The organism is Verrucomicrobiota bacterium (assembly GCA_021413925.1).
Classification (GTDB): domain Bacteria; phylum Verrucomicrobiota; class Verrucomicrobiia; order Chthoniobacterales; family UBA6821; genus UBA6821.
Window position 1 is genome coordinate 1 of record JAIOPL010000015.1, and the last position, 57,671, is coordinate 57,671.

A 57,671-nucleotide genomic window follows, 5' to 3' on the forward strand; every position below is an offset into this window, starting at 1 on the left:
GTGCCGACGGAATAGGTTTCTCCCATCTTGATCTGGCCTGCCGGATCCGTGGGGTCCTTCTTTTCCTGTGAGGCACAACCGCAGAGAAAAAGGATAACTACGAGACCTAGGGTTCCAAGGGTTCCAAGGGGTCCCAGGGAAGCGAGTTTTGGGAACGATCCATTCATGAGGCCATTTAGCTTCGGGGAGTCCGAAATGTATACTTGAAAACTCCGATCGTCTCTCCCCCGGAGGGGGGATTTATTATTGAAATGGTGGAGGCGAGGGGAGTCGAACCCCTGTCCCCGGAACTTATCAGGCACCCGTCCACATGCTTGACCGCACTTTGAATTTAAGGGGTCGGCCACGGTGCGGCGCGCTGCTTTCCCCCGATCGACCACGAAATCGATTCACCCCCCGGCGCGGTCTTTCCGCCTGAGAGCCAGCCTACTGGCGTCGCCTTCACACTTAGTAGGCGTCAGTGTGTCAGCGTCACAGCCTTAGGCTGCGAGAGCTAGATTTTCGTAATCTGCGTTTAGTTTTTTTGACTCGATTTTTTACGAGGCCAACGAATCATCCTCGGCATGCAGAATGCGTAATGAGCTTCGAGTCGAAACCAGTACGCCCCCTATGAGGATTTAATTTGGCGCAGGGGAGGCTCATTCGCAAGAGACATTTCAGCCGAAGGCTGAAATGGGGTATGGGTAATAGGGCATTGGTAATCGGGGCAGGACACCCACCATTACCTACTCCCAATATCCTTTTCCCTATCTTAGGAAGCTGATCGTGTAGGGATAGCGATAGCTCTCGCCGTTGCTGGTCTTCACTGCGGCGATGATGATGCAGGCTAGCCAGACGATGAGTACGATTGGCAGGATCAGGAAGCCGATTAGCACGAAGCAGAGAGCTCCCGCGATCAGGCTGTAGATCGTGTAGGAGATCTGAAAATTGAGCACCTCCTTGCCGGTCGAATCGATCTCCGGGCTGTCGGCCCGTTTAACTAGCCAGATCACCAGCGGTACCACGATATGGGCTAGTGCGAAGCTCAGGATCAGTCCCGAGAGGCCCGAGAGATGGAGACCTATGCACCAGGAGCGGGCGGATTCCGAGGAAGAGGCGGGGTCCGTCTGGATGGTCGGTCGAGAGTTTTCCGGACGGTTCAGTGGAGGGGGCGTGTCCATGGATCAAAGAGACATCCGATACGCCCGTTTCGCAAGGCACAAGTTGACCCATGCTTGGATGGGGGAGCCCCTTTCATCCCTAATAATTCATCCCTCATCCTTTTTCCATGGTTGCCAAGGGTGTCCCACTTAGGTTGACTATCTGAACGCCTTTTTTGGCCAATCTTTTCTATGAGCGAACGCAGAGTTGTCATCACCGGTATCGGAGTTATCAGTCCAGTGGGTTCGGACCTCGATACCTTCTGGAAGAACCTCATTGAAGGCCGGTCCGGCATCACACGCTACGAGAATTTCGACTCGACCGGATTCGATTGCCTGATTGCTGGCGAAGTGAAGGGATTTGAGCCGACCAACTGGTTCAAAACACCGAAGGATGCGCGTCGAGCCGATCGTTTTGCACAGTTCGCCATGGCCGGAACCAGACTGGCGCTGGATGATTCCGGACTCGATCTCGAGACGATCGACAAGGAACGTTTTGGAGTCATCGTGGGAAGCGGCATCGGGGGGTTCCAGAGCCTTGAGACCGAGGCGCGCAGGCTCGTAGAGAAGGGGCCGACCAAGCTCTCCCCTTTCACCATTCCGATGATCATTAGCAATATGGCCAGCGGCCTCATCTCCATGGAGTACGGCTTTAGCGGCCCGAACATGGCGATCGTCACCGCCTGCGCAACGGCTAATAATTCTGTCGGAGAGGCCTGGCGTATCATCAAGTTCGGCGACGCCGACGCCTTCGTCGCAGGTGGAGCCGAGGCGACCATCACACCGCTCGGTGTGGCCGGATTCTCCTGCATGCGTGCTCTGAGCACCCGGAACGATGACCCCCAGAAGGCCTCCCGTCCCTTTGACAAGGATCGTGATGGATTCGTCATGAGCGAGGGAGCAGGTATCGTTATTCTCGAGGAGCTCGAGCATGCGAAGAAGCGCGGCGCGCGGATTTACTGCGAACTTGTTGGCTATGGCGCCACTGCGGATGCCTACCACATGACCGCCCCACGACCCGAGGGAGAGGGAGCTAGCCGGTGCATGCAGATCGCGATGAAGCACGCCAAGGTCACTCCGGAAGAGGTAGACTACATCAACGCCCATGGCACCTCCACGCCGATCGGCGACATCTGCGAGACCAAGGCGATCAAGGATGCCTTCGGTGCCCAGGCTTACAAGGTACCTATTAGCTCCACCAAGTCTGTTACGGGTCACCTTCTGGGTGCGGCTGGCGGTATTGAGCTTGCCGCGTGCGCCCTCGCCATGCGCGACGGGATCGTCCCTCCCACCATCAATCTCGACAATCCCGAACCCGAGTGCGATCTCGACTACGTCCCGCACAAGGCACGCGAGGTCAAGGTCAAGGTGGCCCTCAGCAACTCCTTCGGCTTCGGCGGTCATAACTCCTCCGTTGTGATTCGCGAGTTCGAAGGATAATTGGCTAACACGCTTTTCCCATGAGCCGATCTTTCAAATTCCTTACCGTGGCTCTTTATCTGTCGATTGCCGTGGTAGCAACCATCACCCTCACCAACACAATGATTATGGCCCAAGAAACTTCCTCCAGCTCATCCTCCAACCTCGCCAAGGGCCAGGCATTCCTCAAAGAGAACGCCACCAAGCCCGGTGTGCACACCACTCCGAGCGGTCTCCAGTATAAGGTCATCACCGAAGGTCACGGCAAGAGCCCCAAGGCCACCGATACCGTCCTTGTTCACTATCGCGGTACCACGATCGACGGCACCGAGTTCGACAGCTCCTACAAGCGGAACGAGCCCATCTCTTTCCCTCTGAACGGCGTCATTCCAGGCTGGACCGAGGGTGTCCAGCTCATGAAGGAAGGCGGCAAACTCCAGCTCTTCATTCCGTCAAATCTCGCCTATGGATCGCGCGGTGCGGGTGGAGTCATACCTCCAGACGCGACGCTCATCTTCGACATCGAACTTCTCAAAGTTCAGTAGGGCCTTGGGTGGTAGGCCGATGGGATAAGCTTAAAGAGCTGCAGTTGACACTGATCCAGCGTGCACTACGGTAGTGCAAATGAGAAATATCACGCTGAGCGCCAGTGAGGAGGTGATCGAGAGGGCCCGAGCTATGGCCCGTGAACATCACACCACTCTAAACCAGATGTTCCGAGATTGGCTTCAGACCGTAGATCACGGTAGAAAGCGGATCGGAGGGTATCGTGGTTTCATGCAGCGTATCAGCGGAAGGGTTGAAGTGGGGGGGCGCAAGTTCACCCGCGAGGAGATGAATGAGCGCTGATTTTTTCCTCGATACGAACATTCTGGTCTATTCGTTCGACGATGGGGAACCGGCAAAACGAGACAAGGCTCGGGAGCTGATAGAGCAGGCCTTGGAAACGCGGCGAGGTGCAATCAGTTGGCAGGTCGTTCAGGAGTTCCTGAACGTCGCCCTTCATAAGTGGCATAAGCCGATGACCCCTGCCGATTCGAGGGAATATCTTCAGACAGTTCTGAATCCGCTCTGCGCGGTTTATCCGTCCACCGAGATCTGGTCGGCATCGCTACGGATCGCCGAGGAGAGCCAATACCGTTTCTATGACAGCCTCATCGTCGCCGCGGCCATCCAAAGCGGTGCGACGATTATCTATTCCGAGGATCTCCAGCACGGGCGCCAGTTCGGCACACTGGAAATCCGCAATCCCTTCTGCTGATCTGTCTTGAGAGCTATTTTTTAACCTAACAGTCTAATAGTATTGACGCCACTGCCCTCTCGGGAAGCAGTGGCGCCCTGCGGGCTACGACTTCCTCGTAGTCTACCGCGCATCATCCCAGATGCTTGGTTCAGCCTAACAGCCTTTCAAATCAGACAAACTTTCCGGGGTTCAGGATGTCTTTCGGATCGACGGCGGATTTGATCCGCTTGTGCAGGTCACGGAGTTCAGGAGAGGTTGCCTCGTTCCACCAGCGTTTCTTGGCCAGGCCGATGCCGTGCTCTCCGGTGATCGCTCCTCCCCACTTGATGACCTGGGTAAAGAGAGCGTCGAGGACCCCTTCGATCTCCTTGGGACGCTTGGCCTGCTGTTCCTTGGAGACCATGACATTCACATGGATGTTGCCGTCCCCGGCGTGACCGAAGCAGGCGATCGGGAAGCCGGTCTTTTTCTGCAGTTTCTCCGCGAAAGCGATGAGGTCGACGAGGCGTCCGCGTGGGACGGCGATATCCTCGTTGAGCTTGGTGAGGCCGGTGGCCTTGAGCGAGGCAGAGAAGGCACGGCGTAGGGCCCAGATCCGTTCGCAGCGCTCGGGGGAAGTGGCGAGTTCCACCTCGAGGGCTTTGTTCTTTGTAAGGAGGGCCTTAAGAGCCTTTCCTTCGCTGAGGACACTAGCCTTCTGGCCGTCGAGTTCGACAAGCAGGTGAGCCTTGCCGGGAGGGATGAAGGTTCCCTTCAAATCCCCCGTTACTTCTTTTGGGGCGTTGCGGGCTGACTGGAGGGTGAAGCTATCGGCCACCTCCATGGCGCAGGGGAGGTAGCCGGCCTTGAAGATCGCCTGCACGGCGGCTGCTGCATCGCGCATCGATCCGAATCCGGCGGAAAGGGTCACGCGGGCGGGAGGCAAGGGAAGGAGTCGCAGGGTCGCCTCGGTGATGACTCCGAGCATTCCCTCGGAGCCGACGAACATTCCGACAAGGTCAAAGCCGGTCTTGTTCTTGTGGGTGCGTCCACCGACCCGGATGAGGGTGCCGTCGGCGAGGGCAACCTGAAGTCCTAGCACATAGGGACGGGTGACGCCGTACTTGAGGCAACGGGGACCCCCTGCATTGGTGGCAATATTGCCGCCAAGGGAGCAGTCCTTGTAGCTCTGAGGATCGGGCGGGTAGAAGAGCCCTTTTTTGATAACCTCCGTCTGAAGCACTCCCGTAATGACATTCGGCTCTACGACGGCGACGAAGTCCTCTCCGTTGATCTCCCGGATGCGGTTCATCCGGTGCATGCTCATGAGAATGCCTCCCCGCACAGGAACGCATCCGCCGACATAGCCATGGCCAGCGCCGCGTGTGGTCACGGGGATGTCGTGCTTATTCGCATAGCCGAGCACTGCGGCGACCTCCTTGGCGTTTCCAGGTGCAACAGCGATCTCGGGAAGAGCCGAGGCAAACCACTTGTCCCTGCCGAGTTCGGCTAGACGCTCAGGATTAATGATGACCCCGGCCTTGGTCGGGATGAGTTTGCGGAGATCCCGCTCGAGAGAAGGATGAGATTTGAAACGTGAAGCCTGATGAGGTGAGGAGGGAATACGTTTATTGGATCCCTTCTTTTTCTTTTCAGGTTTCAACATTGATGGCACTTGCCTCCCGGCAAGCCGTGCCACCGCTGACGGGCTGCCTTCGGCAGTCTTCCGCGTCGCTTCCCTGCGACTTGGTTCAGCCTTCAGGTTTTTCAAACTTACATCCCCATGATTTCGTAGCCGCCGTCGACATAGATCACTTGGCCGGTGATGCCGCTGCCACCATCGCTGGCTAGGAAGACGCCGGTCTGGCCGAGTTCCTCACCGGTGCAGGTGCGGCGTAGAGGAGCATGCTCCTCGTAGTGCTTGATCATGGTGCCGAGGCCGGAGACGCCGCGGGCGGCTAGGGTATTCATCGGGCCGGCGCTGATGCAATTCACGCGGATCTTCTTGGTGCCGAGATCGTAGGCAAGGTAGCGGGTGCTGGCTTCCAGCGAGGCCTTGGCGACGCCCATCACGTTGTAGTGAGGGACGACCTTGACGGATCCGTAGTAGCTCATGGCGGTGATGCTTCCACCGTCGGTCATGAGGGGGGCGGCTTCGCGGGAGAGGGCGACAAGCGAGTAGGCGCTGATGTCGTGGGCCCTCATGTAGGCGTCGCGGCTGGTGGAGAGGAAATCCCCCTCCAGGGCCTCCTTCGGAGCGAAGGCAACGGAGTGGAGTAGCAGATCAAGCTTCGGGGTAACCTCGCGGACTTTGCCGAAGAAGGTGGTGATCTCCGCATCACTTGAGACGTCACAAGGCTGGAGGAAGGTGTCGGCGCCAAACTCAGAGACGAGTTCCTCGACGTTTTCCTTCAGGCGTTCTCCCTGATAGTTGAAGAGGAGGGTGGCTCCGGCCTGCTTCCAGGCCTTGGCAATGTGCCATGCGATGCTGCGTTTGTTGGCGACGCCGAAAACGACGCCGACTTTACCTGCGAGGGATCCGTTACTCATCCCACTAGGAAGCCTTCTCTATCCCCCTCCTGTCACGCAAAAACCTTGCGGAAAAAATGTGAAATTGTCTTCTTGGCCGCGGACGCGAACTTTTCCACCCCAATCCCTTTCATCCCCTTCATCTCTGTGAATTCATTAACCTCTGGGATGAAATTTCCTGTGGACCGACTTGAGTTGGCTCCGATCGACCTGGGTGTAGATTTGCGTCGTGGCGATGGAGGCATGGCCGAGCATCTCCTGGATGATTCGAAGATCGGCGCCGCCGGCGAGTAGATGGGTGGCGAAGGAGTGTCGCAACTGATGAGGGTGGACGGCCTCCTCGATACCGACGATCTTCGCATAATGTCGGACCAGTTGCCAGATACGTGCCGGTGTGAGTTTGTGCCCCCTCACGGAGAGAAAGATTTCCCCACCAGATTTCGACGACACAAGCTTGGGACGAGCATTACTCAGATAGAATTTCAGAGCTGTGAGTGCGGATCGACCGACAGGAATCAACCGTGTCTTGCTCCCTTTCCCGGTGACCCGAATAACGCCGCCTTCCTCATCGAGATTCTCCAAGCGGACGCTACAGGCCTCGGCGATGCGCAGGCCGCAGGCATAGAGAAGCTCCAGAAGTGCCCTGTCGCGGATTTCCAGAGGAGTCTCTCCCGCAGGGGCTGCGACCAGTTTGGCCATGTTGATTTGAGAGAGTGGTTGAGGGAGCGTCTGGGGTAGGCGTGGCAGGGGTAGCTTCTCGGCGGGATCGCTTCCGATGCGGCTACGTGCGGTGAGAAATCGAAAGAAGATCCGCAGGGCGACGGCCTCAAGCTTGATCGAGGTGGCGGAGAGCCCTCGTTTCTTCTCCGCAATCAGGAACTCGGAGAGGAGGAGAGGGGTGACGGCCGCTACGGATTCAATCCCTCGACCAGTAGCCCAAGCGACAAAGCGTTCCAGCGAGGCGCGGGTCGAGAGTTGATAGTTGGTCGAGAGACCTCTCTCTGTCGCCAGATAAAGCAGGAAGCTGTCGATGCACTCCTGCATCTCGGTGATCAGGAAACGGAGGCGGGATTCGGTGCCGTCAGCCGGGTGAGGGCCTCGTGGTACTTTTCCGCGGTCTTAGCGACAATCTCTGCAGGAAGTTCGGGAGCGGGCGGTTGCTTGTCCCAGCCGCAGTTCTCGAGCCAGTCTCGAACGAACTGCTTATCGAAGCTTGGAGGACTGCCGCCGGATTTGTATTGGTCGGCTGGCCAGAAGCGTGAGGAGTCAGGCGTCATGCACTCGTCGATCAGGATGATCTCGCCGTCATGGATGCCAAACTCGAACTTCGTGTCGGCGATGATGATGCCGCGGGAGGCGGCGTAGGCACGCCCATGCCGGTAGAGATCGAGGCTCATCTGCTTCACCCTCAGGGCGACTTCGTCACCTAGCAAAGCACGGCACTGGGACCAGGTGATTGGCTCGTCATGTCCCTCCTCGGCCTTGGTGCTCGGAGTGAAGAGATCTTCGGGGAGGCGGTCGGACTGTTGTAGGCCCGCTGGCATCGCATAGCCACCCACCGTGCCCTCCTTCTGGTATTCCTTCCATCCGGAGCCGGCGACATAGCCGCGCACAACGCACTCGACGGGAAGCGGCTTCGCCTTCTTCGCGATCATCGAGCGACCGCGCAGGATGTCGGCATACGGCTTCAACTCCGGGGGAAAGGCCGAGACCTCGGTCTCGATCATATGATTGGGAATGAAATCGAGGCGATGAAACCAGAAGGTCGAGAGTTTGTTCAGCACCTCTCCCTTGCCCGGGATGGCGTTTGGCAGAATGCAGTCGAAAGCGGAAATGCGGTCTGTGGCTACCAGCAGGAGGTTCTCTCCAAGGTCGAAGACCTCGCGGACTTTGCCGCTGCGGAGTTTCGTGATGCCGGGCAGATCGCAGGTGAGAAGATCCATAAGGAAAAGACGAATGATGAATGAGGAATGATGGCTCAGACAAGAGAGGAAAGTAACCGGGGCTACGCCTTGTCCCTTTTCGGGAGATAAGGGTCTTGAGGGATTTTCAATTTCTTGGTGACCCAATTGCCATTTGCCCGACTACAGCTTCACTCCGAAGCGCTCGCCCTTTTTCGCATCAAGAGCAAAGGCTGTAAGTAGTTCGGCAGTCTGCTTGAGGTCCGAATACTGGATCATCTCCACAGGGGAATGCATATAACGGTTCGGGACGCCGATGGAGACGGCTGGGATGCCTCCCTTCTGCTTGAAGATCGCGTCTGCATCGGTGCCACTCCACCGCGGGTTCACCTCTACTTGCAGTGGGATTTTGGAGTGTTCCCCCACCTTGCGGAGCCGTGCGTTCACGACGGGATGATTCACGCTTCCAAGACTGATCACGGGCCCCTTACCCATCACGACCTCCCCGTGCTTTGTCTTGGAGCAATTGGGAATGTCGGTGGCATGGGTCACATCAACCACGAGAGCCACATTGGGATGGACGGTGTAGCCTGCCATGGAGGCTCCGTAGAGACCGTTCTCCTCTTGGATTGTGGAAACGGCGACAAGCTTTGCTTGGAGATTTTTCTTTTTCAGCGAGGCAAGGCGCAGACCTTCGGCTGCGGCCCAGGCTCCGATCCTGTTGTCGCAACCTCGTGCCGCGAAGCGTCCTCCCGCCAATTCCTGGAACTCCGCCGAGTAGGTGACGGCATCGCCGATGGAGACAAGTTTCTCTGCCTCTTTTCGTGAGGAGGCGCCGATGTCGATGTGCATGGCGTGTATTTCGGGAACCTTATTGCGGTCATCGGGCTCCTGAAGATGGATGGCGAGAAGTCCGGTAACTCCCGGCACGGAACCCTTTGCGCCGTGAACCGTGACGCGTTGGCCTCGGATCAATCCTTTGTCCACGCCGCCGATGCCCTTGAAGTAGAGAAACCCTTCCTCCGTGATGTGCGAGACCATCAGTCCCAGCTCATCGACATGGCCGCTGATCAGGATCGTTGGATCTCCCTTCCCTGAGCCTGGATTCAGCGTAGCGTAGGCATTGCCGTAGGAATCGATCTCCACCGAATCTGCAAACTGGCTCACGTAATCCACCCAGACCTTCTGCCCTTTGGTTTCGAAACCCGAGGGGGAGGGTGTATTGAGCAGTTTCTTAAGAAAGGCATAGGGAGCCCCGAGGACGTCGGGTGAGTTTTTAGCAGTGGATTTCATGACATAACCCTGAAGCTTCCCGTACGATGGCTGAAGAAAAATCGGCCCGAAATTGATATCCGCCAAATAAAAGCGAGGAATCCTGCGGGTCAAGTAATGGGGAAAAAGTACCTAAGAGGTCTTTTTTCTCGTTCAAGATGTTTGTTGCAGGCAATGATCCCTTCTTATGGCAATTCGCGCCCTTCTCTTTGATCTGGATGATACGCTGGCCGTCGACGAGGCGGTCTCTCACGAAACCTTTGCCCATGTCGCGGCTGTGGCCTCCGCTCGTTTCGAAGCCGAACCCACACGTTTTGCGACCGACTCCATGGCGATCGCACGATCACTCTGGGCAGAGGGAGGGAGCCGTCCTTTCTGTCGCTCGATTGGGATTAGCGCCTTCGAGTGTCTCTGGGGAGGCTTCGCCGGCGATTCCCCAGAGCTGACGGCGTTGAGGGATTGGGCGACCGCTTACCGTGTCGAGGTGTTTGCTAAGTCACTCACCGCCCAAGGAAGGATTGCCTCGGAGGATGCCGCCGTGATGCTTTCCCTGGAATTTGCTGCCACCCGCCGAGCCCGTCAGCGGTTGCTGCCGGGTGCACGCGAACTGATGACTGAGCTCGCTACTTTCTACAAGCTCGCCCTCCTGACCAATGGCGCCCCCGATCTGCAGCGCGAGAAGATCGCTGCCTCGGGGCTGGAATCCTTTTTCCAGGCCATCGTGGTCTCCGGCGAGCATGGCATTGGAAAGCCTAAGCCCGAAATTTTTCATCACCTGCTTAGCGAACTCGGGGTTTCACCCGACGAGGCGGTGATGGTCGGCAATAGCCTGGAGCGCGATATTGCCGGAGCCCGAAACGCGGGCATCCGCTCGATCTGGATCCGGGTTCCCGGTTCCGAGGAGCAGGCGGAGGTCACTCCGGACCACACCATCACGAACCTTGCGGAAATTCCGGCAATTTTAAAAGAACTCGTCTAGCCATTCCTTAGACATTTGAGAAATAGCGACTTGACCATAGTACCCCCCTCCCTCATCTAATGGCGGGCTCTTGCCATCACCTAGGCGTCTCTTTCTTCTGATTTTCCATAATTTATCCCCAATCGATCACTAACGATCCATGAAGTTCCTTCGTCTTTTCTGGTTTGCACGACTTTTGGTTGTGACGATTTTGGTGTTTTTGCCGGGAGCACGTTTGGATGCCCAAGTTCCCGGTCAGGCTCCGTTGATTCAGGAGATCAATGTCCAGTTCGTAGGACCGACCACGCTCAGCAAGCAACGTGTCTTGGACAATCTGGCGACCAAGCCGGGGGCGCTTTATAACGATCGTCTTGTCGAGGAGGATATCAAGTCTCTCTACGCCACGGGTCAGGTCTCCAACGCCCGTATTTTCGCAGAACCGACCAGCGGGGGACTGAAGGTTACCGTCCTTCTCCAGGGGCGGGCTACCGTGGGGGAGGTGATTATCGAGGGGGCGGAGGCCATTCCCAACACGAAGATCCGCAAGGAAATCGCGACCAAGCCGGGCGAGCCCCTCAGCGACGAGCGGCTCAACGATGACCGCCAGAAGATTCTGAAGCTTTACGAGGACAAGAATTACACCGACGTGAAGGTCGATACGAAGTCCACGGAGCTTCCCGACAAGAAGATGAAGGTAGCCTTCCTGATCAACGAAGGACCGAAGCTCGTCATTCGCCGCATCTCCTTCACCGGAAATGATTCCGTCCTTCCGAAGGATCTGATGAAGGTCATGAAAACCAAGACGGCCAACCTGCTTTCCTTTCTGACCAAGGCGGGTCGCCTTACCCCATCTCAGATGGACGAGGATAAGGAGGCGATTCGCGCTCTCTACCAGAACAAGGGATTTGCAGACATGCGTATTTCTGATGTCCAGACCACGCCGCTGCTTAACGGCAAGGGTGTCGATCTGGTGATTTCCATATCCGAGGGAACGCAGTACCGGGTCAACAAGCTTGCCATCGATGGTGCCACCATCGTGGCTCCAGCTGATCTGGTTCGCTACCTTAAGATGAGGACCGGATCCCTCTACACGCCGGAAGGTATGGGTGCTGATCTTAAGAAAATCCGCGATTACTACGGTTCACGAGGCTATGTCGACATGGTCGCCCAACCGCAGATCACACCCGCTGGCCAAGGACAGATCGATCTCACGTACCGCGTAGATGAAGGAGTTCAGTCGTACGTGAATCTGATCAATGTTCAGGGTAATACGAAGACCAAGGACAAAGTCATCCGCCGCGAATTGGCCGTCCAACCCGGAGGGATCTTCGACACCACGCTGGTCGACGTCAGCAAGACTCGGTTGATGAATCTCAATTACTTTTCGAAGGTCGACACAGTCCCTGTCGACACCTTGGTTCCGGGCCGCAAGGATCTCGATGTCATCGTCGAAGAGAAAAAGACCGGATCTTTCAATTTCGGAGCCGGCTTCAGCTCCATCGATAGTTTGGTTGGATTTGCCGAAATGCAGCAGTCCAACTTCGACCTCTTCAACTGGCCCAACTTCACCGGTGCCGGGCAGCGTTTCCGTATCCGCGGCCAGTACGGTCTGCAGCGTCAGGATTTCACCCTGTCACTCACCGAGCCATGGTTCATGGGGTACAAGGTCTCCGTGGGCGGCGAGTTTTACTACCATGCCGCCACCTTCCTGAGTCCTGTCTACAGCCAGTCGAACCTCGGCGGAGCGCTTCAAGCCCGCAAGGCACTGACTCCCTTCACTGCGCTGCGCGGAGAATACCGACTTGAGAATATCAACATAAACAATTTAACAGGCAATTACGGAAACGGTCAGGGGGTGACTCCGCAACAGCAGCAACAGGGGGCCATACAGAATGCCGCCAACAACTCCCCCTACACCAAGAGTTGCATCTTACTCGGGATTGATTTTGATAACCGAGACAGTCTCTTCCTTACCCGCAAGGGGCAGTCGATTAACCTGACCGGATTCGTGGCAGGAGGCGGGCTTGGCGGAACGGTTCAGGATTACGGCATCTCGCTCGATGCCAAGAAATACTTTCCCCTTCCGTGGGACATGATTCTCCTCACAAAGGGTTCCGTGGGTGTTGTGAATACTTGGGGAAGTGGCACTCAGGGGACAAATACTCCACCAATCTTCGACGAACTCTACCTTGGTGGTGCCAATGACATGCGCGGCTTCGTCTTCAGAGGTGTTGGTCCCAAGGATTTTTACGGAAATCCTGTCGGCGGCAGCACCTCGGTCTATGGAACCGCAGAGTTGACCTTTCCGATCATCCCGCGTCTTCGAGGAGCGATCTTTACAGATTGGGGTTATGTAAACGCCAATTCGTGGGATATCAACCCACAGTCCGTTACCGCCACTGCAAATGGGCAATCTTACACTTCCGGCGGACTGAACGGCGACGTCGGTATCGGAGCCCGTATCGACTTGCCGATTGGACCGATCCGTGTCGACTGGGGTTATCCAGTCATGACCGACTCATGGAATAGGACAAGCGGCCAGTTCCAATTTAATGTTGGCTACACCTTCTAGTGTTGGCTATAACTGAAACTCAATTCCCAACCCAATCTTCATGACATCCATCACCCGTATCTCTTTGCTCGCGGCACTTTTCGTTCTTGGTGGTGCGGGTTTCGCCAACGCACAGGTCAAGTTCGGTACAGTCGACATGAACCGTGTCTTCAGCGAGTATTACAAGACTAAGGATGCTCAGACCAAGTATGCCGATGCCGAGAAGGCAGCTAATGACGACCTGAATGGACGCGTGGAAACCCTCAAGGCCAGCATGAAGGATATCAGTCAGCTGAATACCGACATCCAGAAACCCGACCTGGCCAAAGATGATGCTGATGCCAAGAAGAAGGATCTGCAGACCAAGGTGGCTGCCGCCCGCGCACTCGACAAGGAGATTGCCGACTATCGCAGCTCCAAGCAGAAGGGACTTCAGGACCAGTTCCTCCGTATGCGCAAGGACATCGTCGACGACATCATGAAGACCGTGAACGATCTCGTGAAAGCCAAGGGCTATGACATCGTCTTTGATAAGTCCGGGCTGAGCGCTGGTGCCGTGCCTGTTGTTCTCTATTCCCGGGATGATCTCGATTTCAGTCAGGATGTGATCACGGCACTGAACAAGAACGCTCCGGCCAAGGCAGCCGCAGCCAAATAATCCAGCAACCCCGTTGACTCGCCTCACTCTCCCATGAGACTGCTGGAATTAGCAGCGCTCGCGGGATTCGAGGCCCCAACCGGTTCGGGCGACTTGGAAATCACAGGTGTTGCTTCCTTGCAGGAGGCTCGCCCGGGTGACATCACTTTCTTCGGAAATCCCCGCTATCTGGCCCAACTCCGTCTCAGCAAGGCTAGTGCAGTTTTCGTTCCTCTGGAGTTCGGTGGGGAGATCGGGCCGGTACTACTGAAGGTTGAGAATCCCTCCGGGGCCTTTGCCTCCGTGGTGGCAGCCTTCGCGCCACCCGAAGTGGCGGCTGAACCAGGTATCCATCCTTCTGCCGTCGTCTCTCCTTCCGCACGACTTGGGGAACGGGTTTCCGTGGGACCTCAGGCCGTGATCGGGGAGTCAGCTGTGATTGGTTCCGGTTCCGTGATTGGAGCTGGATGCCTCATCGGCAGTGAGGTGCATCTCGGTGAGGGATGTCATTTACATCCCGGAGCGATCATCCGCGAGCGTTGCATTCTGGGCAACCGCGTCATTCTTCAACCGGGTGCAGTCATCGGATCGTGTGGATTCGGCTACGAGTTCAAGGAGGGACGCCATGTTAAGATTCCTCAGACCGGCATTGTTGAGATCGGTGATGACGTCGAGATCGGGGCCAATACCACCGTCGACCGCGCCCGCTTCGGACGCACCGTCATCGGCGAGGGGAGCAAGATCGATAATCTGGTACAGATCGCCCACAATGTGCAGATCGGTTCTCACACCATCATCTGCTCCCAAGTCGGGATCTCTGGCAGCACGCTGATCGGGTCTTATGTCACTCTCGCCGGGCAGGTCGGCCTCGCCGGGCATATCGAAATCGGTGATAAGGCCGTGCTGGGAGCCAAGGCCGGTGTCTCCAAGAACGTCCCAGCGGGCTCGATGTTGATCGGCGCCCCTGCAAAGCCGATGAAAGAGTTCAAGCAGACAAACTTCTATATTTCCCAGCTTCACAAACTCTACGATAGGGTTAAGGAGCTCGAAAAGTTGGTGCAAAAGTAAAAGGTGAAAAAGTGGGAAGGTTTTCCCCGGTACGCCCAGTGTTATCAGTTGGAACCTTCGACTTTTCCACTTTCGTACTTTCCCCCCACTGCTTAGCTCCTATATATTGTGCGGACTCAATCTCAAACCACCCCTTAGGCCCAATACCTTGTATAACCAGAACGAAAAAGTCGAACCGATCGATGTTGCCGAAGAGATCTCTAGATCCTTCCTCGACTACTCCATGTCGGTCATCATTTCCCGGGCGCTTCCCGATGCTCGCGACGGTCTGAAGCCCTCGCAGCGCCGCATCCTGTTTGCCATGAGCGAGCTCGGGGTGATGCCGACCCGCAAGCATCTCAAGTGCGCCAAGATCGTCGGCGAGACCATGGGTAACTATCACCCCCATGGTGACCAGGCGATCTATCCCACTCTCGTCCACATGGCCCAGACCTGGGCAATGCGCGAGACCCTTATCGAGGGTCAGGGCAACTTCGGTTCCGTCGAAGGTGATCCTCCGGCCTCCATGCGTTATACCGAGGCACGCCTGCGGCCCCTTGGCGCCGTCCTCATGGAGGACATGGACCACGACACGGTCGATTTCGTTCCGAACTACGATGACACCCGCGAGGAGCCGACCGTTTTCCCAGCCTCGATCCCGAACCTTCTCGTCAATGGCGGCACTGGCATCGCGGTCGGCATGGCGACCAATATACCTCCGCATAACCTCGGTGAGACCATCGACGCGGTCTGTGCCCAGGTTGATAATCCCGACATCACGCTCGACGAGTTGATGAAGCACATCAAGGGTCCTGACTTCCCGACGGGATGTCAGCTCTGCGGCGTCGGCGGTATCAGGCAATACTTCGAGACAGGGCGTGGCTCCGTGAAGGTCCGAGGACGCGCCGGCGTCGAGGAGATCAAGGGCGGTCGCGAGCAGATCGTCATCACCGAGATTCCCTACAACGTCAACCGGGCTACTCTTGTCGAGCGCATCGCTGGTCTCGTGAACGAGAAGATCATCACCGACATCAGCGCTATCCGCGATGAGTCCGATGAGAACACCCGTGTTGTCATCGAGCTCAAACGGGATGCTATTCCGAAGGTCGTCATCAACAACCTCTACAAGCACACCGCACTCGAGTCCTCCTTCTCCATCTCGATGCTGGCCATCGACCGAGGTCGTCCGAAGCTCCTTTCGCTCAAGGAAGCCATCGCCTGCTTCATCGAGCACCGCCGCGAGGTTATCCTTCGTCGCACCCGCTTCCTCCTCCGCGAGGCCGAGACCCGTGCCGAGAAGCTCGAGGGCTACCTGATCGCCCTCGCGAATCTCGACAATTTCATCAAGATCATCCGCGATTCCCAGAACCGCGACGAGGCCCGCACCCGCCTGTTGGCCATCGAGTTCTCGAAGAAGGAGATCGAGAAATTCGGCATCCTGCTTCGTCAGGAATCCCGGCTCAATGACAAGGGACAGTACTGCTTCAGCGAGCCTCAGGCCGATGCCATCCTCGAGCTGCGCCTCTACCAGCTCACCGGCCTCGAGCGCGACAAGCTGAACGCCGAGTATCAGCAGCTTCTCTCCACAATCGCCGATCTGGTCGACATCCTTGCCCGCGAGGAGCGCGTCTTCACGATCATCAAGACCGAACTGAAGGCGATCCGTGACAAGCACGCCGGCCCCCGCCTCACTGAGCTTGTCCCCGAGGAGGGAGAGATCTCCATCGAGGACTTGATCGCCAACGAAGGCTGCATCATTACTGTCACTCACAAGGGATTCATTAAGCGCACAGCCGTCAGCGCCTACCGCTCGCAGAAGCGCGGTGGCAAGGGGGTCATCGGAATGACCACGCGTGAGGCTCAGACCGATGCCGAGGAGGGCGATTTCGTCGAGCATCTCTTTACCGCCAGCACGCATGACTACCTTGTCTTCTTCACAAAGACAGGCCGCTGCTATGTCGAGAGGGTACATGAGATTCCCGAAATGAGCCGCACGGCCAAGGGCCGCTCCATCGCGAACATCCTCAACTTCCAGTCGGGTGAACAGGTCGCCGCCACACTCCGCATCGAGTCGACCACCAGCGGCGGTGCAGGAGGTGTCGAGACCACCTGGAATCCCGAGAAGCATATCTTCTTCGCTACCCGCAGTGGCATCGTGAAGAAGTCGAACCTCGGGGACTTCTCCAACATCCGCAAGGGAGGCATCATCGCCATCGAGATCGAGGAAGGGGATGTGCTCATCTCTGCCTCTCTCACGGACGGCCACGACGAGGTCGTCCTGGTTACCAAGGAGGGCATGAGTATCCGCTTTAGCGAGGAGGAGCTCCGCGACCAAGGGCGCAAGACCGTTGGCGTCTGGGGCATTCGTCCTAATAAAGGCGACGAAGTCGTCTCCGTCAGCCTTGTCCGCAACGACTGCATGCTACTTGTGGCAGGCGAGAACGGCATCGGCAAACGCACCTCCTTCGAGGAGTACCGCAAGCAATCGCGCGGCGGCAAAGGCATCATCACCATGAAGACCGGAGACAAGGTGGGTTGCGTGGTCGGAGCGCTCTCCGTCACTGATTCGGACGAGATCATGCTGATCACCTCCGGTGGTCAGATGGTTCGCACCCCTGTCGACAAAATCCGCGAAACCGGACGGAATGCCATGGGTGTACGTCTGATCAATCTGCCCGAGGGTGAGAAGTTGCAGGGGATTGCGCCGGTGGTATCACAAAAAGAAGACGAAGTCATAGAAGGCTAGGTCTTTTAGCGTGGGACAGCGTTGCTGCTCGGTCGGCGTAGGGCTACTAAGCCCTCCCTCGCTCGCCTAGCCCCGCATTCAAACTTCCAAGCCTTTTACAGAAATAGCGGGTTCGAATTCCGCCAACCCGAGTCTCGGTTTTTTCCGAGGACTCCTTCGCTCTGAAGAGGTTCCAGAGGGATGGAGGGAAAACTGCTTTTCCGAATACACTACGAAATCCCTACCTCGCTAGGTTTATCACTGCGGGAACAGGACGCTCCAAGGAATAACAAGCGGATAGAAAATCACGATGAGCAGGAATGAGACTGCAATTCCCCAGTGTATTTCTTTTCGAGAGTCAGCATTTCTCAAACGTGGAAGGACATAGAAAACTAGCCAGACAGTCTTATAGATGACTTGGAGAAGAAGAATTGGCGCAAAGACAATGGGGTGAAACAACCCTGCGATTGAGCAAACAAGAATAGCTGTCCACAGGGATCCAGTGATTGTTCGCCAACCAGGGCTCTCAGGAAAATGTCCTCTGGATATTGGCAACAATCCAGTCAGCGATCCAAGCGCCACAGGAACAAGAATTGCTATATTGGCAAAATATGGGATCAGCAGGAGGTTCATTGGATTATCTTGCCAAGAACCCACGAAGAATCAAATCGCTATGGATTCACTACAGCATGAGGTGAAAGAATCTGTGAGATTGAACGAAAGTCCGTAGACTCACTGAGAATGGGGCTTCGCAGTTCAATGAGTTAGAGGCATTTGGGGTTCGAATCCCGCTAACCCGAGTCTCGCCATCCTCTTCTACCGCCATCGGGTAGAAGGGTTTCCAGAGGGATGGAGGAGGGCTGGTGCTTCCTCAAAATCCCGGTGCCCCTTTTTTAGAAAAGGGCGGGCTCCTAGCCCTGCATCTAAAATCCCAGCACCCTGGTAGAAGTGGTGCTGCTGGTTCGTCATTCGAGGTCGATTGCTTAGGATATGAAAAAAGAAGCTGCTCCGGGGCGTGGATGGCGTTGATGTCGTCGGGAAGATTCCTTTCGTAAATGATTAGGTTCCTTCACTGGGTCGAAGGGGATGCATGGGATAATCTGAATCCTTAAAATCTCCCCATCCCTTTAATCTCCTTCATGCCTGTGAATTTTTACATGCACATCTTCGCCTCCGCGCGAGATTATGTGTGCTGCTGATTCCAATCAGGGCACAAAAAAGCCGCTCCAACCATCGGCATGAGCGGCTTTTCTTTTGGAAGGAAATCTTTCCGTTACTTCATCAGGAGAGCGGCGCGTGAGCGCTTGATCTCGCGGGTGATCTTGCGGTGCAGGTGTGCGGCAAGGCCGGTCATACGACGGGGAAGGATCTTACCGGCCTCGGTGGTGAACTTGCGAAGGAGGTCGGGGTTCTTAAAGTCGATTGCGTCTGTGGAGACGTCGAGGCGACGGCGGGGCATGCATCGGTTGGCGCGGCGGAAGTTGCGGCTGCGCTGTTCTGTCTTTGGTGTGCTCATGTTGGAGAGTGGGTTGAAAGAGGCCGTTTACTTGGTCTCGCGATGGAGTGTATGGCGCTTGAGATTTGGATTGTACTTCTTTTTCTCAAGTCGGCCCGGAGTATTGAGGCTCTTCTTGTTGCGGGTCGTGATGTAGCGGGAGACGGGCTTGCCTTCGGCAACCGCTTCGGTGCACTCAATGATGATGATGTCGCGTGGCATAAAACAGGGATTGTGGATTGGGTCGGTTTAGCTGGTTTCGGTGGTGTCGTCCTCTTCGCTCTCGGACTCTTCTTCAGTCAGTCCGAACAATGAGGTGATCTGGGGACGAGCACTGTTATGGTGCTGGTTTTTCTCCAAACCTGCCTGGCAATCCACCGTGTAACGGGTGAAAGGCAGAGCCTCGAGTCGCTCGTGTTTGATCGGCTTTTGGCAGAGATCGCAGACTCCGTAACTTCCATCTTCGACTCTTTTGAGGGCCTCGTCAATCTCGTAAAGCGATCCCTGTTCCTTGGAGAGCATGCTGAGGGCGAAGTCGCGGTCGTAGGCATCGCTACCGGCATCGGCCTGATGCATGCCGAAGGCGGAGGTCTCGGTGCCGGCGTGCAGGTTGTCTCGGGCAACTCCTCTCATGGCGTCAAGGAGGGTGTCCTTGAGTTCGAGGAGACGCTGACGCTGCTTGGTCAGGAAAGGGGTGAGTTTTAGGTTCTTGTTGACCTTGGGCTTGATAACAAATTGCTGGGCCAGAACGCGCTCATTGGAAGAGACGGGTGCCTTGGACTTGGAGGACTTCGCTTTACTCTTAACCGAGGGAGCCTTGGAAAGTGTGATCGCCGGTTTCGCAACTTTTTTGGGAGCTGCTTTTTGGAGGGCGGGTTTGGAAATCTTGGAAACCATCTTCGCTGCGGCTTTCTTGGCAAGCGGCTTTTTGGCTGAGGGCTTTGTGGGCTTGATGACCTTTGGGGCAGGTTTCTTGGCGACTGCTTTGGCAGGAGCTTTCTTGAGCGCTTTCACGGCCTTAGCTGCTGGTTTTGCAGCCTTCACGGAAGCTTTCTTCGGTGCGGCGGCTTTCTTGGCCGGGGCCTTTTTAGCAGGTTTTTTGGATGCCATAACGGGATCGGATGAGTGTGTCTGTTTGGTGTTGGGGGAAAATAGGGGAGGGGCTTGTTATAGCTCACCACGAGATCTCGCAAGAGAAATCTTTTAGGAAACTTGATCCTTCCACTTTCAGAAGATGATCCGCCCAGCAACCAGGAAGGCCAGAAGTCCCAGTCGGATGCTCCAGAGAATGGTGCGGATCCAGTTTGTCGAGACGAGAAGCTCCATGGCCTTGGCGTCGGGGCGTTGTTCCAAGAGATGGTGCAGGGGTACCTGAATCAGGAAAGTGCTTGCCCAGATCAGAGCAAGGCAGCCGAACGACCAGAGATAGAGAGGGGTGAGTCCTATCGCTATCGGTAGTTTTTCACCCGAAGCAACGGAGAGAAGCAGGAGGGCAATCGCGGTTCCCAACTCGACCAGCATCAAGGGGGCCACCACGAAACCGGTCCTGATGGTATGAGACTGCTCGTACGCGACGAATCCCTCCGCGGGTACTTTCAAAAACAGGGGATAATGGACGATCTGAACGAACCAGATGATCCCGGTCATCATCGCCGTCGCAAGGATCTGGGTTAGCAAAAGAGTGCGCGGGGTAAGGGGCTCAATCATGACGAGGGAATCTTAAACGAAGTGATCGGGTATTGTAGAGAGGAGATGTCTGTCCTAGCGTATTTGACTCGCTCCCGGCTCGCGTATAACGAACTGCATTCCCATTCCCATGAAACCTCTTCCCGGCTTCCGAGACCTCTTTCCTGAGGATTTTGCGCGTCGGAACTATCTGGTAGGCAAATGGCGTGAGGCAGCCCGCCGGTACGGATTCGTCGAGTTCGATGGTCCGACACTGGAATCGGCCGAGCTCTATCGGAAGAAAAACAGCGGCGGCGAGATCCTGGGACAGCTGTATGAGTTCATTGACAAGGGGGAACGCGCCGTGGCCCTTCGCCCCGAGGTGACGCCGACCCTGGCCCGGATGATCGCGGCGCGGCACCGTGATTTTCCAAAGCCGATGCGATGGTTCAATGTCGGCACCTGCTTTCGCTACGAGCGTCAGCAGCGGGGGCGCCTGCGAGAGTTCCTTCAGTTCAACTGCGACCTTGTGGGAGACGCCACTTCCGCGGCCGACGCCGAAGTGATTTCCCTGCTTATCGATTTGCTCCGTTCCTTCGGTCTGGGACCTGAGGATTTTGCCATCCGTCTGAGCGACCGCTCCGCATGGCATGATTTCATGACCCTGCATGGAGTGGAGAAGGAAAGGGCCGGTGAGTTCCTAACTATCGTCGACCGGATGGAAAAGATGCCCCCCGAGAAGACCGAGGAACTGCTTGCTCCCTTCGGCGTCACGTCGGCCACTCTGCAGGAGTTCATTGCCCGCGCAGAGATCCCTGTGCTGGCTCCCCTGTTGGCCGATCTGGAAGCCCGCGGGCTACGAGACTATGTGCGCCCTGACCTCGGGGTGGTGCGCGGACTCGCCTACTATACGGGAGTCGTCTTTGAAGCCTTCGCGCTACGGGCCGGGCTGCGCGCTATCGCCGGCGGTGGCCGCTACGACCGCCTGCTTGCGGATCTAAGCGACGGATCGGCCGATCTGCCGGCCGTGGGGTTCGGCGTCGGAGATGCCGTCCTGCTGGAGCTTCTCAACGAATGCCCTGCCGCCAAGGCGCAGGAGGAAGCGGCTCTCAAAGCCGATGCGCCGGTCCAAATCTATCTCGTGATCGCCGACGAGACCCATCGCTCCAACGCTCTGTTCCTGGCCCAACAACTACGCAGCGAGGGTTGGCGGGTCGGTTTCCCGCTGGTCCAGGAAAAAGTCGGCAAGCAGTTTGGATCGGCCGAGACCCTTGGCGCTTCCCATGCCGTCGTGATCGGTGCCGAATGGCCTGAGGTCAAGGTGAAGCGCCTCTCCGACCGCATGGAGCAGGAGCTCGATCATGCAACTCTTGGCGTCTGGCTAAGCGAAGAGGAAGGTCGAAACCTGAAACTTGAAACCTGAAGGTCGCACAATCGAAGGGTTCTGCAGCCAGATAGAAGATCGTTCAAAAACACAAAATGATAAAAATTTGATTCCCGAGCATTGAATCCTTTTTCAGGTTTCAGGTTTCAGCTTTCATCCCTCTCTTTACTTTTCCCATGCACTACCGTGACTGCCTCTGTGGCGCCCTGCGCCCTTCCGATATTGGACGCGATCTTACCCTGAGTGGTTGGGTCGCTTCACGCCGCGACCATGGAGGCGTTATCTTCATCGACCTACGCGATCGCGACGGCATCACCCAGGTGGTCTTCCGGCCCGAGGTCCACGCGGAGGCTGCCGCAGCTGCACACAGTCTTCGTTCCGAGGATGTGATCACTGTCACGGGCCATGTTACTGCCCGTCTGGCCGGCACCGAGAATCCAAAGCTCCCGACCGGTGCTGTGGAACTGGTCGCCAGCACCCTCACTGTGTTGAACCGCTCAGAGGTCCCTCCCTTCCCGATGGATGAGCGCATCGCAAACGAGGATCTGCGCCTGACCCATCGCTTCCTTGACCTGCGCCGTCCGGCGATGGCGGCGAACCTCCGCCTCCGTCATCGTATCACCAAGTCGATCCGCGATGTCCTCGATACGGAGGGCTTCTGGGAGATCGAGACGCCGATTCTCTCCAAGAGCACCCCGGAAGGAGCTCGCGACTTCCTTGTTCCCTCGCGGCTAACGCCCGGAGCCTTCTATGCGCTGCCGCAGGCTCCCCAGCAGTACAAACAGCTTCTGATGGTTGGAGGCGTCGACAAGTACTTCCAGATCGCACGCTGCTTCCGCGACGAGGATCTGCGTGCTGACCGCCAACCAGAGTTCACCCAGGTCGATATCGAGGCCTCCTTCGTGAAAGCGCAGGATCTTCAGGATCTCATTGAGAAAATGTTCCAGCGGATCTTCCGTGAGTCGCGAGGAGTAGAGATTCCCGTGCCTTTTCCCCGCATGACCTATGCCGACGCGATGAACCGCTATGGCAGTGACAAGCCCGACACCCGCTTCGGCATGGAGATCGTGGATGTCGGAGACATTTTCGCCCAGAGCCAGTTCAAGGTCTTCCGGGGTGCCCTCGATTCCGGTGGTGTCGTGAAGGCGATGAATGCCAAGGGGTTCGCCAGCATCACCACCGGCCAGATTGAGGAGCTCACCGAGCTGGCCAAGTCAGCCGGAGCGAAGGGTCTCGCCTTCATCAAGGTCGAGAATGGTGAGTGGAAGTCCCCGATCGTAAAATTCTTCAGCGAGGAGGAGAAAGCCGCTCTTTCCATCCGTCTCGACATGCAGGAAGGGGATCTTGTCCTCTTCGGCGCCGACGCATGGGAGACTGCCTGTACTGTACTCGGGCGTGTCCGCCTGCGAGTAGCCGAAGTCCAGAAGCTCACAAGTGATCCTAATCAACTCAACTTCCTCTGGGTCGTCGACTTCCCGATGCTCGCCTTCAATGCCGAGGAGAACAAGTGGAACGCCGTCCACCATCCCTTCACACGTCCCAAGGCCGAGGATCGCGACCTGCTCAAGGATCCCTCGAAGCTCGGAGAGATCCGTGCCGAGGCCTATGATATCGTGCTCAATGGGGTTGAGATCGGCGGCGGAAGTATTCGTATCCATGAGGGAGATCTCCAGGCAGAGACCTTCTCCGTACTCGGTATCAATGATGTGGAGCAAGAGGAGCTCTTTGGCCATCTCCTGCGTGCCTTCCGCCATGGAGCGCCTCCGCATGGTGGCATCGCGCTCGGTCTGGATCGCCTTGTGGCACTCATCGCGGGTGAAGAATCGATCCGCGAAGTCATCGCCTTCCCGAAGAACAACCGCGGCGCCGAACTCCTCACCGGATCGCCGGCTCCCGCCGAGATGAAGCAGCTCCGCGAGCTCCATATCTCTTCGACAGTGAAGCCAAAGGTGGCCGGTGTTTCTGGAGCACCTAACGCAGGCGCTATCGTTCCTCCCTCAGCCTAACCGCGAAAGGGAGCACCTATTAATGCAGCCTCAGCTCCTCCCGGGTTTCGAGGCGACAGTTGATCGGGTCATTTATGCCCCCGAGCTTCCGGCACCACCTGATCAACCGCATCCCTTTGTCTACTACATTACGATTCACAACCGGAGCGACCAGACCATCATGGTGAAGGGGCGCAAGTGGGTCGTTCGCAGCGAGGATGGTCATGTCACGGCCTTCGAGGGAGACGGTGTGGTTGGTTGCTTTCCACGACTCGAGCCGGGCGAACATTTTTCGTACAATAGCTACCATACCACGGCGGGTCGCTCCTTGGCTGAGGGATCCTATCTGGCAATGACGGAAGAAGGAAATGCGGTCGTGGCAAGGATCCCTGCCTTCGAACTCGTCCCACCCGGGGAATAATTCCTCTATTTAAGGTTTTATCCGTGGTAACTTCGGCACAACCCTGATGCGCGCTGCCTTTCATCACACTCATGAGTACGGAGGATTCCGGCTGCGTTACGGACATGCCCTTCCTTACGGGGCGAGTCATGTGCCGGGCGGGGTGAATTTCTCGATCTACTCCTCCCACGCCACCTCCTGCACGCTTGTGCTCTTCCGCAAAGGGGAGTCCGCTCCCTATGCGGAAATCCCTTTCCCCCCTGAGTGTAAGATCGGCGATGTGTACACCATGATTGTCTACGATCTGGACTACGAAGAGACAGAATACGGCTTCCGGATGGAGGGACCCTATGATCCGAAGGCCGGAAACCTTTTCGATCCGAAGCGAATTTTGCTCGATCCCTATGCTCGTGAAATCGGTGGACGCGACGTCTGGCTCTCCCAGCCTCCCGAAGAGGAGGTCTATCCGCACCGGGCACGGATGCCCTACGAGGATTTCGACTGGGGGCATGACCGTCCGATCAATTTACCCGTTCAGGATCTGGTGATCTACGAGATGCATGTGCGCGGGTTCACTCGCCATCCCTCCTCTGGTGTCAGGCATCCGGGAACCTACGAGGGGATCATTGAGAAAATCCCCTACCTCCAGTCAATCGGCGTGAATTGCGTGGAGTTGATGCCAGTTTTCGAGTTCGACGAGTACGAGAACAAACGGATCAATCCCGAGACCGGCAACCGTCTTTGTAACTACTGGGGATATAGTACTGTCGGTTTCTATGCGCCGAAGAGCGGATATGCGGCGACCGGTCACCACGGAAACCAGGTCTCCGAGTTCAAGGGCATGATCAAGGCGCTCCATGCCGCCGGCATCTCCGTGATCCTCGACGTGGTCTTCAATCACACTGCCGAGGGAGATTTGCGCGGGCCTACGATCTCCTTCCGGGGTATCGACAATCAGACCTATTACATGCTCAACCCGGACGGGAGCTACGCGAACTACACCGGCTGCGGCAACACACTGAACTGCAATCACCCTGTGGTCCGCTCCTTCGTGCTCGATTGCCTGCACTACTGGGTCTCCGAGTTCCATATCGACGGGTTCCGCTTCGATCTTGCCTCTGTGCTGGGACGCGATCGCAACGGCCATCCTCTGGCCAATCCTCCCCTGCTCGAGGCTCTGGCCCTTGACCCTATCCTGGCGGGCTGCGATCTCATTGCCGAGGCTTGGGATGCAGGCGGACTCTACCAGGTCGGGAACTTCCCCTCCTATGGGCGATGGATGGAATGGAACGGCCATTTCCGCGACGCGGCGCGACGTTTCCTGAAAGGGGATTCGGGCGTTGCTGGCGAGATGGTGCAGTGCATCTTGGGTTCCCCTAGTCTCTACGCATCCTCTGGCAGGAAGCCTACCGCTTCCGTGAATTTCCTGACCTGCCATGACGGCTTCACTCTACGCGATCTCTTCACGTACAATGACAAGCACAACCTGGCCAACGGAGAGGAAAACCGCGACGGGGCGAATGATAACAACTGCTGGAACTGTGGAGTCGAAGGGGAAACCGACGATCCCGAGGTGAATGCCCTGCGCGCACGATTCCAGCGCAACGCCATGGCTTTGCTCTTCCTGAGCCAGGGGGTGCCAATGCTTTCCATGGGTGATGAACTGGGCCGCACCCAAAACGGTAACAATAACGCCTACTGCCACGACGAGGAGTGGAACTGGCTCGACTGGACTCAGGAGCAAGAGGGAGGGGAAGCCTTGGGACTAAAGCGTTTTGTAGGCCTGATGGCCGATTTTCGTCGTCAGCATAGCCAGCTGCACAGGACGGAATTTTTTACAGGCATGGATGTTCAGGGATGTGGCTATCCCGACATCGGTTGGCATGGGGTGAAGCCGCGACAGCCTGACTGGGGTTCTGACAGCCGATCGGTCGCTTTCATGATCGCCGGAAAAATGGATGAATCCTACGGCCCGGAGACTGACTTCATCTATGCCGCCTTTAACATGTGGCACGAACCCCTTTCCTACGGGCTGCCGAAGCTGCCCTCCGGAATGCGATGGAGTCTTGTGGTTGACACGGCCCGGCCCTCGCCAGACGACTTTTATGAGCCTGGCTCCGAACAACTCATCGCCGATCAGTCCACTATCACCCTAACCGAGCGCTCTGTGATCGTCCTGATCGGGAACAGATCAGGACGGTTGGGGTAGGCTTGCTGATAACTTTGCTTGAAATAATGCCTGCTTAAGGCATTTTCTTCCCTCCCACTATGACACCCTATCGTCCAGTGGCCTAGGACACTCCCCTTTCACGGGAGTAACACGGGTTCGAATCCCGTTAGGGTGGCCACTTCAAAAAGTGGCCTAATCGCCTCTGAAAGTAGATAAATAGAGGCTTCGTGGCCTATCAGCCCTCGCAATTCGTTTTTGCGGATCTTTGCAGTTCTTGCGGTTAATTTGTCCTGTTTGTCCTGCAAATCCAACCCCACCTCCATTCCGTGAGAGAGAGTCTCTTCAGTCATCAAAATCACCCCCTTTGAAATGTTGCTCCCAACCGGGAGCACCAAGTTCGTTTTTTTCGTGCAGGGTGCTGCGGATGAACACACCCCAACCACCCGAAAACGACATCCATAACGCCGATACTCGGCACCCCGTTGACCACATCGAACCCCTGCCCGAGGGAGGAGACGATAGCATCGAGCGCATCTGCGAAGTGCTCGGCAGAACCTTTGAATGGGTCGCCGAGGCGGACGATGCGTCCGAGAAAGGACTCCGTGCCGCTGTGGTGCTCTACTGCGTCCGTTCCGACTTGGTCGGAAAGGAAAACCTAGAGGATCTCGCATTCTCCCTCCATTACACCGAGAGCGAGGTTGAGGAACTCGTCCTCAACTTCAGCCACGCCATCAACTGGAGGTAACCGTGGAGGAATCCCTCCCCAACTTCATCCACGGAGCGATTTATCGCGCCAAGGGAGGGATTCCACACTCCTCGGCATCCAACTCTCGTTTCAACTGCTTCACCCCAGCCTCTAAGACGACCCCTCCAGAGGCCTACGTCGCCGACTGCTGGGTTTGCGATGCCTTCGGAAGGGTAGACCCAGGTCTGAGCATCTCGCCCGTTCCTGTGCGCAGGGAGGACCTCGGAAAGATCATCAACACCCTGGGCCATAGCCAAGGGATCTAAACCATGCTCCATCTGGAACCCCAAGAATTCTACCCCCTGATTCTGGAGGATTACTTCTTCAGCCAGGTGGATCGTGGAACTCCCCCCGAGGAGACGGCGCTCTTTACCGGCAACTTTGAGGGAGAAGACCTTCCGTCAGCTGTGGGGCGCCGCTTCGGTCTCTCCGAACATGAAGCGATCATCCACCTGGTGCATGCACGCGAGGAAGTGATCCTGTGAGCAAGGACATCTACCAGATTATCACCGAGCGGTTCATCGAACAGCTCAAGAAAGGAACCGTCCCATGGCAGAAGCCCTGGGCGGGAGTCCAGAACATCGTCTCCAAGAAACCCTACCGAGGGATCAATTCCCTCATCTTGGGTGGGAGCGAGTTCCAGTCTGCCTACTGGCTGACCTTCAAGCAGGCCCACGACCTTGGTGGAAATATCAAGAAGGGTGAAAAGGCCACACCCGTCATCTACTACAAGCTCTTCGAGAAACGGGATGACCACGGAAACATGATCCTGGGGAGCAATGGACGCCCCACTCGGATCCCCTTCATCCGCTGGAGCAATGCCTTCAATCTCGACCAGACCGAGGGGATCGAAGCCCCGGCTCAGACAATCGTCCAGAACCCCCTCCAACCTCTCGAAAGGGCAGCTAAAATCGTTGAGGGGGCCAAAATCTGTCCGATCTACCACACCGGATTTGTGGCTGCCTATTCCCCGGCAGAGGACTCGATCCGAATGCCGGCTCAAAAGACCTTCCGCAGCAGCGAGGCCTACTACCAGACCCTCTTCCATGAGATGACGCACTCCACGGGTCATTCCTCCCGGCTCGACCGGGAGGGAATCACCCTGCCGGTGAAGTTCGGATCGGAGCGATACTCCAAGGAGGAGTTGATCGCAGAGCTGGGGGCCTCCTTCCTCTCGAACGAGGCGGGGATCCTGAACCAAGTTCAGTTCGATAATTCAGCTGCCTACTTGGGCTCCTGGATCGAGAAGTTCCAGAATGATCCAAAGATGATCTTCACAGCTTCTTCACAGGCTCAGAGGAGTACAGATTTCATCCTCGGGATCGAGCAGAAGGAGTCCCTTGGGGAATCGCAGTCTCCGGCAGGTCTGGCAGCCCCCAAACCCGAAGAAGTCCTAGCCCAAAAAACCCTGGGCCAGATGTCCCTGCGGAAAGGCCTCCATCTATGACAACCAACCCCATGTATCCACATCCCCATCACGCTCATTGGCCGGAGTCAGCCGCTGCGCTTTTGGCACTGGGTTCCGCTGAAGCTTTCACCCGGTGCCAGCCTCCTCCGTCCAATCAGCTCACCATGCAAAAAGACCTGCTTTCCACCCGCCCTTTACCGTCAGTCGTAGGCTTCACCGTCCTTCTTCCGGCAATCGGCTCCTTACCCCATGCCAACCCATTCGATTTGGCACCTTGGAGCGACCGGATTTTGACCCGCTCCTTGGGCACTTTTCCCGGTTCAAATGTAACAGAGCAAAGTGATTTTTCCGGGAAAAACCACAGCTCCGCTTTTGCTGCGCAAAAAACTTGTTCCTGCGCGTGTCGGGCACGCTTCGGAATCCACCCGGCAATTCACCAAAACTGACCATGCCTGCCATCAGCGTTCCCGGCACACGCCGTGTTGAAATGACCCTCTCTCCCGATGGGATCAGGAGACTCAAAGCACTCCAAAAAATGCTCGGGTTTGCGAAGCGAAGCGAGGTTATGGAGGCCCTGCTTTTCAAGGCGGCAGTGGAGCAAAAGATCGATCCGGATTTGAGTGCCCGGCTTGAGCAAAAGATCGACTATCTCATCGATCGAATCGATCTGGTCACATGAAGGATGGGATGATCTTTCCGTTCAAAAAGACGTGGAGATCGCGTCTGGATCTGGAGTATCTCGACGAGACTTCTGGGCGTAAAATCGAGGCCAGAATGGCTCAATCCCAGTCTGAAGATCAGGCGGATCACACTGCAGTTGGCAAGAAGCTCAAGCAGTTCACCGACTACGCCTCCAAGGAGACTTTGGGCCAGGTACATGCGGGGGGATTCCTCCATCACAGGATTGTTTTGAACCCCGACGGCAGTCAGACCTCACCCTTTGCCTTGAGTAATGCCGAGAGAAAAAAGCGGATCTGTGATGCCTGGATGGAGCACTTGCAGAAGTTCAAAACCTCCTCTTCCAACCCCGTGATCCAGCATCGGTTGGTCTTCACGATGTCAGAGGCTTTTCATGACAAGTTGGTGGAGGCAGGTATCAATCCCGACATCGTTCTCCGTAGCTCCCTCAAGACGGTTTTGAACCGTTTTCAACAGCGGTTTCATCCGAAGGACTCGATTGGATACGCCTACGGCCTTCATCACGATACGGACAACCTCCACGCCCATGTGGCCATCTGTCCTCGTACAGCAAAGGGGATCTATGTCGGCGTCAGCATGTCGCGCTCCCGTGAGTCGGGAAACAAGAACCAGATGACCTATCTGATGCGCTCTTTTGCGCGCGAAAACCGTCGCTGGGACAAGCTCCTTGCCGATCCCGAGAAGCTCAAAGCAATCCTCGAGAAGCGTCTCGATGCCGACAAGATTTCCAGCTTTCCGAAGATCTCTCCGAAGCAGATGGAGGCCTTGGATCTGGACCAATCCCTCTACGCAACGCGTCTCCGCCATACGTACCGGAGCATTCAGGAAGTGGAGGCCTCGCTGATGAAAAAGCGGCAGGCCCATCGAACTGTTCGGATCCTCCGCCGTCTTCCTCGCCTCCTTGGGAGGAGGAAACCGATGCCGGTTCGAACCATCGAGAAGGTTGCACGAGCAGTTGAGAAATACTCCCTGCGCGAGATGCAAACCCTCCTCTACCGGATGAAGCAATCCTACCGGGAGGATTATCAGATCTACTGCCAGCACTACGGATTCCCAACCAACAACCAAACCCAAAACCAGACCCATGGCCATCACAGGACCCAATCGCAAAGAATCTGATCATGTCATCTATTCTGAACACGTCATCTGTGAAGGATTCGTATTCAAACCCTCGCACGTCGATGCGTTCTACCACCAAGCGCTCAACGAAGCTGCCGGAGTCACGACGGTGAAGTTCAAGTCCTACTCCCAGGATGTGAAGGATTCGGAAATGAAGCTTTTCAACTATCTGGTGAACCGCTTTTCCCCAACGCCCCCAGATGAACCTTGCTGACCTGATCATCTTTTCCCTCAGCATCGTCGGGGCTATCGCAGGACACTTCCTGCTCATTGCTCCCTACTCGTGGCTGGTCGTCTCCCTCTGCGCTCTCTTCGGAGCATGGAGCCTCTTTGGGGAATCCCATGCTGGGAATGTGGTGGTCCGGTTGGGTGGACTCTCCTGGTCGATGGAGGATTTTGTCCGGGGATGGCTCATCACAGGAAGAACCGGATCGGGAAAAACCCAGTCCGGAATCAACACCATCACCTTCCAGATCTTCCAGAACGTGAAGAACTGGGGCGGCATCTGCCTCGATCAGAAAGGGCTCTACTGGGATATCCTTGTCCGGATGTCCGCCCACTTCGGGAGGAGTGAGGATCTGATCCTTCTGCAAACTCGTCCTGATGGTGAAAGCGTCCTTTGGAGGTCTCCCTACAGCATCAATCTCACGGGTAATCCCGATGTCCCGGCTTCCACCTATGCCAAGGTCATCGTCGATACGGCTCTTTCTCTAAGCGGGGGACGTGGAGGCAACCCTTTCTTCCCGATTCGTGCTCAGTTGGCCATCCAGACCGCCTTCGAGATCCTCAGACATTTAGAGAGTTATGTGACCATCCCGAACATCCACCGACTCCTGCTCAATGCCACCGATGCCAACAAGACTTTGGCTATACTGGAGAAGCGGAGTGATCAGCGATCCCGGGAATTGATGGCCTCCTTAAAGAGCTACCTTGATCAGCCTCCTGAGCAATTGGGAGGAGTTCAGGGAACACTCAGCACCTATTTGGAGTTCTTCCTCAACCCCGAGATTGCCGAAGTCTTCTGTGCGGAGGATCCGACCTTTTCAGTCTCGGAGATCGACCGGGGCAAGATCGTCTGCCTTGCAATGCCTCAGAAGTTCCAGACCGAGCGCCTCTACATCAATACGATCCTGAAGCTCTCCTACTACTTCCATGCGCTCAGCCGCTTCGACAAGACGGCTGAGGAGCGGGAGAAAGATAACCTTCTGATTCTCTTTGCTGACGAGGGACAGGAGATCATCACCGGGGCCGAGTCGGCCTTTGCCGATCACCGAGCGGCAGGTGTCATCCGTGAGGCTAGGGCCACTATTGTCTTGGCTACCCAAGCCTACACCTCGCTACTTGGATCGCTCGATAAGCGCTATGCCGATGTCCTGATGCTGAACCTCAGTAACGAGTTAATTTTCACGGTGGCAAACCATGATTCCGCCCAGATTGCTTCCAAGAGTATCGGAGAGAGGGAGATCACTGAAAAATCCTGGGGGTGGTCCGCAGGGAAGCGTTCCTACAACTACCAGACCCGGATCAAGCCATGGCTGGAAGCCTTCCGGTTGAGAAAGCTTCCGCGCTTTACGGCGATTGTTTGCCACTGCGAGAAGCCTTACAGGAAGCGGCTCCTGCCTCCCATCACTCCTGAGGGCAGCTACCCCACTTGGTTCACCCAGTTGCGGCCAGACTATGCCCTGCGCCAGTGGTTCCAGCGTCTGACTTCTTGATACCCCGATACCTTTGATGACCGATCCAACCCTCATTCAGAAACTCTCCGGCTTGGAGGGATACCTTTCCTCTAAAATCAAGGGACAGAGCCATGTCATCCCCAGAGTTTGCTCCGTCTTGGAGAGGGGAGAGCTTGGACTCCAGCCTCCTGAGAAGCCTTTGGGATCGTTCTTATTCCTGGGGCCTACCGGCGTGGGAAAGACCGAACTGACCTTGGAGTTCTCAAGATACCTTTTCGGTGAGGGAGAGATCCATCGCTTCGACATGTCGGAGTTTCAGCATCTCGACAGCGTGAAGCTCTTTCTTGGAGATGAATCCGGCCACCCAGGACGATTGGGCAAGGTACTTGCAGAGAACAGCAAGGGCGTCCTCCTCTTCGATGAAATCGAGAAGGCTCACCGGTTGATCTGGGATCTCTTCCTCCAGATGCTTGATGCTGCTCGGATTACCCTAGCAGATCATCAGACCCATGATCTGAGCGGATTCTTTATTGTCTGCACCAGCAACATTGGCTCCCAGCAGTTGCTCCGACCGACCCGATTGCCCTTTGCGACCTTGGAGCGGGCTGTCTTATCGGAACTTCACCGCCATTTCCGGCCAGAGCTGATCGGGAGGTTTGATGAGAAGATCGTCTTTAGACCCCTATCTTCGGAGACCCAGCGCGTGATTGCCCGTTTGGTCATCAACGAGGAGTTGGCGAGGTTCCGCGAGAAGGGCTTTGATCTCAGCCTCTCAGACGAAGCCGTGGAGTTCCTTGTCAGGAAGGGGATTCATCGCACTTTGGGTGCTCGTCCGATGAAACGGACTACTCAGAAATATATTGGCGATGCGATCCGGATGGCTCTGAGGAGTGGAGAAGGGGTGAGTGGAGTGGTTGGGGTTGGTGCTGAAGGGGATTTACTGAGTGTCGACAGTCTGCCTGTTAAGTAATTCAGATGTTTTTATTGTCAAAGCAGTTAAATGACTTACCTTGCGGGTATGCCTAAAAAACGCGATGGAATTATGACGGTGAGGATCGCGACGGATGAGAAGGATGTCCTTCAGAAAATAGCGGATATTGCCGATGTGACCCTCAGCGACGTGGTGGTCCGAGCGGTCAGGGATTTCATCGAAGCCCATCCGATTCCTCCGAAGAAAAAGCCGAAAGCTTAAATAGCTTCAACGGACAGAGGCTAAGTACCGGTTTTCAAGGGAGGGGCGCTGGAGTTTCCCGTCAAGATGAGAAAGCATCGCACCTTGGGATCGAGAATCTGAGAAGGGAAACTTGCTACGACAACAATCCTATCGATCCATGATCAGAAGACCGTATCGTTCAAGGCGAGTGCGATTACTGATAATTAAATCTCCCGCATCCGTCTGAACTCCACGCTCTGGCGGCGAGAGCACTCCACGGGAGGGTGATTGCCGACGGTAAGGACGACATATCCCTCAGCACTCTCTGATACCCTGGAGACTTCCCGCAGGTTCACCGCCGTTGCAATTAACGAGCGGGGCCTGGACGACTTGGGGACGGGTGACCACTACGGGCTGCTGGACATAGACCGGTTGCTCAACGATTACCGGGGCCGGAGCCACATATGTAGGGCGGGAGATCGCGGCGGCGGCAGATAGCCCAAAGAGTGTCCATCCGAGGCCATTCGGCACTCCAGTGCCTAGCCAGCCACCGCGATTACAGTTTTCCGACAAACCGCCGCACTGCGGCTGGTAATAACCCCTGCCTCCCCCGCCCCCGTAGGAACCTCCATAACCATAAGGATTGGCGTGAAGCATCGAGGAGGGCACCCCAAGGGTAAGGAGTGTTGCCAGGATCAATGTGAACCCCCCGATGCGAGTGCGTGAGATGTGGAGGTGATTGTTGGCGATTTGGGATGGCGATTGCATGAGTCAGCTCTACGCCCATTTACGCATTCCTGACAACCCCCTCCGACCCATAGAGGCTCTGTTTATCTTATCCTAGAGCCGATGAATGGTCCCAAGAACCGTTCATGTATGAAAATGACCATTGGCAGAAAAAGCGCTGATTGAACCCTGGCTGGCCGAAAATTTACCGTTCGAGCAAAAAGTGCGATCGAAAGGACTGAATCAGCTTGTAGGGCATGAGAGGGAGAGATACTTCATCTTGCTGTGAAAGTCAGAACCAGCGGATACTACGTGAAAAAACACGTCCAGGACCTCACCAAAGGCAAACAAACCCCCAACCTCCTAAGGTGTGAATGTTGAAGAAGACTTAACCCTCAGTTCCACAAATGAGAAAATCAAAACCGACTCAGGCAAAAAAAGGAAATGTAGCAAAAGCCGATAGCTACGCTGAGGCTTTTAAAAGAATAGATCATGCGATCAAATCAGGATTTTACATTGAAGCTCTTGCAATCCAAGAAGCAATCATATCAGACCGACTAAACTCTTATATTAACTTCAGTAATCCTGATTTTTTTAAAAATCATAGGAGTTTTGGTCAGTTAGTACGAGAGTGGAGAAAACAAATTCCAGAAGATAGAAAAGATGAAGTGAAAATAAATTTGCCAGTGGCAGTTGATGCATGGCGAGGTTTACGTAATGAGGCAGTACACGGGATTGTAAAATCAAAACCTGGAGCGCCTACTAAAAACGTAAACCATTTTCTTGATGAAGCCCAAACAGCAGCATTGGTTGGAAGAGATTTAGCAAGAGTTGTTTGTCAATGGCATAAGAATGAAAAAAGAAAGTCAACAAAGAAAAATAAATAAAACTTTATATGAAACGATTCTTTATTATTTTAGTGGCGCTTACCACGAGTTGCTTAACAGCCAAACCCTCTAATCAACAAGAGGAATTTGAGTCAGCATTGAAGAAAGGATCACAGTTTTTTAAAGAAGGAAAATACAAAGAGGCACTACCTTATTTTGAGAAGTTTCTCCATATGTGTGAAAAGGGATTTGGTGAAAATGATAATTATACGTTTGCCGCCCTGACTTTATTAGGTAGTGATTATAAGCAATTAGGAGATTATAAAAAAGCCCTGCAGATGCACGAAAGAGCTTATAATATAACAAAAAAAACCCATATTGAAAGTGCTCAGGTTAGTCAATTGTTGCTTATGACTGCTGAAGATCTCAGAGCACTTGACCAAATGAAAAGGGCTCTAGAAATAGATGAGGAAGCTTTAAATATGTTCCGCAAAGAACCAGGTGGCGAGATGAGTAGAGATACCGCATCAGCTTTAAATGCCCTATCAATTGACTATTTAAATATTGATAATAATAAAGCAATTGAGTGTGGAAAACAGGCAATTCAGATCTATCAGAAAGTTTTAAATGAAAATGATCCGGCAATTATTACGTCGTATAGCAATCTTGGGATGGCTTATGATCAAAGTAGTGATTATGAAAATGCATTAATGTGTCACCAAAAAGCTTTGGTTATTGGAGAAAAATGCTGGGGTACAGATAATCCAAATCTAGCTAAAGTTATATCGAAGATGGCTGATTGTTTCGAAAATCTGGGTGACTATAAAAAAGCAACATCCGCATGGGAAAGGGCTATTGATATTAGCGAGCGCTCCTTAGGAAAAGAACATGCTGATACTGCCATTAATATCTGCGGGATGGCTAACTACTTTAGCCATATAGGCGATTATTCCCGTGCACTTCCTCTCTTCAAAAGAGCCCTCTCTATAACGGAAAACACCTTGGGTAAGGACTCCTTACAAGGTGCTTACATTCTAGAAAGTATGTCTTCTTGCTACGGGCATACGGATCCGTCTACGGCAATAGATTTACAAAAAAGGGTTATTGAAATACGTCAAAAGGGCTTTGGTTCGGATGATCCCCACACAATCAGTGCTTGGGCAGGACTTGGTGCACAATATCTGAATAAAGGCGAGCCTCAAGAGGCTCTCTCATATTTAGAAAAAAGTTATAATGGCTGTCTAAAGATCTTTGGGGATGATAATCCACACACGTTGGATTCTCTCAGTGTGATGGGGCACGTCTATCTCACAACTACAAACTATGCAAAAGCAGAGCCTATCTTTGAAAAAGGGCTTTCTTATCATTTAAATCATAGTGGGATCAATAGCGAACCTGTCTCTCGAGCTACACGAAATCTCGCGGAAGTCTATGCTTTAGAGAAAAAGACTGAGAAAGCGAATGAACTTACGAAAAAATGGGTTGATTCAATCCAGAACCAATTAAATCTAATGTTAACTCTTGGCGAGTCTCAACGGCTAGCCTGGGCTGCTAAAAACCTAAAGTTTTCACTCCCTGTTGCAGCTCTCCCTACCGATCAACTCCACCAGTTGATCCTCAGGTGGAAGGGAATCGTCCTCGATTCCATTGTAGAGGATCAAAAGCATAACAAGCTGATTGGTGCCACTGAAAATGGCAAAAAAACATTGAGTGATATTCAATTGCTAAAGAATCAAATTGCTAAGTTAGCAACATCTTCAAGTAAAGATGATGATGGTAAAATCGAGTCGCTGAGACAGCAAATTGATAATCTTGAATCCTCTCTGGCCAAGAACTTCGACAATCGAGTGCGTGATGGATCTCGAATGACCATCGATCAACTTAAAAATGTCCTAGCTCCAGATGAGTCACTTATCAATATCGTCAGTTATGGCGAGCTTGGCAGTATTGCGACAACTCCACCTTGCTACGGTGTTTCAGTAGTAAACCATAATGGCAATCCAATATGGATTCCTGTTGAAGAGGGTGCGGAAATCAAGGTCGCTGTGGAATCATATAGGAAGGCTATTGCCAATGGGGACGAGACTTCTTTAAAAACCCAGATTCAGATTCTTTCTGAAAAACTCTGGAAACCCATAGCCGCATCATTACCGCCTACCACCAAGAAGCTCTTTATTAGCGCTGATGGGCAATTGAACTTTCTCTCATTTGCTACCCTTCTCGATGAGAAGGGTAAGTTTCTGTGTGAGGACTATCAAATTGCTTATGTTGGGACTGGCCGAGATCTGATGCGGCCTGCAAAGCCTGTGGATATGAAGACCATGGTGATTTATGCAAACCCGCTCTTTGCCTCGGATGATGCATCGAAGGTTGCGACTCTAGACACAAACGCCACACCTGCACTTGGGATGCGGGCGCTGGAATTAGCCGAATTTGCCAAAGTTCAACTTCCACAACTCCCCGGTACTGAAAAGGAATCGGAGATCATATCTCAGATAGCCAAGGATGCTCTGTGGACGAATGATATGCATCTAGGTCCAGATGCCTCTAAGAAGGGACTAATGGCTATGAAAGCACCTGCTGTATTGCACTTGGCCACCCATGGATTCTTTCTTGGAGGCGATGGAGGTGGCGGTGAGGGGGAGCGTGGAATGAACGTAGTAGGTGCAGTTGATGTGTCACCTAAAGAAAGTGCTGAAAATAAACCTCAGCCCTTAAAGGGTATCAGTCCGATGCGCCAGAGCGGCTTGGCTCTTACTGGTGGACAATCGACTCTTCAGGCATGGGGACGGGGCGAGTTCCCCGATCCCTCTAACGACGGCATTTTAACTGCGGAGGAAGTGGCGGGACTCGATCTTAATGGCACCTGGTTGGTGACTCTTTCAGCATGTGAAACAGGTGTTGGTCAGGTCCAGTCGGGCGAGGGGGTATTCGGTCTCCGTAGGGCCTTTATGATGGCAGGAGCTCAGAATCTTCTGATGACTCTCTGGCCCGTGAGTGATGAGACGACGCCAAAGATCATGGCGGATTTCTACAAGAAAGCTCTGGCTATAGGTGATGCTGCGGGATCCTTTTCAGATGTTCAGAGGGATTGGTTGGTAAAGCTACGCAACGAAAAGGGTCTCCTTGCCGCCGTTCGTGATGCTGGTCCCTTTGCGATGGTTGTCATGGCGAATCCAACTCTGGGAAAGACTGCTCCAGCCAGCCAAACAGTGGCTCCGCCATCTCCCGTATCGACTGAGGCCACCCCTGCAGCACAACCATCGCCATCACCCACTCCAGCCCAGGCAGTTAAAGAAATGCCGACTCTCAAAAAGGCCGCGTAACTCAAATCTCCCGCATCTGCCTGAACTCAACACTTTGGCGGCGGGAGAGTTCGACTATGAGTGGCCACAGATCGGGCGGCGACAACCTCGAGGAAGACTTCTCGCTGGGATCGCCGGGGAAGAATGAAGTGATTCGGCTTTGAATCACTTCATCCCGGGAAGTCTTCGACCTTCTTTCCGGTGGCGATAAGGAAGTTCCTTTCCAGCTTTTCCCTTAAATCAGGATCATCGCATTGGGTGATGAGTTGAGCCACTTGCCCCTGATTCGCAAGCCTGAGCCGGAAGATTTCCTTGGCCCACTCGAAGTCTTTTTCACGTCCTGCCGCAAGTTTCGAATACACGGCATCATGAGGATGGAGAAATGTGATCTCCACATCGCAAAGTTCCGGATGAACGATGATCTTTTTACGGTTTTTCCAATCCTTGGGCAGCATGGCGGCGTCCTCCGTGACTCCGTGGCCAAAATACCCATGGGTGTCGTGAAACGGGGAAAGCTCTCCGAGAGAGCCATCCACCTCAATGGCTAATTGATAGTCGGAAAATGCCAGATCGACCTCAAAGGAGGCGGTGAGGGATCTCGGTGCGTCGGGGTAGGCCCCCAGGATCGACTGAGATCCGATGATGAAGAAGAGCCTAGCGCCAGTTGATCCGTGAGCGGCACGGATGACGTGAAACACGTCGTTAAGCCGCATATTTCCGGATGATCGTTATCCTCTCCGAATCACTCAGGATACCTGTGAAGGGTGAGGAGTGCCGCAGTCGGATCGCATGCTCTCCGGGGTCTGAAAGGAGCCCGGCAATGTGCTCGGCATTTTTTGTCAGAAGCAGCCGTTCCCATTCGTCATTCAGGGAGCAGGTGACACCCTGATTTTTCCACCGTTTTAGGGTTTTCAAGGCGCGCGAAATCACACCGCCAGGATTCTCCAGGAGACGATCCCGGATCAAACCGTGCATGGCCAAGCACCGAAGATCGAGGTCTTGATGGGTGACTGTTTTCATTGAGAACCACTCAATATTAGATCGTTTATGGGAAATATTCAAATCCTTCCAGAGGTTTCCTCTACTACAGTTTACAGGTGAGGCTTATGTCAGCGCATGGCCTTTGACCACTTCTTCGGGCGCGAGGCTTTCCAGAAGCGCTCCGCATCCGTTTCGTCCGAGGCGATCCATCGCTTCATCTGAATCAAGGAGATGCTCCTGATCTTGGGATTAGAAGCATCCTTCTTCGGGCGGCACGTGTTTTTCATGACAACAAAACTCTCAATCCATTTCAGTTTCCTGAGTTTTTGATGCACCGGCTGCGAAGCAAAGGCCAGGCAAGCAATTCCAGACTAATGATCACCATCTTCTCTCAAATCTCCCGCATCCTTCTGAACTCAACGCTTTGGCGTCGCGAGCACTCCACGGGAGGGTGATTCCCGACGGTGAGGACGACATATCCCTCAGCGCTCTCGGAGACCTTGGAGACTTCCCGTAGGTTCACCGCCGTTGCCCGGTTGGCCCGGAAGAAGATTGTCTCATCGAAGCGCCTCAGGACGCTGCCCAAGGTGCCGTTGATTGTGATTCGTTCATTGGCCAGGATGAGCTTCGTGTAAGCCCCCACAGACTCAAGGATTTGGATGTCACCGATTCGGATGTAGTGGTTCTTGGAGTTGTCCCGGAAGAGGACTTTCTCCTCTGCGCCGAGGCGCGGTTCCTCGCTGAGAGATCCCCCTGCAATACGGCTTAGTGTCTCCATCAGTTGCTTGGGATCAACTGGCTTGAGCAGATAGTCGGTGGCCCGCACTCGGAATGCACGCACGGCATGCTCCTGATGGGCGGTGATGAAGACGACGGGAATGCCCTGAGCAGGAAGTTTCTCCAGGAGGTCGAATCCCTGTGTTCCCCCGCGCATCTCGATGTCGAGCAGGAGGACATCGGGGCGCTCCGCAATGATGAGCTTCAGCGCCTGATCCACAGAGGAGGCTTCCCTGACCTGCTTGAGGCCGATCTCGGCAAGCGCTTCCTTGATGCCGCGTCTTGCGGGTGGTTCGTCGTCAACGATGAGGATATTCATTTGAAAAAGTAAAAGGTGGGAAAGTTAGAAGGTTAAAAGTGGTGGTAAGTGAGGCTTTAGCTTCTTGGTACTCGCAATGAGGTCGTGACTTTGCCACATGGGGTGGCTGCGAAGTTCAGTTCGGCTCGATCACCCCACGTCTCCCTGATCCGAGTACGAACACTGGAGAGTCCTACGCCTTCCTTCCACGAGGAGGGATCGGTGCCCGGCTGGGCTAGGTTGGTGATCGTGACGGCAAGCCAATCTCCCGAGGCTGTTGCGGTAACGGATACACTACCCGTCCCCTCGAGGACTCCGTGTTTTACGGCATTCTCGACCAGAGGCTGGATGGTCATGGGTGCCACGGGGAATTCCTCGGCTGATCCATCCACGTGGATCTCTGTCTCGAGTCCCTCCTCGAATCTCATTTTCTGAAGCTCCAGATAGCTTCGGATGATCTCCATCTCTTTGCTCAGAGGGATGCGGCTTTCCTTGGCTGTATCAAGCGAGGTGCGTAGCAGGCGGGAGAGCGAGAGGATACCACCTCGGGCACTACTCGGATCGCTCCCAATGAGAGAATGAATGGCATTGAGACTATTAAAGAGGAAGTGCGGGTGGATTTGGGCCTTGATCCGTTCTAAATCGGCCTCCCGCACGAGGGCTTCCTCCCGCAGGGTGGTCTCCCTCTTGTGGGCCTCGGATCCTACCCCGAGAAGCAGCCCCGTAGTGGTCAGGATGGCTATATAGACCTCATACTGCCAGAGACCCGAAAGCATGGAAACGGAGGCAAAGGGACCCATGCCCCTACTTGTGTAAGCGACCGCTATGGTGATGATGCCCAGGATAGCCGCGGCAGCAGCTGGCAGTCCCCGTGTCAGTGCTGTCCAGACTAGGAATGGGAAGGGGAGGTAGGCTAGAACGGCGATCGTCTTGCCGGCAGAGCCCGACGGAGTCCCGAAGGCGATCCATGCGGCAATCAGGCAGCAGGAGACAGGAAGGATGGCTTGGTAGACTCCCGAGCTACTCCTCCAGCGGAAGCGGCCTTCAGCAACCATGAGCAAAGTCGGTGCCAGGATGATCGTGCCGGCCGTATTGGCACAACCGTAGAGCCATCCAACGGAAAGGAATACGCCTGAAGGCATGGCCTTCGCTGAGATCAGGAGCAGTGCTGTCCAGAAGCCTGTTGCCATCATGGGGAGCAGTCCGCCCAAACCGAGCAGAAGAAGCACGTCTCGCGAGCTCGCGAGTCTGCGACTCCATCCGGCCCGGTGGAGTAGGAAGACACCCCCAAGGATTGCCGCTGTGGTGCCCAGAGGTGCCATGATGGAAAAGAGAGGGCCTTCACCTCCCATGAGGCAACTGATCCAGAGAGGGAGAGCGATACCAGGAGCAACCCATGGGCCTCTTAGGATCACCGCAGCCAGAGCGATACCGCCGGCCGGCCAGATCAGCGTGAGCGAGTGGCCATCTCCCTTTTGCAGAAGAAAGGTCAGGGCGCCCACTAGGGCGATCGCTCCGGCAACCAAGAGATTCGCTAGACTCAAGGAAGGCAGACTTGCAGGCAGGCTGAATTTCACACGATTGGAGGGCGTGCTGACTTGGGGAGGACGGTTCATCCGGATGGGTGATTTGCGGAGAGGCCTGCGTCGAGAGGACATCGAGGGAGTCGCCAGATTATTCATGACGAGCTCCCTGCTTCTCTCTGCAATAAGAGCCCACGGCCTGTCGGACAAGCTCATCCGGAGCGATTTGCAGATTCCTACAAGTTTCTGTGACGAAGTATTCCAACTCCTCCGGGATTTCGACATCGATTTCGAAGTGGAACGGGGAGGGTTTTTTGAAGTTTTGGTAGGTCATGATATTTAGGATTAATTGTTCACCCAGGAGTTCTGACCTGCCGGACGAGAATAGTACGAAGGTCTTGAGTAGGTGGGTACCACCTGGGGAGGTATCGGTGTGGGCGCCATGGTGCTTCTGCATGGTGCTGGCTGCGGCGGGTAGGAGTTCCAAGCCGGGCGGGAGTATGCGCTCCTCTGGCCGTACCCATGGTAGCAACCGGGGCTGGGTGTGTTACAGATAGGCTGTGCAGGAGGACGACAAGCTCCCCATCTTGGCCAGTTCACCGAGACGAGTGCTGGACTGTATGCGGGGTATTGGTACGTCGGAGCATAATAGCGGGGCACTTCGGGAACATAAGCAACTGGCTCTCGGTAGTAGGATCCACATGGGGTGTAGCATCCGGAGGTCAGTGCGGAGAGGAGGGCGATTCCGCAGGAGGCAATAAGCGGTTTTGATGGGTAATATGGGGACTGCATGGACGCGGTATAAGCCGTCATGACTCATCCTTGCAAACTGGTGGCCCCGTTCTATCGCCGCTCGTTATCTGATATCGCCGTTGCTCATCCCTGCATAACCGTTCATCTGCCCAGTTCGACCATTGGCAGAAAATGCTTCAGGGTGGCTATTTTCCTCGTGAGATTCAGTCTGAGAGAGACTGGCTGGTCTCATCGCAGCGCCGAGCTGAGTTGATGTCCCTCATGTATTGAGAATGACCTCGATTCGACACCATGGGTAGCCACCGGAGGCTTTTATCGCGTAGTCACCATCCCCGCTCACAACGACATTTTTGCCATCCATACGAACCGATTGCCGTTCGACGAAAAACGGCTTTTCAGATGTCATGAAAAAGTCTCTACCTGTACGACGAAACAACACTTCACCTCTTAGTCCCACTTAGCCCAAAAACCATGAAAACAATGCTCCCACGCACACTCCTCACCATCCTCGCTCTGAGCGCTTCGTCGCTCATTGGCACTACTTCCCTCCATGCATTTGTGAAGCCTACCGAAGAGGACGGCCCAAAGCTTCCTCCTATCTGGATGAAGGCAGGCCCTCAGGAGCGTCTGAAGGCCATCCGCGCCGCAGAGCTTGATGGCGATCGCCTCCTCGCCGAGCGCGTCTATGGCCTCATGGTCGACGCCGACACCAGCGTGCAGGATCTTGCCCTCCAGAGCGATGCAGTGAAGGGAGCCGTCGAGGCCACCCTCGTTGGCGCGATCACTGAGGGTGAGCCCGAGTTCAAGGATGACGGACAGGTCCAGGTAGCCCGCGCCGTGAAGATTCAGGAGATCACTCGCACACTCAGCCGTGTTATCCAGAGCAAGAAGCTCGAGGACGGATCGATCGTCACCACCTCTGACAAATCCAACGTGAATAAGGATGTGAAGGACAAAGTCCTTGATGTCATGGGTAATGCCGCGCTCCCCGGCTCCGAGGGTCAGCAGAAGATCATGGCCAAGCGTGCCGCCGAGATGGATGCCTACCGCCGCCTCGCAGGTCGCATGATGGGGGTTAAGATCTCCGGCACCACCACCGTCAAGGACATGGCCCTCGAGAATGACAAGATCCTCGCCAGCCTCTCCCAGACGCTGAAGTCCGCCACCCCTACCGCCATCAAGTACAGCAAGAGCGACGGCACCTGTGCAGTCACCATGGAGGTGAAGGTCGCCGACGTCATCCGTACTATTCAGCACTACTCCAAGAACGGCGGCGGCAAGACCGAGATCAAAGACGAGATCGAGACCAAGACCTTCTCAGAGACCGGTAACGGAGCCATGCGCCCCGCAGCCGATCCTAATGCTCCCAAGATCGCCGGCAGCGTCACCTCCGATTCCCCCTCCAGTGGTGGTGGAAGTGAACCCTTCTACGAGACCAAGGCCGTGCTGAAGGAAGTCGTCCAGACCGGCACCATCGCCCAGTAAGGGGTCCTCTACATTTCAGAAAATGAAGGGAGCATATTCCACAGTATCCCTGCTTGCGGCATTGGCCCTCTCGGCTTGTGCCAGCCAGCAGGGCCCTCGCCCAGTGGCAACTATTAAGGGAGCCTATTACGACACCCAGGTAGTCTCTAGCGGCCCAGTGCCTGCTGACGATGCCGCAATGAAGCAGAAACCGGGCACCGTTGTCTCGAAGAGGACAGGCTCAGCTACCTCCAAGACACAGGGCAACGATACCGAGGTGAATTCGACCGAGACCACGACAGTTGTTGGGTCATCCGCTGTGGCCGCTCCGGACAGCGAGGTGAAGATCAGCCAATAGGCCACCCGTCATGACCCCCTGCAAGCCATTCTCCCGCAGCCGTAACGAATGCCTAGCAACGGCTGGGAAAGCAATCGCGGGGAACGAGGATGCTCTAAAGTTCGGAAAGGATCTCTTCCTTAGAGACGCCCTTGTGGGTGGCGACCAGCCTCAGGATGGAGTTCAGCGTTCCGATGCGCAGAAATCCGTGGGCTGGGATCGGCATTCGCTGATGACTCGGATCTTCCGTCTGCAGGATCACATGGCTGCCGACTTGGTGCACGATGGCGTAACCCCAGTGCTTGCACAGGTGTTTTGCCAGGTCATTCCCAGCAAGATCTCTCGGCAGCTTCATCAGCGAGGAGAGGGGAGCCTAGGCGAAGGCAAAGCTCTCGTCGCGGACCAGATGCAGCCTGATGCGGCTTGGAGCCGAACCGAGAGCATCGAAGAAGTATCCTCGCACGGCCTCATCGACTGCAGCACGCATCGCGGCCCAGTCGTCACCCTGAGTCACGATTGGTTCCGTCAGGCATTCGGCGACATAGCCGCCATCCGCTTCCTGCGTCACCTCAAAGATCAGCTCCTTCATAGGAGATTTCTTAACCCTCTTTCCATACAACAGCAACCACTCTTCTTTCCCATCCCTCCTCTGCGTCTTTGCGCGAGTTAAATGTTTTCATCATGATCCCCATGCCCCGCATCTCCAGATCCCCCCGGTTCCCCATCTTCCAACTGCTAACTCCAATCTTCTTGGGCGCCATCGCTCTCCAAGCAGGAGTGCTGGACGACGACTCCGGCCCTGCCAAGCCATCAGCCCCCGCATCATCCTCATCTGCTGTATTACCAACAGTCCAACAGCCTAACAGCCCAACAGCCTCGGCCCCTCCTGCCTCCCAGCCTGTTTCTGAAAAGGCCGTCCCTTCGACTGTCTCCCCCCATAACCTATCACCTAATTCCCATACTCCTGCGAAGCACGCCCCCACCACCGACCTCAGCAGCGTCCCCGACGCCTCCTCAGTTTCAGCCCCTAACAGCCTTCAGTCTAAACCGCTTCAGCCGGCTCGATCCTCCGGATCGAGCGGCGACCCCTACCTCTCCCTAGCCGAGGCCCTTGCCAATGCCGCAGGTGGGAATGGGAAGGTGAATGTCGGCGTCGGGAACTTCCTCTACGAGGACACCGATCTCCTCTCTCCCTACTCGGCCATGTTGAAGGACGAGCTCTCCATGGGCCTCTCCAAGGAGGGGAAATTCACCGTCATTACCCGCGAGCGCATGGCAGACCTCCAGAACGAGGGCAAGTTCCAGGGCAAGGACATCGTCGAACCCGGCACCGAGGCTAAGAAGGTCCAGATCGAGGGAGTCCAGGGCATCATCCGTGGCCGCTTCTACTATCAGGCTCCTAACCTTACCATCTACGCCGAGATCGCCTACCTCGACGGGGGAGAGGTTCATAAGGTTAAGGTCGTCATCCCCTCCTCAGAGGTAGCCGCCCGCATCTGGCCCGCCGATACCGGCAAGCAATCCCGCCCCGAAGTAGCCATCGCCCCACAGGCCGTCAAGGAGAGCACCGCCTCCATTCAGGACATCGAGAGCAAGGTTCGCAAGGTCGAGAAGAACTTCCCCCTCGAGATCGCCACCGTTGATGGGAAGCGCGGCTACGCCGAGGGAGAGACCGTCTCCTTCCGCTGCCGCTCCGGACACGACGCCTACATCGCAGTCATCGACCACCAAATCGACGGCTCCGAGATATTGCTCTTCCCCAATGCCTTCAGCAGCGAGAATTACATCCCCGCAGGGAAGGCCATCGACGTCCCCGGAACCGTGAAGCACGGCTTTGAGATCCAGATCTCACCGCCTTTCGGCAGCGATGTCGTTCAGGTCATCGCCTGCACGAAGAAGGAAGATCTTGCGAAAATCACCAGTTCCTTCCCTAGCTCCACACAGGCGAATCCCTACGCTGTCCGCACCCGTGGTATGAAGGTCGTTGCCGTGGACGAGGCTCAGAAGAATACCTCCATGGAGAGCCAACCTCCACAGTGGTCAGAGGATCACATTGTGGTCAGCACCTATCCGAAGGTGAATTGAGTCATGGATGGAGAAAATATGAAAATAACGGTTAAGCTAGATAATAGTGAAACCGTAATGGTCATACTAAGTGCAAGTGATAGTGAGTTAGGTTATTCAGTAGTTGCTAAAACAGAAAAAGGTGAGGAAATAGGAAAATTTGAATTCAGGCATATAGAAGACGAGCGACATGAATATTTAATGTTATGCTGCATGTTTATTGAAGGATGGGCAGGTGTATTTAAGCGAAAGGGAATCGGACGAAATATTCTGATTTATGCTAAGGAATTTTATGGTCTCCCAATTGTAGTTGCGCCAAATGATGGAATTAGAAGGGAAGATGGCTGTCATTTAACGGGGGATGGCCCAATATTTGTAAACCAAATGATTCGGGAAAGAATTATTTCTCAAGATTTCTCTCCAGAAAGTGATTGCGATGAATGGTAATAATATGAATAAAAACAGTTTATTAATAATTATTGCACTCTTTTTATTGCTAGGCCAGAGCCTAGCGAAAGTCCCCACCCAAGAACAGTGCCGGCAAGAGGCTTCAGCTATAGTTGATCAGTTGATCAAAACTGAAGTAGCGCGCGATATTGATTCCCAAATCAAACTCTTTGCGCCTGAGGTAACTCAAGATGGAAAGTCCATTAAGAGAGAACAACTTAGAAAAGAAAATCTATCCTACTACAAACGATGGCCAGTGGCCCAGTGGTTACTACTAAAGCCAGTGGAGGTAAAGCAACTGACTCCGGATTCATTTGAGGTCATCTATGAAGCGTCCTTTCGGGTTGAAAGTCCAGAGCGGGGAAAGTGGAGCGGGGGAACATTGAAATCCACATTAAAAATAGTTAAAATTGATGAAAGATACCTGATTCAAGGAACAGAGGATCATGTTTTAGGAAACATCAAGGGCGAATTACAGAGAGATCCGTCCGATCGTGAATTTAAAACTACATCCTCAAAGGAAAATCTAAAGCATGATCCAATCGTGGTTTACCAATCAGGTCTCTGTAGAGAACCAACTTTTGCGAAGAATGACTCAAATGGAATATATGAGATTTTTGGGAATCAAAATGAATGGTGTCTTGTAGATAAAGTCAGCGGTGTTATAATAGGTAAAGATATAGCAAAAGGTAATGGATATATCGATGCGAGATTTAGTCCAGATTCTAAAAAACTACTTTTATTTTTATCGGGCCATCATGGCGGCCCCAATTTCTTCGAGCTGCTGGATGTAGATTCTTTCGAGACGGATGATTACCTAATGCCTTGTCCTAATATAGAGAATAGGAAAGACTCAAAAGTATTTGGTGAATACAAACTGTCACTTTCAAGTCAAGACGATGGCAATTATAGAAGTGTTGCTAAATGGGAAAAGGGAGAACATAAGCTAGGGGTAGATGTTTTCCAGGATGGCAGAAGATCTGCATTAGGAATTACTAATTACCCTATAAACACCACTCCCTCTGAACAAAAAATTATTCTATTAGATAGTGTAAAGTATTTAGTAAGCCTTAAAAACAAAAAGACATCTGTTTTTAATGTAGATAATATCAGCAAGGTTTTAAGTGTCGATGGAGATGAATTTCGGGTTGACGGAACTACAAAATCAATATCTATACGAAATGGTAGTAGCATAGTCTGTTACAGTCTGATTACTGGTAATGTCCTGTGGAAAACGGAAATAGAAACATCACCAGAAACTTTTGATTTTCATGATCAATTCGTATTCATAGTAGAAAACAACCAAGTGTCTTGTCTGAATGTCGTCACGGGGTACAAAGTTTGGATAAAAAAATTAGATGTGGATTCAAACGAAAAAATAAATCAAGTAAAAGTATCTCCTAATAAAAAGTACATTGTATTATCTTCTGGCGGCTATTTCGGTCATATTTACGTATTAAATTGTCAATCAGGAGATATGCTTTGGAAAGCAGACTCATCAGGAATTAATGCTTTTAGCAATGATAGTACGCTGCTTTCCTATTCTGTACATGCGGGCTTTACCGATGTTATTATTAAAGTTATTAAGACGTCCGAATGGAAGCCTAGTGCTGAATATTCTGAAGAAGTAAATGTTCCAGCATATGGTTTCGGTGATATGGTTTTTTCTGATAATTCTAAATCGATTGTTTTCGCGCTTACTGCTTTTGATAAAATTAGAATTGCTAATCCCAAAATCGGCAATTCTGCTGCATCAAGGTTTCAGGATAAATCTAAATATATTATCAATGATCCTGGTTACTATAAAAATATCATTTATGACGAAAAATCTAGGCTTCTTGCTGCGTCAGACTCCGAAGGATTCTCAAATATATGGAGCCTATCCTCTGGGCATCTAACTGCGCGAATTCTTATAGATGATTTTGCTAATCCATTAAGTTTAACTCCCGAAGGTTATTATCTTACATTAGGAAGTGCTCATAAATGGGTTGGGTTTAGGTTTGATGGAAGAGGTTATCCTCTCGAGCAATTCGACCTGCGCCTGAATCGTCCTGACATTGTTCTGGAACGATTGGGAGCGCCGAAGGAAGCGGTAGAAACCGCAAAATCCCTTCGCGAAAAGCGTCTGAAGCGCATGGGGGTAACTGAGGAAATGCTCAAGCCGGACTTCCATCTCCCTGAGCTTCAGATCGTGGGTGAGGTTCCTGCCACGACTCCCAAGGATCAGCTCGACCTCCAGATCAAGGCGACGGACGACAAGTATCCCCTTGATCGCCTCCGGGTCTACGTGAACAACGTCCCGGTGAATGGCCGCGATGGGGAGCTCCTCCGTGACCAGAAAACGCAATCCCTAGAAAAGACCATCCCGATCAAGCTGGCCGCTGGTCGCAACAAGATCCAGGTCTCCGTCCTCAACAGCGCCGGTGCGGAATCCCTCTATGCCAATGCCGAGGTGAACTGCACGGCAGAGCGACCGAAGCCCAAGCTCTACGCCGTGGCTCTAGGCGTCTCCCAGTATGACCGCCCCGAGTGGTGCCTGAAATACGCCGCCAAGGACGCAACTGACCTGATCGGGAAGCTTAAAGCCAAGGCCGGTTCCTCCTACAGCGAGGTGAAGCCCATGCTCCTGACCGATAAAGAGGTGACCAAGGAAAGCGCCACCAAGATCAAGGAGTTCCTCTCCGGGGCTACCATCGACGATACGGTCCTGATCTTTATGGCTGGTCACGGCCTCCTAGATGACAAATACGACTACTACTTCGGCACCACCGACATCGATCCGGCCAGACCGTCCGATCGAGGTATGACCTACGAGGCGATCGACAACATCCTCGCCTAAGTACCCTCCCTCAAAAAGGCCCTCCTGATGGACACCTGCCACGCCGGAGAACTGGATGACGATGAGAAGAAGGAACTCGCCGCATCCGACGGAGCGGCAACCCCCTCCGCAATCCCAGCTTCAGACACCAACTCATCTCCAATGGCAGGCAAAGTCGCCATGCGATCCATCGGCACCCGTGGAATGCAGGTGAAAGCCGTGCAAGGAGCCAAAGGGAAGAGCGACTGGTACGAGAAGCTCCAGGACATGTTCGTCGATCTTCGCAGGGGGAGCGGAGCCACCGTGATCAGCTCCTCTCAAGGAGCCGAGTACGCCTTCGAGAGCAGCGAGCAGTCCAACGGCCTCTTCACCTACTCCCTCATGGAAGCCCTTGATGGCAAAGCAACACCGAACAAGGAGGGCCAGATCACCATCAGCAGCATCGGCGACTACGTCAAAAAACGCGTCCAGGACCTCACCAAGGGCAAGCAAAACCCCAACCTCCGAGGAGTGAATTTAGAAGAGGACTTCGCCCTCAGCTCAACGAAATGAAAATTATGAAGAATCCCGTCCTTCTCCTTGGATGTCTGTTTTTAATCCTTCCGATCGAGAGAGTTCTGTCGCAACAGCCGGATAATGCCGCGGTAACGCGGATAGAAAGCATGATAGCTAGCGGAAAGAATTCAGAGGCAGAGTCAGCCGCCTCTGAGTTAGAAAAGAAGGGTGCTACTGCGGGTTCCATCAAGGAGCAGGCAGATGCGGCCTACTGTCTTGGGTTGATCGCTTTCCTGTCAGGGAACAACGACCAAAAAGCCGATCAGGAGCTCAGAAAGGCAATGGCTTTTTATGAGAAATCTTCTACTGCAGATAATGTCGGTGGTTGGAAATGCCTCTATGTGATGGTGAAACTCTATTTCGACCACAGGAAACAGGACCCTAATGCGTGGACGGCGATCGCCAAAACTCTTTCCCAAGTTGAATCGCTTGCAAGAAAGCAGTTGTTGGGTGCCTCCCAAGGCGCCAATGGGCCGGCAATCTATTCTGCCATGCTGAGTAATCCAGAACTCATGGCCTTGGATAAGGTCATGCATGAACGCCTTGATCAGATCAAGCAGCAGGGTAATGGAGGGGCTGAGCTGATAGACCAGCAGCAGGAGTGGGAAAAGGGTCGGGATCGTGATCTTGAACTGACCGGATTTGGCAGAAATATGAATTTGCCTAGATCAACCTACTTTAGCGAAGGAATGCAAAAAATCAGTCAGGCGAGGGACGAGACAACCACGCGACTGAAGACTTCACTCACCAATCGCATCAATGTTCTGTCAAAAATGATTGATGAGTCTCATCTACATTCCGATGCCACGGCAAGCAACACGATTGAAGGCCATGATAGCGAGGGGTTCCGGTGGGCTTATGAGTTTCTGTCTGATCAAGGAAGGGGAAAGCCCTCGCTTCTCGACAGCACCACGGCGACCGTCGTCTTTCAGAGTCCAGAGTGGATCGTTGAAGCCTCCGAGGAGGCAGGGAATGTAGGAAATATGAAGACGGATTTGTGTTTCTATGATGCCAGAACATTGAACCTGATCGCCACGGCACGAATTCCTAACAAAGTCATCAGTGTGGGAAGAGTAGGAAATGGGAGTTCTTTTTATGCCGTTACCATTACTCCCAGCAAATATCGCTATGATGATGCACCACTTGCTCTGTGTCTGATTGATCCTAAAGCAAAACAGATAGATCGAGTCCGACTGGTTAAAGAAAACTACTGGTTGGCCCTCAATAACCCAATTCATATCGAGGCCTCTGGAAATACCGTCAATGTACTGGTTAATCCAAATCCATCGAATAGTGAAGGTAAGGAGGGAGGTTACTCTGTCAGTACCATCTCCAATCCATACTTCAAAAATATCTCGATCTCTCTCCAACCGGGGGCAGCCGATTACTATCGCAGGAACCCCATCAAGGAGCTTTTCCCAAGGGGGTACTCCAAGGGCGAGGCTTTGATTCCTTCGGAGAAAGATTTCGATCAACAAGCCAGAAATGAGTCAGCATCGCTTCGGGCATTGGGAATTAAGCCTTCTGGAAATCTGGATCAGCGCGACGTAGGCGCTAAGGCCGGTGCGGCGCTGCTTTCGAATAATCCTTTGTCGGGAGTGCATATCGTCAGCGCTGACCAGAATGGGACGATTCAGGACATCAACCTCGATTCACTGACGGCGAAAAGCCTCAAGCTTTCCTCCTCTCGAATCGAGTCACCGGGAATCTTCAGCGACGGGTGTATTCATGGGGTCAATTCAGGAAATCTCGTTCTTGCGAAAGGAACCACTAACCTGACCATCCCCTTTACCAAAGCCATGGTTCTATTCAATGAATCTGCCGCTTATGCGATTCCGCAGGTGCCAGAACAAGTATGGTGGATGAGGCGAGTCGTTTCTGATCCAGAACATTTATCGCTTACCAGCATTACTTCCGCAGGGAAGACAAATCAGGTGCAAGTTCCCGGCAATCATTCACGGAAAGACGGTGAGATTGCTATCTACCCTGAACAAAACATTTTCTACAGCTACAGAAATGAAGACGGAACAAATGTCTTCACAAAATACTCAATGAAAAATGGGTCTCAAATCGACGAGCCAATCAGGACGGAGACCGGGAAATCAGGAACAGTCTCTTGTATCCGCGAGGGAATCTGTGCAACTGGCCATCGTCTCGTTTGCGTCGTTACGGATTTCTCCACTCAAGGGGCGGGATATTCGATTTTCGCTCGATGTGGTGCTTCAAAACCGCTCGTGGAGCTAGTTCGTGGCCTTTCCGAGCTAGCTGATCCTCTTGCAATGCGTCCGAAGGGTGATGGGACGATCCAACTTCTCTACTCGTGTGCCGGAGTCACCAAGGTTGAAGAGCATGCCCCGGATGGAAAGCTGAAGGAGACGCTTGCCGAATGGCCTTCGCCTCCTCAGGAGGGAAAGCCTCTTCTGCTTAGCGAAAGGAACCTAGTCTTTATACCCAAGGCAGGAGGGTATGATGCCTATCGAATCTTTGGCGAAGGCAAACCGGAGAAGGCGTTCGAGATCTACTTCCGGGGTAGCAGTGACTATGTAATCCTTCTTCCCAACGGTTTCTATGCAGGATCTCCAGGATGTGAGCGTCTCATCACTCTGCAGGCTGGGGATGGGAAAGTTGATGCTTCCGCACTTGCCCCATGGCGAAACAGGCCCGCAGAAGTTATCAAAGCACTCGGAGGCGACCCAAAGAATGCGGACATCCTCGCAAAGGTTACAGAACGCTGGCTCAAGAGAGCGAAATTCGACCCCTCTCAGCCAGAGCCCAAGGCCTCAGAGATCCCGAAGGTGGACGTCAACCAGATGCCGCCCTTATGGGCACAGGGAGCGGGAATAACCTTCCCGATCGAGGTGACCGCTGGTGCATCGTCTCTGAAAGAAGTGACCGTCCGGGTGAATGGGATCCCTCAGCAGGCGATCAGCGGATCGGCGCTGAAGATCCCTGTAGGGGGCAAGGGGACCGTTCAGGGTTCCGTGACTCTGGCCCAAGGGCAGAACTGGATCGAGGTGACGGCCACCGATGAGAAGGGCCGAGTCAGTAATCAAGCCCACTTCCGGAGCATCCTGTCCGAGGCAACGGAAAAGCCAAAACGCTATATCGTGGCGATGGGATGCTCGGTATATGATCGACCTGAGCTAAAACTTGAATTTGCGGCTAAGGATGCCGGTGATGTGCTCAAGACCTTCAGTGAGGCTGGGGGAAGAGATTGCAAGACCCTTCTTCTGACCAATAACGATGTCAGCCCTGAGGCGCTTGAGAAGATCAAGGCCTTCGTGGGGGAGAGCAAGGAGAGTGACGAGGTGATCCTATTCTGCGCCGGTCACGGCCTACTCGACGAACATCTCGACTACGTCTACGCGGGACACCAGATCGATCCGGAACATCCGGGTGACACAGGCATCCATCTCGACGCCCTCCTCGATGCCATCAAGGCGGGCAAGTCCCTTAAGCGTCTCGTGCTCATGGACACCTGCCAGTCGGGAAGCGTGGGGGAAAAGGAGGAGATGAAGCTGGCATCGGCCTCTACAGAACTTCCCCACGGAGTCCGTGCGGTGAAGTCTCGAGCGCTTAAGGTGGTCGGAGTCTCTCCGATGACGGGAGGTGACCAACAACGATTCATCGAGGAAATGTTCCTCCTGCCGGGCCAGCATCGCGGGATCAATATCATCGGTGCCTCCGGAGGGGCGGAATATGCCATGGAGTCCGACAAGTGGAACAACGGCGTCTTCACCTCCGCCCTTATCGAGGCCCTGAGGGATCAGAAGGCCGACATGGATCACCGGGGTCGTATCTCCGTGAGCGATCTGAAGACTTATCTGGGTCAGAGGGTATCGGAGCTTACCGGAGGTGCTCAGAAACCTAGCGTGGTGGCCTTCGAGCAGGATCAGGACTTCGATCTCCTGGGCGATATGCCTCCAATTCCCGAATCTGTGAAAAATAGCTCGGGGGCTACTACCCCAACGGAGGCGACACCACCTGCAGCGCCATCACCCGTAGCCAGTGAATCAGGTTCAACGACTCCTCCCAATCTGGGTCCCCAGTTTGTGAACTCGCTGGGGCAGCGGTTCGTCCCGATTCCCGGTACGCCAACCTATTTCTGCATCTGGAGTACTCGGGTGAGTGATTACGGGCAGTTTGTGAAAGAGACGGAAAGGGCTTGGAAACCGGCTGGGTTCCCGCAGAAGCCTGATCACCCTGCCGTGAGGATCAATTACAACGACGCCACGGCATTCTGCGATTGGCTGACTAAGAGCGAGCACGTGACAGGAAAGCTCCCGAGCAACGTAGAGTATCGGCTCCCGAAGGATCTGGAATGGAGTGCCGCTGCCGGGATCACGGATAAAGAGATGGATGGTCCTCCAGCATGGCGAAGTGGAGGAATCCCAAACTGCTATGCGTGGGGATCATCATGGCCTCCACCGAAGGGATCGGGGAACTACGATCCGAAGATGAAAACGGATTCGTTCCCAAATACTTCGCCTGTGGGAAGCTTCGCGCCTAACAGGTTTGGTCTCTTCGATATGAACGGAAACGCCTACCAATGGACTCTCGAGGATTACGACGAAAGCGGACAAGGGTCGCAGAGAGGAGGATCCTGGGCCGATGAAGAAGAAGAGAGTATCAGCCTCTCAAATCGCTTTACTACACCCAAAGACTCTCAGGGTAAGTGCTACGGATTCCGCTGCGTCATCGCTCCAATTACTCAGAATAAATGAAAAAGGGCGTCCAGGACCTCACCAAGGGCAAACAAAACCCCAACCTCCAAGGCGGGAACCTCGAAGAAGACTTCACGCTCAGCGCAACGAAATGAAAAAGCGTCTAATATCTTTAATTTTGGGGGTGACCCTTGTAGCCGGTATTGGGATTACTAAACTTGATCTCCAGGCAGCCGATGCACAACCTGCAAATAAAAATGAAGAAAAAAACGGCGCGAACAAAAAAATAATATCAGTCGATGATGAACCTATTTGCTATAGGGCCGCATTTGGTGAGGTTAAGCCGCCAGTTGATGAGACTGAAGATAACAGCAATAAAAATAAAAAACAAGGATACGAATTGATCCCAAGCTGTGATGTTATATCTGGGAAGTACAAAAAACCAGAGGGTGCAATTGTGGAAATAGGACCAATCAATGCAAAAATAATTAGAAAAGGATCTAAAGAATATCAAAAGATAATGGATGGCACACTTGGTAAAACTGTTATTGGAAAAGAAGATATAAATGATAATTCAATAGAAGTAGTACCACAACTTATTGATTCACATAAGATTATTAGTGGTTATACTGACAATAAAAACAAGATTGTTGTCACCGGGATCTATGGCAACAGTAAAGTGATAAGAATATGGAGCTTGGAAACAGGGAAGTTAATTAGAACCATATCCTTGATGGCAGGGATGGACTCACAAGCCGAAAACTATGATTTTATCAGGAAACAAAACATCGCTAGAGTTTATCCATATGGGGATGGAAAAAGTGCAGTTATTGTAAGATATCAGGAACGTGCAGGAGGGCTTTCAAATGCATTAGAATGCACTGTGACTGATTTAAATACAGGAAATCCAACAGTGGAAGCTAGAGGTAGCAGCTTCAGATTTGATGATGATATATCTGATGTTCAAAAGAAGGCAGGATTTATGAATGTTGACTTTGATAAAAACACAAAGCTACTTGTCTCAGTAGGGGGAGATATGATTAAATATGATATTTTGAAAGATCGGAGTGAACTAGAAAAAAGACTAGGAAAGTTTTTAGGATCAGCATATCTCGATGAAGTAAAAATTGATCCTCAAAAAATTGGATTTGATGGAGGCATATCATTAGTTGCAGTAGATATTAAAGGATCTTTTAATGCGAGTGTTTTAGCCAGAAGCAGTCGTGAAAAGTATCTTGTTTTAAATGTGGACTTAAGGAATAAACAGGTTATTAGCACGCAAAATATAAATACTTATATTTCCGAAAATAAAAATATCTCTAGCAATATATATTCATTTATTAACAAACATAACGCCTTGTTTTCAGATGGTGTTCAAACTTTAATAAAAGATGGAAATACCCCATTAATAATTTCAAATAAAAATAAAAAGTCTTTACTTAATATAGCTGGTGAGACTTCTGATTATAATTGTATTGTTTCAAATAAGAACGAATCACTAGTAGTTCTATATAACGATAAGAAATCCGATATAATGATTATTGATCAGAAATCATTAATAGTGAAAAAAATTAATCTTCCTGAGGGATACACCCACAAGTATGTTTTTTTTAATAAAAGTTGTACTCAATTTTATTTAGCGACGTTCGATTCAGTCTCTGGGGACACATCATTTTACTCTTTCAACGATAAATATGAAATTTCAAAAACTGCTCAATACCAATTACAGTCCGGAAATGATTGCATTGAATTAGAAGCAAACGTGAGTAGTTCCGGACGCTTCTTTTCTTGTAGTTTAGATAATGGAAGAGAAGTATCCAGTTACATTGTTGATTCCAAATCTAATTCATTGTTATTACATAATAATGGGCCTGTATGTTTTATGAACAATAAAGACGTTGCAATCTGCGCTGAAAAAAATATCTTATCAGAATACGATTGCGCTAATAGTTCTCGTGAAATCTCTTTTAACGTTATAAAAGATAAGGTATATAATGTTGCCTTTTTCCCCTTGGATGAATTTCATATTAAAAATGAGAAGTATAAGACATTAGATCTTCAAAAATCCAGAAATAGTGATTTCAATAATGTTGATTGGAGTCCTTTCAGAATCGATGCTTCTCCCAATGGTGCTGCGTGGTCCGTGTCTTATAAATATCACAAATATAAACCTGATGACATCAACAATAGACCTTTTTTAATTCTTAATTATAAGAATAAATTCTATTTTGATGAATTATTTCAAGACAAACTAAATGTATTTATTTCTGATGATGGATCAATATGTAGAGCTTCACATGATGTAATAACTCCAAATATGCATTGGCGTTGGGTTTCACCTTACAGAAATCAAGAAGAGAATCCGTTTAAATATAATAACATAACTTGGCTTTCAGATATTAATAAGTATTACCATCTATCATCTCTCGGGATGATAACTAAAATTGATTTTAATCAACTCAAACCAAAAGTAGATTATTCCATATTCCCATCAAATAACGGCAATGTAGTTTTCGTCCTCAAGGATAAAAGCTATATGCTTTTAGGTAAAAATAACTCCACTGTCGCGTTTGCTGATAAACTAAAATCTTACCCCCTTGAGCAATTTGATTTGCGGCTGAACCGTCCAGATATTGTTCTAGATCGGTTAGGTGCTCCCAAAGAGGCAGTCGAAGCTGCCAAATCGCTCCGTGAAAAGCGCCTAAAGCGCATGGGGGTAACAGAGGAAATGCTCAAGCCAGACTTCCATCTCCCTGAGCTTCAGATCGTGGGGGATGTTCCGGCAACCACTTCCAAGGATCTGCTCGATCTCCAAATCAAGGCCACCGATGAC

53 protein-coding genes, 1 tRNA gene and 1 other RNA gene (1 of these 55 running past the window's edge) are annotated in these 57,671 nt (G+C 53.4%); 34 read left to right on the forward strand and 21 right to left on the reverse strand.

Annotated features, from left to right (window positions below):
* Positions 1 to 252 precede the first annotated feature (252 nt).
* Both ssrA and K8R57_07130 read right to left on the reverse strand, forming a co-directional pair.
* Positions 253 to 608, reverse strand: a transfer-messenger RNA (tmRNA) gene (gene ssrA, locus K8R57_07125).
* Positions 609 to 746: 138 nt separating this feature from the next.
* Positions 747 to 1,160 (reverse strand): DUF4870 domain-containing protein, encoded by a 414-nt coding sequence (locus tag K8R57_07130; protein ID MCE9588070.1) that lies wholly within the window; start codon positions 1,158 to 1,160, stop codon positions 747 to 749.
* 171 nt (positions 1,161 to 1,331) lie between these two features.
* Between K8R57_07130 and fabF the strand changes: the two genes are divergently transcribed.
* The 4 genes from fabF to K8R57_07150 all read left to right on the forward strand — a co-directional run bounded on the left by fabF (position 1,332) and on the right by K8R57_07150 (position 3,819).
* Positions 1,332 to 2,579 carry a beta-ketoacyl-ACP synthase II gene (fabF, locus tag K8R57_07135; GenBank protein MCE9588071.1) on the forward strand — a complete coding sequence of 416 codons (1,248 nt, stop codon included), beginning with the start codon at positions 1,332 to 1,334 and terminating at the stop codon, positions 2,577 to 2,579.
* 20 nt (positions 2,580 to 2,599) lie between these two features.
* Complete coding sequence (locus tag K8R57_07140) at positions 2,600 to 3,103, forward strand: FKBP-type peptidyl-prolyl cis-trans isomerase (GenBank protein MCE9588072.1); 504 nt, start codon at positions 2,600 to 2,602, stop codon at positions 3,101 to 3,103.
* Between the two features lie 79 nt (positions 3,104 to 3,182).
* A complete protein-coding gene (locus K8R57_07145; GenBank protein ID MCE9588073.1) occupies positions 3,183 to 3,407 on the forward strand; it encodes a DUF6364 family protein in 225 nt (74 codons plus the stop codon).
* On the forward strand, positions 3,397 to 3,819 hold the full coding sequence (locus tag K8R57_07150) for a PIN domain-containing protein (GenBank protein ID MCE9588074.1): 423 nt from the start codon (positions 3,397 to 3,399) through the stop codon (positions 3,817 to 3,819). Before K8R57_07145 ends, K8R57_07150 begins: the two co-directional genes overlap by 11 nt.
* A 151-nt stretch (positions 3,820 to 3,970) precedes the next feature.
* Here K8R57_07150 and K8R57_07155 read toward each other — a convergent pair whose 3' ends face one another.
* The 5 genes from K8R57_07155 to K8R57_07175 form a co-directional block, all read right to left on the reverse strand.
* Positions 3,971 to 5,446 (reverse strand): FAD-binding protein, encoded by a 1,476-nt coding sequence (locus K8R57_07155; GenBank protein ID MCE9588075.1) that lies wholly within the window; start codon positions 5,444 to 5,446, stop codon positions 3,971 to 3,973.
* 107 nt (positions 5,447 to 5,553) lie between these two features.
* Positions 5,554 to 6,330, reverse strand: coding sequence for an enoyl-ACP reductase (locus K8R57_07160; protein ID MCE9588076.1), 777 nt, complete (start codon positions 6,328 to 6,330; stop codon positions 5,554 to 5,556).
* 135 nt (positions 6,331 to 6,465) lie between these two features.
* Positions 6,466 to 7,353 carry a tyrosine recombinase gene (locus K8R57_07165; GenBank protein MCE9588077.1) on the reverse strand — a complete coding sequence of 296 codons (888 nt, stop codon included), beginning with the start codon at positions 7,351 to 7,353 and terminating at the stop codon, positions 6,466 to 6,468.
* Between the two features lie 8 nt (positions 7,354 to 7,361).
* A complete protein-coding gene (locus K8R57_07170; GenBank protein MCE9588078.1) occupies positions 7,362 to 8,252 on the reverse strand; it encodes a phosphoribosylaminoimidazolesuccinocarboxamide synthase in 891 nt (296 codons plus the stop codon).
* 141 nt (positions 8,253 to 8,393) lie between these two features.
* Positions 8,394 to 9,503, reverse strand: a complete 1,110-nt coding sequence (locus K8R57_07175) for a M42 family metallopeptidase (GenBank protein MCE9588079.1) — start codon at positions 9,501 to 9,503, stop codon at positions 8,394 to 8,396.
* Positions 9,504 to 9,669: 166 nt separating this feature from the next.
* Between K8R57_07175 and K8R57_07180 the strand changes: the two genes are divergently transcribed.
* The 5 genes from K8R57_07180 to gyrA all read left to right on the forward strand — a co-directional run bounded on the left by K8R57_07180 (position 9,670) and on the right by gyrA (position 17,421).
* Positions 9,670 to 10,461 carry an HAD family hydrolase gene (locus tag K8R57_07180; GenBank protein ID MCE9588080.1) on the forward strand — a complete coding sequence of 264 codons (792 nt, stop codon included), beginning with the start codon at positions 9,670 to 9,672 and terminating at the stop codon, positions 10,459 to 10,461.
* A 139-nt stretch (positions 10,462 to 10,600) separates the two neighbouring features.
* Complete coding sequence (gene bamA / locus K8R57_07185) at positions 10,601 to 13,012, forward strand: outer membrane protein assembly factor BamA (protein ID MCE9588081.1); 2,412 nt, start codon at positions 10,601 to 10,603, stop codon at positions 13,010 to 13,012.
* Between the two features lie 40 nt (positions 13,013 to 13,052).
* Positions 13,053 to 13,649, forward strand: coding sequence for an OmpH family outer membrane protein (locus K8R57_07190; protein ID MCE9588082.1), 597 nt, complete (start codon positions 13,053 to 13,055; stop codon positions 13,647 to 13,649).
* A 33-nt stretch (positions 13,650 to 13,682) separates the two neighbouring features.
* Positions 13,683 to 14,696: a UDP-3-O-(3-hydroxymyristoyl)glucosamine N-acyltransferase gene (lpxD, locus tag K8R57_07195; protein MCE9588083.1), complete on the forward strand. Its 1,014-nt coding sequence runs from the start codon at positions 13,683 to 13,685 to the stop codon at positions 14,694 to 14,696.
* Positions 14,697 to 14,844: 148 nt separating this feature from the next.
* The gene (gene gyrA / locus K8R57_07200; GenBank protein MCE9588084.1) at positions 14,845 to 17,421 is read left to right on the forward strand and encodes a DNA gyrase subunit A; all 2,577 of its coding nucleotides are present in this window, start codon (positions 14,845 to 14,847) and stop codon (positions 17,419 to 17,421) included.
* Between the two features lie 237 nt (positions 17,422 to 17,658).
* On the opposite strand, the gene K8R57_07205 is transcribed toward gyrA, so the two are convergent.
* The 5 genes from K8R57_07205 to K8R57_07225 form a co-directional block, all read right to left on the reverse strand.
* Entirely contained in the window at positions 17,659 to 18,033 is a 375-nt protein-coding gene (locus K8R57_07205; protein MCE9588085.1) for a hypothetical protein, read from the reverse strand.
* 640 nt (positions 18,034 to 18,673) lie between these two features.
* Positions 18,674 to 18,916 carry a 30S ribosomal protein S18 gene (rpsR, locus tag K8R57_07210; protein ID MCE9588086.1) on the reverse strand — a complete coding sequence of 81 codons (243 nt, stop codon included), beginning with the start codon at positions 18,914 to 18,916 and terminating at the stop codon, positions 18,674 to 18,676.
* Positions 18,917 to 18,943: 27 nt separating this feature from the next.
* Entirely contained in the window at positions 18,944 to 19,117 is a 174-nt protein-coding gene (rpmG, locus tag K8R57_07215) for a 50S ribosomal protein L33 (GenBank protein MCE9588087.1), read from the reverse strand.
* Between the two features lie 27 nt (positions 19,118 to 19,144).
* Positions 19,145 to 20,005: a TraR/DksA C4-type zinc finger protein gene (locus K8R57_07220; GenBank protein ID MCE9588088.1), complete on the reverse strand. Its 861-nt coding sequence runs from the start codon at positions 20,003 to 20,005 to the stop codon at positions 19,145 to 19,147.
* A gap of 117 nt (positions 20,006 to 20,122) precedes the next feature.
* Complete coding sequence (locus tag K8R57_07225; protein ID MCE9588089.1) at positions 20,123 to 20,602, reverse strand: hypothetical protein; 480 nt, start codon at positions 20,600 to 20,602, stop codon at positions 20,123 to 20,125.
* 109 nt (positions 20,603 to 20,711) lie between these two features.
* On the opposite strand from K8R57_07225, the gene K8R57_07230 reads away from it, so the two are divergent.
* The 15 genes from K8R57_07230 (at position 20,712) to K8R57_07300 (ending at position 33,338) form a co-directional block, all read left to right on the forward strand.
* Positions 20,712 to 21,983, forward strand: a complete 1,272-nt coding sequence (locus K8R57_07230; protein MCE9588090.1) for an ATP phosphoribosyltransferase regulatory subunit — start codon at positions 20,712 to 20,714, stop codon at positions 21,981 to 21,983.
* Positions 21,984 to 22,120: 137 nt separating this feature from the next.
* Positions 22,121 to 23,950, forward strand: coding sequence for an aspartate--tRNA ligase (aspS, locus tag K8R57_07235; protein ID MCE9588091.1), 1,830 nt, complete (start codon positions 22,121 to 22,123; stop codon positions 23,948 to 23,950).
* Between the two features lie 22 nt (positions 23,951 to 23,972).
* The gene (locus K8R57_07240; GenBank protein ID MCE9588092.1) at positions 23,973 to 24,350 is read left to right on the forward strand and encodes an ApaG domain; all 378 of its coding nucleotides are present in this window, start codon (positions 23,973 to 23,975) and stop codon (positions 24,348 to 24,350) included.
* Between the two features lie 46 nt (positions 24,351 to 24,396).
* Positions 24,397 to 26,538 (forward strand): glycogen debranching protein GlgX, encoded by a 2,142-nt coding sequence (glgX, locus tag K8R57_07245; GenBank protein MCE9588093.1) that lies wholly within the window; start codon positions 24,397 to 24,399, stop codon positions 26,536 to 26,538.
* A gap of 63 nt (positions 26,539 to 26,601) precedes the next feature.
* Positions 26,602 to 26,677 (forward strand) — tRNA-Glu (locus K8R57_07250).
* A gap of 246 nt (positions 26,678 to 26,923) precedes the next feature.
* Positions 26,924 to 27,244 (forward strand): hypothetical protein, encoded by a 321-nt coding sequence (locus tag K8R57_07255; GenBank protein ID MCE9588094.1) that lies wholly within the window; start codon positions 26,924 to 26,926, stop codon positions 27,242 to 27,244.
* A gap of 2 nt (positions 27,245 to 27,246) precedes the next feature.
* A complete protein-coding gene (locus tag K8R57_07260) occupies positions 27,247 to 27,510 on the forward strand; it encodes a hypothetical protein (protein ID MCE9588095.1) in 264 nt (87 codons plus the stop codon).
* Positions 27,511 to 27,513: 3 nt separating this feature from the next.
* Positions 27,514 to 27,729 (forward strand): hypothetical protein, encoded by a 216-nt coding sequence (locus K8R57_07265; protein ID MCE9588096.1) that lies wholly within the window; start codon positions 27,514 to 27,516, stop codon positions 27,727 to 27,729.
* Positions 27,726 to 28,691 (forward strand): ssDNA-binding domain-containing protein, encoded by a 966-nt coding sequence (locus K8R57_07270; protein MCE9588097.1) that lies wholly within the window; start codon positions 27,726 to 27,728, stop codon positions 28,689 to 28,691. Before K8R57_07265 ends, K8R57_07270 begins: the two co-directional genes overlap by 4 nt.
* A 409-nt stretch (positions 28,692 to 29,100) precedes the next feature.
* Positions 29,101 to 29,331: a hypothetical protein gene (locus K8R57_07275; protein MCE9588098.1), complete on the forward strand. Its 231-nt coding sequence runs from the start codon at positions 29,101 to 29,103 to the stop codon at positions 29,329 to 29,331.
* An 8-nt stretch (positions 29,332 to 29,339) separates the two neighbouring features.
* Complete coding sequence (locus K8R57_07280; protein MCE9588099.1) at positions 29,340 to 30,470, forward strand: hypothetical protein; 1,131 nt, start codon at positions 29,340 to 29,342, stop codon at positions 30,468 to 30,470.
* The gene (locus tag K8R57_07285) at positions 30,436 to 30,684 is read left to right on the forward strand and encodes a hypothetical protein (GenBank protein MCE9588100.1); all 249 of its coding nucleotides are present in this window, start codon (positions 30,436 to 30,438) and stop codon (positions 30,682 to 30,684) included. Before K8R57_07280 ends, K8R57_07285 begins: the two co-directional genes overlap by 35 nt.
* Positions 30,671 to 32,185 (forward strand): type IV secretion system DNA-binding domain-containing protein, encoded by a 1,515-nt coding sequence (locus tag K8R57_07290; GenBank protein MCE9588101.1) that lies wholly within the window; start codon positions 30,671 to 30,673, stop codon positions 32,183 to 32,185. The genes K8R57_07285 and K8R57_07290 overlap by 14 nt, the downstream gene beginning before the upstream one ends.
* Positions 32,186 to 32,201: 16 nt before the next feature.
* On the forward strand, positions 32,202 to 33,116 hold the full coding sequence (locus K8R57_07295) for an AAA family ATPase (protein MCE9588102.1): 915 nt from the start codon (positions 32,202 to 32,204) through the stop codon (positions 33,114 to 33,116).
* A 48-nt stretch (positions 33,117 to 33,164) separates the two neighbouring features.
* Positions 33,165 to 33,338: a hypothetical protein gene (locus K8R57_07300; GenBank protein ID MCE9588103.1), complete on the forward strand. Its 174-nt coding sequence runs from the start codon at positions 33,165 to 33,167 to the stop codon at positions 33,336 to 33,338.
* A 276-nt stretch (positions 33,339 to 33,614) separates the two neighbouring features.
* On the opposite strand, the gene K8R57_07305 is transcribed toward K8R57_07300, so the two are convergent.
* Complete coding sequence (locus K8R57_07305; protein ID MCE9588104.1) at positions 33,615 to 34,067, reverse strand: hypothetical protein; 453 nt, start codon at positions 34,065 to 34,067, stop codon at positions 33,615 to 33,617.
* Positions 34,068 to 34,432: 365 nt separating this feature from the next.
* On the opposite strand from K8R57_07305, the gene K8R57_07310 reads away from it, so the two are divergent.
* Both K8R57_07310 and K8R57_07315 read left to right on the forward strand, forming a co-directional pair.
* Positions 34,433 to 34,912: a hypothetical protein gene (locus K8R57_07310; protein MCE9588105.1), complete on the forward strand. Its 480-nt coding sequence runs from the start codon at positions 34,433 to 34,435 to the stop codon at positions 34,910 to 34,912.
* 8 nt (positions 34,913 to 34,920) lie between these two features.
* Positions 34,921 to 38,178 carry a tetratricopeptide repeat protein gene (locus tag K8R57_07315; GenBank protein ID MCE9588106.1) on the forward strand — a complete coding sequence of 1,086 codons (3,258 nt, stop codon included), beginning with the start codon at positions 34,921 to 34,923 and terminating at the stop codon, positions 38,176 to 38,178.
* 149 nt (positions 38,179 to 38,327) lie between these two features.
* On the opposite strand, the gene K8R57_07320 is transcribed toward K8R57_07315, so the two are convergent.
* The 6 genes from K8R57_07320 to K8R57_07345 form a co-directional block, all read right to left on the reverse strand.
* Positions 38,328 to 38,870: a hypothetical protein gene (locus tag K8R57_07320; GenBank protein ID MCE9588107.1), complete on the reverse strand. Its 543-nt coding sequence runs from the start codon at positions 38,868 to 38,870 to the stop codon at positions 38,328 to 38,330.
* Entirely contained in the window at positions 38,860 to 39,177 is a 318-nt protein-coding gene (locus K8R57_07325; GenBank protein MCE9588108.1) for a hypothetical protein, read from the reverse strand. Before K8R57_07325 ends, K8R57_07320 begins: the two co-directional genes overlap by 11 nt.
* Before the next feature lie 89 nt (positions 39,178 to 39,266).
* The gene (locus K8R57_07330) at positions 39,267 to 39,425 is read right to left on the reverse strand and encodes a hypothetical protein (GenBank protein MCE9588109.1); all 159 of its coding nucleotides are present in this window, start codon (positions 39,423 to 39,425) and stop codon (positions 39,267 to 39,269) included.
* 104 nt (positions 39,426 to 39,529) lie between these two features.
* Positions 39,530 to 40,234, reverse strand: coding sequence for a response regulator transcription factor (locus tag K8R57_07335; protein ID MCE9588110.1), 705 nt, complete (start codon positions 40,232 to 40,234; stop codon positions 39,530 to 39,532).
* 56 nt (positions 40,235 to 40,290) lie between these two features.
* On the reverse strand, positions 40,291 to 41,895 hold the full coding sequence (locus K8R57_07340; protein MCE9588111.1) for a histidine kinase: 1,605 nt from the start codon (positions 41,893 to 41,895) through the stop codon (positions 40,291 to 40,293).
* The gene (locus K8R57_07345) at positions 41,888 to 42,223 is read right to left on the reverse strand and encodes a hypothetical protein (GenBank protein MCE9588112.1); all 336 of its coding nucleotides are present in this window, start codon (positions 42,221 to 42,223) and stop codon (positions 41,888 to 41,890) included. The genes K8R57_07340 and K8R57_07345 overlap by 8 nt, the downstream gene beginning before the upstream one ends.
* Before the next feature lie 737 nt (positions 42,224 to 42,960).
* Here K8R57_07345 and K8R57_07350 point away from each other — a divergent pair.
* Positions 42,961 to 43,974: a hypothetical protein gene (locus K8R57_07350; GenBank protein MCE9588113.1), complete on the forward strand. Its 1,014-nt coding sequence runs from the start codon at positions 42,961 to 42,963 to the stop codon at positions 43,972 to 43,974.
* Between the two features lie 22 nt (positions 43,975 to 43,996).
* Entirely contained in the window at positions 43,997 to 44,311 is a 315-nt protein-coding gene (locus K8R57_07355; protein ID MCE9588114.1) for a hypothetical protein, read from the forward strand.
* A gap of 94 nt (positions 44,312 to 44,405) precedes the next feature.
* Here the strand turns inward: K8R57_07355 and K8R57_07360 are convergent, their stop codons facing one another.
* Both K8R57_07360 and K8R57_07365 read right to left on the reverse strand, forming a co-directional pair.
* A complete protein-coding gene (locus tag K8R57_07360; protein MCE9588115.1) occupies positions 44,406 to 44,645 on the reverse strand; it encodes a type II toxin-antitoxin system HicA family toxin in 240 nt (79 codons plus the stop codon).
* An 18-nt stretch (positions 44,646 to 44,663) separates the two neighbouring features.
* On the reverse strand, positions 44,664 to 44,879 hold the full coding sequence (locus K8R57_07365) for a 2-phospho-L-lactate guanylyltransferase (GenBank protein ID MCE9588116.1): 216 nt from the start codon (positions 44,877 to 44,879) through the stop codon (positions 44,664 to 44,666).
* Between the two features lie 92 nt (positions 44,880 to 44,971).
* Between K8R57_07365 and K8R57_07370 the strand changes: the two genes are divergently transcribed.
* The 6 genes from K8R57_07370 to K8R57_07395 all read left to right on the forward strand — a co-directional run.
* Complete coding sequence (locus K8R57_07370) at positions 44,972 to 46,375, forward strand: DUF4384 domain-containing protein (protein MCE9588117.1); 1,404 nt, start codon at positions 44,972 to 44,974, stop codon at positions 46,373 to 46,375.
* Positions 46,376 to 46,378: 3 nt separating this feature from the next.
* Complete coding sequence (locus K8R57_07375; protein ID MCE9588118.1) at positions 46,379 to 46,801, forward strand: hypothetical protein; 423 nt, start codon at positions 46,379 to 46,381, stop codon at positions 46,799 to 46,801.
* 4 nt (positions 46,802 to 46,805) lie between these two features.
* Entirely contained in the window at positions 46,806 to 49,640 is a 2,835-nt protein-coding gene (locus tag K8R57_07380; protein MCE9588119.1) for a hypothetical protein, read from the forward strand.
* Positions 49,641 to 49,667: 27 nt separating this feature from the next.
* On the forward strand, positions 49,668 to 50,171 hold the full coding sequence (locus tag K8R57_07385; protein MCE9588120.1) for a caspase family protein: 504 nt from the start codon (positions 49,668 to 49,670) through the stop codon (positions 50,169 to 50,171).
* A gap of 5 nt (positions 50,172 to 50,176) precedes the next feature.
* Positions 50,177 to 54,898, forward strand: coding sequence for an SUMF1/EgtB/PvdO family nonheme iron enzyme (locus K8R57_07390; GenBank protein MCE9588121.1), 4,722 nt, complete (start codon positions 50,177 to 50,179; stop codon positions 54,896 to 54,898).
* A 91-nt stretch (positions 54,899 to 54,989) separates the two neighbouring features.
* Positions 54,990 to 57,671: the 5' portion of a hypothetical protein gene (locus K8R57_07395; protein MCE9588122.1), read on the forward strand. The gene runs 1,761 nt beyond the window's last position; the window shows 2,682 of its 4,443 coding nt (coding positions 1-2,682); its start codon is at positions 54,990 to 54,992; the stop codon falls past the right edge of the window.

Excerpts from the sequence above, each read along its gene's own strand:
- rpsR (MCE9588086.1), bottom strand. The coding sequence starts at position 18,916 with ATGAGCACACCAAAGACAGAACAGCGCAGCCGCAACTTCCGCCGCGCC.
- K8R57_07325 (MCE9588108.1), bottom strand. The coding sequence starts at position 39,177 with ATGAAAACAGTCACCCATCAAGACCTCGATCTTCGGTGCTTGGCCATG.
- K8R57_07355 (MCE9588114.1), top strand. The coding sequence starts at position 43,997 with ATGAAGGGAGCATATTCCACAGTATCCCTGCTTGCGGCATTGGCCCTC.
- K8R57_07190 (MCE9588082.1), top strand. The coding sequence starts at position 13,053 with ATGACATCCATCACCCGTATCTCTTTGCTCGCGGCACTTTTCGTTCTT.
- K8R57_07305 (MCE9588104.1), bottom strand. The coding sequence starts at position 34,067 with ATGCAATCGCCATCCCAAATCGCCAACAATCACCTCCACATCTCACGC.
- K8R57_07360 (MCE9588115.1), bottom strand. The coding sequence starts at position 44,645 with ATGAAGCTGCCGAGAGATCTTGCTGGGAATGACCTGGCAAAACACCTG.
- K8R57_07175 (MCE9588079.1), bottom strand. The coding sequence starts at position 9,503 with ATGAAATCCACTGCTAAAAACTCACCCGACGTCCTCGGGGCTCCCTAT.
- K8R57_07155 (MCE9588075.1), bottom strand. The coding sequence starts at position 5,446 with ATGTTGAAACCTGAAAAGAAAAAGAAGGGATCCAATAAACGTATTCCC.
- bamA (MCE9588081.1), top strand. The coding sequence starts at position 10,601 with ATGAAGTTCCTTCGTCTTTTCTGGTTTGCACGACTTTTGGTTGTGACG.
- K8R57_07265 (MCE9588096.1), top strand. The coding sequence starts at position 27,514 with ATGCTCCATCTGGAACCCCAAGAATTCTACCCCCTGATTCTGGAGGAT.
- K8R57_07310 (MCE9588105.1), top strand. The coding sequence starts at position 34,433 with ATGAGAAAATCAAAACCGACTCAGGCAAAAAAAGGAAATGTAGCAAAA.
- K8R57_07255 (MCE9588094.1), top strand. The coding sequence starts at position 26,924 with ATGAACACACCCCAACCACCCGAAAACGACATCCATAACGCCGATACT.
- K8R57_07145 (MCE9588073.1), top strand. The coding sequence starts at position 3,183 with ATGAGAAATATCACGCTGAGCGCCAGTGAGGAGGTGATCGAGAGGGCC.
- lpxD (MCE9588083.1), top strand. The coding sequence starts at position 13,683 with ATGAGACTGCTGGAATTAGCAGCGCTCGCGGGATTCGAGGCCCCAACC.
- glgX (MCE9588093.1), top strand. The coding sequence starts at position 24,397 with ATGCGCGCTGCCTTTCATCACACTCATGAGTACGGAGGATTCCGGCTG.
- K8R57_07205 (MCE9588085.1), bottom strand. The coding sequence starts at position 18,033 with ATGAACCTCCTGCTGATCCCATATTTTGCCAATATAGCAATTCTTGTT.
- K8R57_07370 (MCE9588117.1), top strand. The coding sequence starts at position 44,972 with ATGATCCCCATGCCCCGCATCTCCAGATCCCCCCGGTTCCCCATCTTC.
- K8R57_07150 (MCE9588074.1), top strand. The coding sequence starts at position 3,397 with ATGAGCGCTGATTTTTTCCTCGATACGAACATTCTGGTCTATTCGTTC.
- K8R57_07275 (MCE9588098.1), top strand. The coding sequence starts at position 29,101 with ATGCCTGCCATCAGCGTTCCCGGCACACGCCGTGTTGAAATGACCCTC.
- K8R57_07240 (MCE9588092.1), top strand. The coding sequence starts at position 23,973 with ATGCAGCCTCAGCTCCTCCCGGGTTTCGAGGCGACAGTTGATCGGGTC.
- K8R57_07380 (MCE9588119.1), top strand. The coding sequence starts at position 46,806 with ATGAATAAAAACAGTTTATTAATAATTATTGCACTCTTTTTATTGCTA.
- K8R57_07140 (MCE9588072.1), top strand. The coding sequence starts at position 2,600 with ATGAGCCGATCTTTCAAATTCCTTACCGTGGCTCTTTATCTGTCGATT.
- K8R57_07350 (MCE9588113.1), top strand. The coding sequence starts at position 42,961 with ATGAAAACAATGCTCCCACGCACACTCCTCACCATCCTCGCTCTGAGC.
- K8R57_07375 (MCE9588118.1), top strand. The coding sequence starts at position 46,379 with ATGGATGGAGAAAATATGAAAATAACGGTTAAGCTAGATAATAGTGAA.
- K8R57_07295 (MCE9588102.1), top strand. The coding sequence starts at position 32,202 with ATGACCGATCCAACCCTCATTCAGAAACTCTCCGGCTTGGAGGGATAC.
- K8R57_07170 (MCE9588078.1), bottom strand. The coding sequence starts at position 8,252 with ATGGATCTTCTCACCTGCGATCTGCCCGGCATCACGAAACTCCGCAGC.
- K8R57_07340 (MCE9588111.1), bottom strand. The coding sequence starts at position 41,895 with ATGAATAATCTGGCGACTCCCTCGATGTCCTCTCGACGCAGGCCTCTC.
- K8R57_07160 (MCE9588076.1), bottom strand. The coding sequence starts at position 6,330 with ATGAGTAACGGATCCCTCGCAGGTAAAGTCGGCGTCGTTTTCGGCGTC.
- K8R57_07390 (MCE9588121.1), top strand. The coding sequence starts at position 50,177 with ATGAAGAATCCCGTCCTTCTCCTTGGATGTCTGTTTTTAATCCTTCCG.
- K8R57_07385 (MCE9588120.1), top strand. The coding sequence starts at position 49,668 with ATGGACACCTGCCACGCCGGAGAACTGGATGACGATGAGAAGAAGGAA.
- K8R57_07165 (MCE9588077.1), bottom strand. The coding sequence starts at position 7,353 with ATGCAGGAGTGCATCGACAGCTTCCTGCTTTATCTGGCGACAGAGAGA.
- fabF (MCE9588071.1), top strand. The coding sequence starts at position 1,332 with ATGAGCGAACGCAGAGTTGTCATCACCGGTATCGGAGTTATCAGTCCA.
- K8R57_07230 (MCE9588090.1), top strand. The coding sequence starts at position 20,712 with ATGAAACCTCTTCCCGGCTTCCGAGACCTCTTTCCTGAGGATTTTGCG.
- K8R57_07365 (MCE9588116.1), bottom strand. The coding sequence starts at position 44,879 with ATGAAGGAGCTGATCTTTGAGGTGACGCAGGAAGCGGATGGCGGCTAT.
- K8R57_07225 (MCE9588089.1), bottom strand. The coding sequence starts at position 20,602 with ATGATTGAGCCCCTTACCCCGCGCACTCTTTTGCTAACCCAGATCCTT.
- aspS (MCE9588091.1), top strand. The coding sequence starts at position 22,121 with ATGCACTACCGTGACTGCCTCTGTGGCGCCCTGCGCCCTTCCGATATT.
- rpmG (MCE9588087.1), bottom strand. The coding sequence starts at position 19,117 with ATGCCACGCGACATCATCATCATTGAGTGCACCGAAGCGGTTGCCGAA.
- K8R57_07280 (MCE9588099.1), top strand. The coding sequence starts at position 29,340 with ATGATCTTTCCGTTCAAAAAGACGTGGAGATCGCGTCTGGATCTGGAG.
- K8R57_07315 (MCE9588106.1), top strand. The coding sequence starts at position 34,921 with ATGAAACGATTCTTTATTATTTTAGTGGCGCTTACCACGAGTTGCTTA.
- K8R57_07300 (MCE9588103.1), top strand. The coding sequence starts at position 33,165 with ATGCCTAAAAAACGCGATGGAATTATGACGGTGAGGATCGCGACGGAT.
- K8R57_07290 (MCE9588101.1), top strand. The coding sequence starts at position 30,671 with ATGAACCTTGCTGACCTGATCATCTTTTCCCTCAGCATCGTCGGGGCT.
- K8R57_07335 (MCE9588110.1), bottom strand. The coding sequence starts at position 40,234 with ATGAATATCCTCATCGTTGACGACGAACCACCCGCAAGACGCGGCATC.
- K8R57_07220 (MCE9588088.1), bottom strand. The coding sequence starts at position 20,005 with ATGGCATCCAAAAAACCTGCTAAAAAGGCCCCGGCCAAGAAAGCCGCC.
- K8R57_07330 (MCE9588109.1), bottom strand. The coding sequence starts at position 39,425 with ATGAAAAACACGTGCCGCCCGAAGAAGGATGCTTCTAATCCCAAGATC.
- K8R57_07285 (MCE9588100.1), top strand. The coding sequence starts at position 30,436 with ATGGCCATCACAGGACCCAATCGCAAAGAATCTGATCATGTCATCTAT.
- K8R57_07180 (MCE9588080.1), top strand. The coding sequence starts at position 9,670 with ATGGCAATTCGCGCCCTTCTCTTTGATCTGGATGATACGCTGGCCGTC.
- K8R57_07130 (MCE9588070.1), bottom strand. The coding sequence starts at position 1,160 with ATGGACACGCCCCCTCCACTGAACCGTCCGGAAAACTCTCGACCGACC.
- K8R57_07320 (MCE9588107.1), bottom strand. The coding sequence starts at position 38,870 with ATGCGGCTTAACGACGTGTTTCACGTCATCCGTGCCGCTCACGGATCA.